Origin of the sequence: Citrobacter sp. CK189 (genome assembly GCF_030333505.1) — a bacterium.
In the GTDB taxonomy this organism is placed as follows: domain Bacteria; phylum Pseudomonadota; class Gammaproteobacteria; order Enterobacterales; family Enterobacteriaceae; genus Citrobacter_B; species Citrobacter_B koseri.
The window spans coordinates 1-57671 of sequence record NZ_JAOWFV010000035.1 but is presented as its reverse complement, the minus strand read 5'-3'; the positions used below and the strand labels follow the sequence as shown (position 1 = coordinate 57671).

44 protein-coding genes (1 of these 44 running past the window's edge) are annotated in these 57671 nt (G+C 53.1%); 16 read left to right on the top strand and 28 right to left on the bottom strand.

Going from position 1 to position 57671, the window contains the following annotated elements; translation table 11 throughout:
* Window positions 1-1072, bottom strand: the 5' portion of a protein-coding gene (locus OGV83_RS04520; RefSeq protein WP_024130472.1) for an ABC transporter ATP-binding protein. 836 nt of this gene lie to the left of the window's left edge; the window shows 1072 of its 1908 coding nt (coding positions 1-1072); it begins with the start codon at window positions 1070-1072; the stop codon falls past the left edge of the window.
* Window positions 1073-1084: 12 nt separating this feature from the next.
* Window positions 1085-3193, bottom strand: coding sequence for a bifunctional 23S rRNA (guanine(2069)-N(7))-methyltransferase RlmK/23S rRNA (guanine(2445)-N(2))-methyltransferase RlmL (rlmKL, locus tag OGV83_RS04515; RefSeq protein ID WP_058668971.1), 2109 nt, complete (start codon window positions 3191-3193; stop codon window positions 1085-1087).
* Window positions 3194-3346: 153 nt separating this feature from the next.
* Here rlmKL and OGV83_RS04510 point away from each other — a divergent pair, with 153 nt between their 5' ends.
* Window positions 3347-4456 carry a YcbX family protein gene (locus OGV83_RS04510; RefSeq protein WP_286463193.1) on the top strand — a complete coding sequence of 370 codons (1110 nt, stop codon included), beginning with the start codon at window positions 3347-3349 and terminating at the stop codon, window positions 4454-4456.
* Here the strand turns inward: OGV83_RS04510 and zapC are convergent.
* Window positions 4453-4995: a cell division protein ZapC gene (gene zapC, locus OGV83_RS04505; RefSeq protein WP_024130474.1), complete on the bottom strand. Its 543-nt coding sequence runs from the start codon at window positions 4993-4995 to the stop codon at window positions 4453-4455. The two genes, OGV83_RS04510 and zapC, sit on opposite strands and share 4 nt — an antisense overlap.
* Window positions 4996-5165: 170 nt before the next feature.
* On the bottom strand, window positions 5166-6176 hold the full coding sequence (gene pyrD / locus OGV83_RS04500) for a quinone-dependent dihydroorotate dehydrogenase (RefSeq protein WP_049009865.1): 1011 nt from the start codon (window positions 6174-6176) through the stop codon (window positions 5166-5168).
* Between the two features lie 243 nt (window positions 6177-6419).
* Here pyrD and ssuE point away from each other — a divergent pair, with 243 nt between their 5' ends.
* The 5 genes from ssuE to ssuB are packed head-to-tail and all read left to right on the top strand — an operon-like array spanning window position 6420 to window position 10671.
* The gene (gene ssuE, locus OGV83_RS04495) at window positions 6420-6995 is read left to right on the top strand and encodes an NADPH-dependent FMN reductase (protein ID WP_049009864.1); all 576 of its coding nucleotides are present in this window, start codon (window positions 6420-6422) and stop codon (window positions 6993-6995) included.
* The gene (locus OGV83_RS04490; RefSeq protein WP_012132981.1) at window positions 6988-7962 is read left to right on the top strand and encodes a sulfonate ABC transporter substrate-binding protein; all 975 of its coding nucleotides are present in this window, start codon (window positions 6988-6990) and stop codon (window positions 7960-7962) included. The genes ssuE and OGV83_RS04490 overlap by 8 nt, the downstream gene beginning before the upstream one ends.
* Window positions 7959-9104 (top strand): FMNH2-dependent alkanesulfonate monooxygenase, encoded by a 1146-nt coding sequence (gene ssuD / locus OGV83_RS04485; protein WP_104868831.1) that lies wholly within the window; start codon window positions 7959-7961, stop codon window positions 9102-9104. Before OGV83_RS04490 ends, ssuD begins: the two co-directional genes overlap by 4 nt.
* 11 nt (window positions 9105-9115) lie before the next feature.
* On the top strand, window positions 9116-9907 hold the full coding sequence (ssuC, locus tag OGV83_RS04480; RefSeq protein WP_012132983.1) for an aliphatic sulfonate ABC transporter permease SsuC: 792 nt from the start codon (window positions 9116-9118) through the stop codon (window positions 9905-9907).
* Window positions 9904-10671, top strand: coding sequence for an aliphatic sulfonates ABC transporter ATP-binding protein (gene ssuB, locus OGV83_RS04475; RefSeq protein ID WP_012132984.1), 768 nt, complete (start codon window positions 9904-9906; stop codon window positions 10669-10671). Before ssuC ends, ssuB begins: the two co-directional genes overlap by 4 nt.
* A gap of 72 nt (window positions 10672-10743) precedes the next feature.
* Here the strand turns inward: ssuB and pepN are convergent, their stop codons facing one another.
* The gene (gene pepN / locus OGV83_RS04470) at window positions 10744-13356 is read right to left on the bottom strand and encodes an aminopeptidase N (protein WP_058668969.1); all 2613 of its coding nucleotides are present in this window, start codon (window positions 13354-13356) and stop codon (window positions 10744-10746) included.
* A gap of 214 nt (window positions 13357-13570) precedes the next feature.
* A complete protein-coding gene (locus tag OGV83_RS04465) occupies window positions 13571-14578 on the bottom strand; it encodes a stealth family protein (protein ID WP_012132987.1) in 1008 nt (335 codons plus the stop codon).
* Between the two features lie 685 nt (window positions 14579-15263).
* Here OGV83_RS04465 and pncB point away from each other — a divergent pair.
* The 4 genes from pncB (at window position 15264) to aspC (ending at window position 21169) form a co-directional block, all read left to right on the top strand.
* On the top strand, window positions 15264-16466 hold the full coding sequence (gene pncB, locus OGV83_RS04460; protein ID WP_071258278.1) for a nicotinate phosphoribosyltransferase: 1203 nt from the start codon (window positions 15264-15266) through the stop codon (window positions 16464-16466).
* Window positions 16467-16680: 214 nt separating this feature from the next.
* Entirely contained in the window at window positions 16681-18081 is a 1401-nt protein-coding gene (gene asnS / locus OGV83_RS04455) for an asparagine--tRNA ligase (protein WP_024130475.1), read from the top strand.
* Between the two features lie 594 nt (window positions 18082-18675).
* Window positions 18676-19794 (top strand): porin OmpF, encoded by a 1119-nt coding sequence (ompF, locus tag OGV83_RS04450; protein ID WP_047457749.1) that lies wholly within the window; start codon window positions 18676-18678, stop codon window positions 19792-19794.
* Window positions 19795-19978: 184 nt separating this feature from the next.
* Window positions 19979-21169: an aspartate transaminase gene (gene aspC, locus OGV83_RS04445; protein WP_047457753.1), complete on the top strand. Its 1191-nt coding sequence runs from the start codon at window positions 19979-19981 to the stop codon at window positions 21167-21169.
* A 72-nt stretch (window positions 21170-21241) separates the two neighbouring features.
* Here the strand turns inward: aspC and OGV83_RS04440 are convergent, their stop codons facing one another.
* The 7 genes from OGV83_RS04440 to cmoM form a co-directional block, all read right to left on the bottom strand.
* Window positions 21242-21889, bottom strand: coding sequence for an MBL fold metallo-hydrolase (locus tag OGV83_RS04440; RefSeq protein ID WP_012132997.1), 648 nt, complete (start codon window positions 21887-21889; stop codon window positions 21242-21244).
* Between the two features lie 28 nt (window positions 21890-21917).
* Entirely contained in the window at window positions 21918-22466 is a 549-nt protein-coding gene (gene mepK, locus OGV83_RS04435; RefSeq protein ID WP_012132998.1) for a peptidoglycan L,D-endopeptidase MepK, read from the bottom strand.
* 180 nt (window positions 22467-22646) lie between these two features.
* The gene (gene ldtD, locus OGV83_RS04430; RefSeq protein WP_049009175.1) at window positions 22647-24509 is read right to left on the bottom strand and encodes a L,D-transpeptidase; all 1863 of its coding nucleotides are present in this window, start codon (window positions 24507-24509) and stop codon (window positions 22647-22649) included.
* A 272-nt stretch (window positions 24510-24781) separates the two neighbouring features.
* Window positions 24782-29251, bottom strand: coding sequence for a chromosome partition protein MukB (gene mukB, locus OGV83_RS04425; protein WP_286463191.1), 4470 nt, complete (start codon window positions 29249-29251; stop codon window positions 24782-24784).
* Window positions 29251-29955, bottom strand: coding sequence for a chromosome partition protein MukE (gene mukE / locus OGV83_RS04420; protein ID WP_024130476.1), 705 nt, complete (start codon window positions 29953-29955; stop codon window positions 29251-29253). Before mukE ends, mukB begins: the two co-directional genes overlap by 1 nt.
* Complete coding sequence (gene mukF, locus OGV83_RS04415; protein ID WP_058668967.1) at window positions 29936-31258, bottom strand: chromosome partition protein MukF; 1323 nt, start codon at window positions 31256-31258, stop codon at window positions 29936-29938. Before mukF ends, mukE begins: the two co-directional genes overlap by 20 nt.
* A 3-nt stretch (window positions 31259-31261) precedes the next feature.
* A complete protein-coding gene (gene cmoM / locus OGV83_RS04410; protein ID WP_286463190.1) occupies window positions 31262-32041 on the bottom strand; it encodes a tRNA uridine 5-oxyacetic acid(34) methyltransferase CmoM in 780 nt (259 codons plus the stop codon).
* Between the two features lie 135 nt (window positions 32042-32176).
* Here cmoM and elyC point away from each other — a divergent pair, with 135 nt between their 5' ends.
* Window positions 32177-32956, top strand: a complete 780-nt coding sequence (gene elyC / locus OGV83_RS04405; RefSeq protein ID WP_286463189.1) for an envelope biogenesis factor ElyC — start codon at window positions 32177-32179, stop codon at window positions 32954-32956.
* Here elyC and OGV83_RS04400 read toward each other — a convergent pair.
* The 12 genes from OGV83_RS04400 to serC all read right to left on the bottom strand — a co-directional run bounded on the left by OGV83_RS04400 (window position 32933) and on the right by serC (window position 47188).
* Complete coding sequence (locus OGV83_RS04400) at window positions 32933-33826, bottom strand: YcbJ family phosphotransferase (RefSeq protein WP_012133006.1); 894 nt, start codon at window positions 33824-33826, stop codon at window positions 32933-32935. The genes elyC and OGV83_RS04400 overlap by 24 nt on opposite strands.
* Before the next feature lie 154 nt (window positions 33827-33980).
* Window positions 33981-34727 (bottom strand): 3-deoxy-manno-octulosonate cytidylyltransferase, encoded by a 747-nt coding sequence (gene kdsB / locus OGV83_RS04395; RefSeq protein ID WP_012133008.1) that lies wholly within the window; start codon window positions 34725-34727, stop codon window positions 33981-33983.
* Window positions 34724-34906: a protein YcaR gene (gene ycaR / locus OGV83_RS04390; protein ID WP_012133009.1), complete on the bottom strand. Its 183-nt coding sequence runs from the start codon at window positions 34904-34906 to the stop codon at window positions 34724-34726. Before ycaR ends, kdsB begins: the two co-directional genes overlap by 4 nt.
* Window positions 34907-34957: 51 nt before the next feature.
* The gene (locus tag OGV83_RS04385) at window positions 34958-36190 is read right to left on the bottom strand and encodes a winged helix-turn-helix domain-containing protein (RefSeq protein ID WP_200028589.1); all 1233 of its coding nucleotides are present in this window, start codon (window positions 36188-36190) and stop codon (window positions 34958-34960) included.
* Between the two features lie 43 nt (window positions 36191-36233).
* A complete protein-coding gene (gene lpxK / locus OGV83_RS04380) occupies window positions 36234-37211 on the bottom strand; it encodes a tetraacyldisaccharide 4'-kinase (protein ID WP_199971427.1) in 978 nt (325 codons plus the stop codon).
* On the bottom strand, window positions 37208-38956 hold the full coding sequence (gene msbA, locus OGV83_RS04375) for a lipid A ABC transporter ATP-binding protein/permease MsbA (protein WP_012133012.1): 1749 nt from the start codon (window positions 38954-38956) through the stop codon (window positions 37208-37210). The genes lpxK and msbA overlap by 4 nt, the downstream gene beginning before the upstream one ends.
* Before the next feature lie 36 nt (window positions 38957-38992).
* Window positions 38993-41257: a ComEC family protein gene (locus OGV83_RS04370; RefSeq protein WP_286463187.1), complete on the bottom strand. Its 2265-nt coding sequence runs from the start codon at window positions 41255-41257 to the stop codon at window positions 38993-38995.
* Between the two features lie 394 nt (window positions 41258-41651).
* The gene (gene ihfB / locus OGV83_RS04365; RefSeq protein ID WP_000167332.1) at window positions 41652-41936 is read right to left on the bottom strand and encodes an integration host factor subunit beta; all 285 of its coding nucleotides are present in this window, start codon (window positions 41934-41936) and stop codon (window positions 41652-41654) included.
* A gap of 157 nt (window positions 41937-42093) precedes the next feature.
* Window positions 42094-43767 (bottom strand): 30S ribosomal protein S1, encoded by a 1674-nt coding sequence (rpsA, locus tag OGV83_RS04360; RefSeq protein WP_012133016.1) that lies wholly within the window; start codon window positions 43765-43767, stop codon window positions 42094-42096.
* Window positions 43768-43880: 113 nt separating this feature from the next.
* The gene (cmk, locus tag OGV83_RS04355) at window positions 43881-44564 is read right to left on the bottom strand and encodes a (d)CMP kinase (protein WP_012133018.1); all 684 of its coding nucleotides are present in this window, start codon (window positions 44562-44564) and stop codon (window positions 43881-43883) included.
* Window positions 44565-44745: 181 nt separating this feature from the next.
* The gene (aroA, locus tag OGV83_RS04350) at window positions 44746-46029 is read right to left on the bottom strand and encodes a 3-phosphoshikimate 1-carboxyvinyltransferase (RefSeq protein WP_199977541.1); all 1284 of its coding nucleotides are present in this window, start codon (window positions 46027-46029) and stop codon (window positions 44746-44748) included.
* Window positions 46030-46099: 70 nt separating this feature from the next.
* Window positions 46100-47188 (bottom strand): 3-phosphoserine/phosphohydroxythreonine transaminase, encoded by a 1089-nt coding sequence (serC, locus tag OGV83_RS04345; RefSeq protein ID WP_286463186.1) that lies wholly within the window; start codon window positions 47186-47188, stop codon window positions 46100-46102.
* Between the two features lie 409 nt (window positions 47189-47597).
* On the opposite strand from serC, the gene ycaO reads away from it, so the two are divergent.
* From ycaO to pflA, 4 genes are all read left to right on the top strand, one after another.
* Window positions 47598-49358, top strand: coding sequence for a 30S ribosomal protein S12 methylthiotransferase accessory factor YcaO (gene ycaO / locus OGV83_RS04340; protein WP_024130477.1), 1761 nt, complete (start codon window positions 47598-47600; stop codon window positions 49356-49358).
* A gap of 405 nt (window positions 49359-49763) precedes the next feature.
* Entirely contained in the window at window positions 49764-50624 is an 861-nt protein-coding gene (gene focA, locus OGV83_RS04335) for a formate transporter FocA (protein ID WP_024130478.1), read from the top strand.
* 51 nt (window positions 50625-50675) lie between these two features.
* Entirely contained in the window at window positions 50676-52958 is a 2283-nt protein-coding gene (gene pflB / locus OGV83_RS04330) for a formate C-acetyltransferase (RefSeq protein WP_012133023.1), read from the top strand.
* 191 nt (window positions 52959-53149) lie between these two features.
* Window positions 53150-53890: a pyruvate formate lyase 1-activating protein gene (gene pflA, locus OGV83_RS04325; RefSeq protein WP_024130479.1), complete on the top strand. Its 741-nt coding sequence runs from the start codon at window positions 53150-53152 to the stop codon at window positions 53888-53890.
* 78 nt (window positions 53891-53968) lie between these two features.
* Here pflA and OGV83_RS04320 read toward each other — a convergent pair whose 3' ends face one another.
* Complete coding sequence (locus OGV83_RS04320) at window positions 53969-55117, bottom strand: MFS transporter (protein WP_219935682.1); 1149 nt, start codon at window positions 55115-55117, stop codon at window positions 53969-53971.
* Window positions 55118-55430: 313 nt separating this feature from the next.
* Here OGV83_RS04320 and ycaC point away from each other — a divergent pair, with 313 nt between their 5' ends.
* Window positions 55431-56057: an isochorismate family cysteine hydrolase YcaC gene (gene ycaC, locus OGV83_RS04315; protein ID WP_012133028.1), complete on the top strand. Its 627-nt coding sequence runs from the start codon at window positions 55431-55433 to the stop codon at window positions 56055-56057.
* A gap of 97 nt (window positions 56058-56154) precedes the next feature.
* Here ycaC and OGV83_RS04310 read toward each other — a convergent pair whose 3' ends face one another.
* The gene (locus OGV83_RS04310; protein WP_049009267.1) at window positions 56155-57018 is read right to left on the bottom strand and encodes a dimethyl sulfoxide reductase anchor subunit family protein; all 864 of its coding nucleotides are present in this window, start codon (window positions 57016-57018) and stop codon (window positions 56155-56157) included.
* A 1-nt stretch (window position 57019) separates the two neighbouring features.
* Window positions 57020-57637 carry a dimethylsulfoxide reductase iron-sulfur subunit DmsB gene (gene dmsB, locus OGV83_RS04305; protein WP_012132456.1) on the bottom strand — a complete coding sequence of 206 codons (618 nt, stop codon included), beginning with the start codon at window positions 57635-57637 and terminating at the stop codon, window positions 57020-57022.
* Window positions 57638-57671: the final 34 nt, after the last annotated feature.

The window sequence follows — 57671 nt, the reverse complement described above, 5'->3', positions numbered from 1 at the left end:
TCCCACAGCCGTTAGGGCCAATTAAAGCAATCTTGTCGGCACGCTGCACCTGCGCGGAGAAATCGTTTACCAGCTGCTTGCCGTCAACCTGATAGCTGACGTTTTCCATTTCGAAAACAATCTTACCGGAGCGGGCCGCTTCTTCGACCTGCATCTTCGCCGTCCCCATCACTTCACGGCGTTCGCTACGCTCGCGGCGCATCGCTTTCAGGGCGCGTACGCGACCTTCATTGCGGGTACGGCGCGCTTTAATACCCTGGCGGATCCAGACTTCTTCCTGCGCCAGTTTGCGATCGAACTCGGCATTCTGTAACTCTTCCACGCGCAGGGCTTCTTCTTTCTCCAGCAGATACTGATCGTAATCTCCCGGATAAGAAACCAGCTTGCCGCGATCGAGATCGACGATGCGGGTAGCCATATTGCGAATAAATGAACGGTCGTGGGAAATGAAAATAATCGTCCCGTTGAAAGATTTCAGGAACGTTTCCAGCCAGTCGATCGTTTCAATATCCAGGTGGTTGGTCGGCTCATCCAGCAACAATACGCGAGGGTTGCTGACCAACGCCCTGCCCAGCGCCGCTTTACGCAGCCAGCCGCCGGAAAGCGAAGAGAGCGCCGCGTTAGGATCGAGCCCAAGCTGCGCCAGCACTTCATTAATACGGTTTTCCAGTTGCCACAGGTTGTGGTGGTCGAGCTGTTCCTGCACCCGCGCCATCTCATTGAGATTTTTATCGCTGGGGTCGGTCATCACCAGGCGGGAAATATCGTGGTAACGTTTCAGGTATTCAGCCTGCTCCTCGATCCCTTCCGCAACAAAATCATAAACGCTGCCTTCGACATTACGCGGCGGATCCTGTTGCAGACGCGCGACGATCAAATCCTGCTCATAAATGATGCGTCCGTCATCCAGTCCCTGTTCGCGGTTGAGGATCTTCATCAGCGTTGACTTCCCGGCGCCATTACGGCCCACCAGGCACACGCGTTCGTTATCCTCGATATGCAGCTCTGCGTTATCGAGAAGCGGCGCGTCGCTAAACGACAGCCATGCGCCATGCATACTGATTAATGACATTTACTTTTCCTTTCAGGCTGCGGTAATCAGCCAGCAGTTGTGGATCTGACGATTACGGGCAAAGTCCTGAGAAAGCGTTTTTTGCGTAATTTCTTGTGCTTTCAGTCCCAGCGCCGCCAGGCCGTCCAGATCCATACGGAATCCGCGTTTGTTGTTGGAGAACATGATCGTGCCGCCTTTGCGCAGCAGACGTTTCAGATCTTTCATTAACACCAGGTGATCGCGCTGCACATCAAACGACTCATCCATCCGTTTTGAGTTGGAGAACGTCGGCGGATCGATAAAAATCAGATCGAACTGTTCATTCGCCTCACGCAGCCAGCCCAGGCAGTCGGCCTGAATCAGGCGGTGCGCACGGCCGCTCAGCCCGTTCAGACGCAGGTTACGTTCAGCCCACTCCAGATAGGTACGCGACATGTCCACCGTAGTGGTGCTGCGTGCGCCGCCCAGCCCAGCATGTACGCTGGCGCTGCCGGTATAGGAGAACAGGTTAAGGAAATCTTTGCCTTTGCTCATCTGACCCAGCATCCGGCGCGCAATACGGTGATCGAGGAACAGACCGGTATCAAGATAGTCGGTCAGGTTAACCCATAAACGCGCGTTATATTCGCTGACTTCAATGAACTCACCTTTCTCGTTCATCTTTTGATACTGGCTTTTGCCTTTCTGGCGCTCACGGGTTTTTAACACCAGTTTATTCGGCGCCATCTCCAGTACCAACAGCGTGGCGGCGATGATGTCGAACAGACGCTGACGCGCTTTCTGCGCATCAACCGTTTTCGGCGGCGCATATTCCTGAATCACCACCCACTCGCCGTAGCGATCGACCGCCACATTGTATTCCGGCAGATCGGCATCATACAGGCGATAGCATTCAATCCCTTCCTGGCGCGCCCATTTCTCCAGCTTCTTAATATTTTTGCGCAGGCGGTTGGCGTAATCTTCCGCCACCGTCGCAGGCTTGCTGTCTGGCGTTTTTTCCGCCAGATGATAGTTTTTCTGCACGCAGTCCAGCGGGCCGTTTTTGGCCTTGAATTGCTTATCCGCGCGCAGTTGCAGGCAGTTCAGCAGATCCGGCGAGGCGCTGAACAGCGACAGGCTCCAGCCGCCGAACTGATTTTTCATGGTGCGCCCCAGCAGGCTGTGCAGCGCAATCAGCGCCGGTTCGCTGTCCAGACGCTCACCATACGGCGGGTTGCTGATTACCGTACCGTACGGCCCTTTCGGCAGCGGGTTGCTCAGTTGGGCGACATCTTTTACCTCGAAGGTAATCAACTCACCGATGCCTGCGCGACGGGCGTTGCTGCGCGCACGTTCAATCACGCGGGCATCGCTGTCAGAACCATAAAAATGCGAGCTATATTCCGCAAGCCCTTTACGGGCGCGGGTTTGCGCTTCTGCTTTAACTTCCTGCCAGATAGCCTCATCATGCTGCGCCCAGCCGCTAAAGCCCCAGTGACCACGATGCAGACCCGGCGCGCGATCGGTCGCCCACATTGCGGCCTCGATCAGCAGCGTACCGGAACCACACATCGGGTCGAGCAGCGGCGTTCCCGGCTGCCAGCCGGAACGCATCACGATGGCCGCCGCCAGCGTCTCTTTAATTGGCGCCAGACCGGTACGATCGCGATAGCCGCGCAGGTGCAGACCATCGCCGCTCAGATCGAGGGCAATGCTGGCAGTGTCTTTGTTCAGCCAGACGTTAACGCGAATATCTGGAGATTCACGATCGACATTAGGACGCGGCAGGTTTTTACGCGTGAACGCATCAACAATCGCATCCTTTACTTTCATCGCACCATACTGGCTGTTGCGAATGGTGTCGTTCAGCCCACTAAAATGCACGGCAAAGGTGGCGTCTGGATTAAAAATCTCTGTCCAGTTGATTGCCTGCACGCCGAGGTACAGGTCTAAATCGCTGTAGACCTTGCACTCTCCCATCGGCAGCATAATGCGCGAGGCCAGGCGGCTCCACATTAAACTCTGGTACACAAGCCGCGTGTCGCCCTGAAAATGGACACCACCCTGAACCACCTGGCAATCCGCAGCGCCCAGGTTTTCAAGTTCAGTTTTTAACAGCTCTTCCAGCCCGCGGGCCGTACTGGCAAACAGAGAATTCATATTGTCACTTTTACTCTAAGAAAATTGCTGCGCATTATACACAAAATCTTTCGCGTTGCCTCGCAGCGACAAGCGTGAAGGATGGGGCTTATATAGCTAATCTGGCGCTCATGTCATAAGATTGAAAGCTTATTTTCGTTCGAGGGCTGTACAGTGGTGACGTTAACCCGGCTTTTTATTCATCCGGTCAAATCGATGCGCGGCATCGGCCTGACGCATGCGCTGGCAGACATCAGTGGCCTGGCTTTCGATCGTATCTTTATGGTTACTGAACCTGATGGCACCTTTATTACCGCCCGCCAGTTTCCGCAAATGGTGCGCTTTACGCCTTCTCCGCTACACGACGGATTACATCTTAGCGCCCCGGATGGCAGCAGCGTGGTGGTGCGCTTTGCTGATTTCGCCGCGCAGGATGCGCCAACCGAAGTCTGGGGAAACCATTTTACTGCCCGTATCGCCCCGGACGCGATAAATCAGTGGTTAAGCGGATTCTTTTCCCGTGACGTGCAATTACGCTGGGTCGGCCCCCAACTTACGCGTAGAGTCAAACGCCGCGACGATGTGCCGTTGTCATTTGCCGATGGTTATCCCTTTCTGCTGGCCAACGAGGCCTCACTGCGCGACTTACAGCAACGTTGCCCGGCTGGCGTGAAAATAGAACAGTTTCGTCCCAATCTGGTCGTTTCCGGCGCGGCGCCCTGGGAAGAAGACACCTGGAAGGTCATTCGTATCGGCGACGTCATCTTTGATGTCGCAAAACCGTGCAGCCGTTGTATTTTCACCACCGTCAGCCCTGAGAAAGGGCAAAAGCACCCAACGGGTGAGCCGCTGGCAACCTTGCAAGCCTTTCGCACGGCGCAGGACAACGGCGATGTTGATTTCGGGCAGAACCTGATTGCGCGTAACAGCGGCGTCATTCGCGTAGGCGATGAGGTTGACATTCTCGCAACCGCCCCCGCCAAACCTTATGGCGCCGCAAATTCTGATGATGCGATGGCACTGGAAAAACAGCCTGATACAACAGTCACTATCGACTGGCAGGGGCAAACCTTTCGTGGGAATAACCAACAGGTGCTGCTTGAACAACTGGAGAATCAGGGTATCCGCATCCCTTATTCATGTCGGGCCGGGATCTGCGGCAGTTGCCGGATAACGCTGCTGGAAGGCGAAGTGAGTCCGCTGAAAAAATCAGCGATTAACGATGACGGAACGATTCTTAGCTGTAGCTGCGTGCCAAAAACCGCGCTCAGGCTGGGAAATTAAACCGCTTGTTCAAGGCTGAAGCTGGCGAGTCGCTGTTGCGGCTTCAGTCTGTCGTTCATGATCTTAATCGCATCGCCAAGCTGCATAGTGCGTCCAGCCACGACGACACCGGGCTGGGCCAGCAGGCACAGCGCCGCGTTTTCACCCGGCTCAACCACCAGTAAATTCACCTGCTCTTCGGTATCGCTAAGCCACACGCAGGCGGCATCACCCACCGTTGGCGTCCAGATCTCGCCGTGTGCGACAAAATGCCAGCTTTTTGGCATCTGTGGTTTCAGATAACGGATCGCCACAAGCGCATTGAGCACCAGTTCCGCTTTTTGTTCTTTCGATAATTCGAGATCGCGACATTTTTCTTCAAAAGAGAAATAGAGCGCGGCATCATCGACACAAAAACCAGACGGCGAAAATGCATCCGGCGTGAGCATTTTGCGAGCAAAGCGCGAGCGAAATAACATGCCATTGGCTAAATCGAGCATCATTCGGTCATGCTCTTCATCATAATACCAGCGCCAGTTATCGTCAGGTTTAATTCGCATTGTACTCTCTCCCGTTTCCATCACCCTGTTGCAAAAATGTCCTTTTTCACCGCTTCGTTTATTACCTTAATAAGCAAAGCCTAAAATGTTTAAATAAGCAACAATGAAGGAATATAAAACAACCAGGGCCGGAAATAAAGCCCTTGTTGTCTGATAATGAGAGAAAAGAATCAAATATGGGTAACGATTTCTTTAATCAGTTGCGGGCCTTTAAAAATAAAGCCGGAATAAATTTGTACCAGCGTAGCGCCAGCAGCCATCTTCTCACGCGCCGCGATGACAGAATCTATCCCGCCGACGCCAATAATCGGTAACTGTCCTTTCAATTCCTGGGACAGTCGGCGAATAATTTCTGTACTTTTTAACTGTAATGGTCGACCGCTTAAACCACCCGTTTCATCGCAATTTTTCATTCCCTGAACCAGAGAACGATCGAGCGTCGTATTTGTCGCAATCACACCATCAATATTATGGCGAACTAAACTGTCGGCCACCTGGATCAATTCGTCCTCAGAAAGATCCGGGGCGATCTTTACCGCGATCGGAACATATTTATGGTGGATCGTCTGGAGATCATTTTGCTTATTTTTAATTGCCGTCAGCAAATCATCCAGCGCCTCGCCATATTGTAGCGTACGTAACCCTGGGGTATTTGGCGAAGAGATATTAATGGCGATATAACCGGCATATGCATAGATTTTTTCCATACAAATCAGATAGTCATCTTTGCCATTCTCTACCGGCGTATCTTTATTTTTGCCGATATTAATTCCGAGGATACCGTCGAAATGCGCTTTTTTGACATTCTCTACCAGGTTATCAACGCCCAAATTATTAAAGCCCATCCGGTTGATCAACCCTTCGGCATCAACCAGGCGGAAAAGGCGCGGCTTATCGTTACCAGGCTGAGGGCGCGGCGTCACGGTTCCGATCTCAATCGATCCGAATCCCATTGCGCCCAGAGCATCGATGCACTCTCCGTCCTTATCCAGACCCGCAGCAAGGCCGAGCGGATTCTTAAATGTCAGCCCCATGCAGCTTACTGGCTTCGCAGGGACTTTCTGTCGGACAAGCGCTTCCAGCGGCGTGCCTGTTACACGGCGTAATTGCTGAAACGTAAATTCATGAGCGCGCTCTGGATCGAGCTGAAAAAGGGCTTTACGAACGAAGGGGTAGTACATGAACTCTCCTGGATTCCCGGTGTGCAGACCGGGGGCGTATTATGTGCGATATCCAGCGAAAAGGGAATTGACTTGCGGCAATAAATAGCAATCGTTTTCCTTGTTGTCCTCTTTTTATTCAATTTCCAACTTTTCTATCCCGCATAAATCATTTCGGTAAACAAAATCTCTCTGTCAGACTGCACAAATTGTTATCAATGTTAATGAAAATAGAATAATTAGTTATAAGTGGAGATTGAGATTATGCGCGTCATCACTCTGGCGGGAAGCCCACGCTTTCCCTCTCGTTCCAGTGCGTTACTGGAATATTCCCGGGAAAAACTGAACAGTCTGGACGTCGAAGTCAGCCACTGGAATTTGCATAACTTTGACCCCGAAGACTTGCTATATGCGCGTTTCGACAGCCCGGCGTTAAAAACATTTATTGAACAATTACAGGATGTAGACGGGCTGATCGTCGCAACGCCGGTTTATAAAGCCGCCTATTCCGGGGCGTTAAAAACGTTGCTCGACCTGCTTCCTGAACGAGCGCTGGAAGGCAAAGCCGTATTACCGCTGGCAACCGGCGGTACTGTCGCCCATTTACTGGCCGTTGACTACGCGCTCAAGCCGGTGCTGAGCGCGCTGAAAGCACAAGAGATCCTGCACGGCGTATTTGCCGACGATTCCCAGGTGATTGATTACCAGCATAAACCGCAGTTCACCCCTAATTTACAACATCGCCTTGACAGCGCGCTTGAAACATTCTGGCAAGCATTGCACCGCCGCGATGTGCCGGTTCCCGTCATTCATTCACCACGAGGCGTTGCCCATGTTTAAATTTTTCAGACATCGTCCTCAATGGCTGGCGCTGGCCGGATTGCTCTCGCTTTCGGCCTGGTCACACGCGGCAGAGTCAGCGCCTGACGCACTGCGCATCGGCTATCAGAAAGGCAGCATCAGTATGGTGCTGGCGAAAAGCCACCAACTGCTGGAGAAGCGTTACCCGCAAACCAAAATCTCCTGGGTTGAGTTCCCGGCAGGCCCGCAAATGCTGGAGGCATTGAATGTCGGCAGTATCGATCTCGGCAGTACCGGCGATATCCCCCCTATTTTTGCGCAGGCTGCCGGGGCGGACCTGGTTTATGTTGGCGTTGAGCCTCCCAAACCAAAAGCCGAGGTCATTCTCGTCCCTGAAAACAGTCCGATAAAAACCGTCGCGGATCTGAAAGGACACAAAGTCGCCTTCCAGAAAGGTTCCAGTTCGCACAATCTGCTGTTGCGCGCACTGCAACAGGCCGGACTTAAATTTACCGATATCCAGGCCACATACCTGACGCCAGCAGACGCCCGCGCCGCGTTCCAGCAAGGGAATGTCGATGCGTGGGCAATCTGGGACCCTTACTATTCCGCTGCGCTGTTGCAGGGTGGCGTTCGCGTCCTGAAAGACGGGACCGACCTGAAACAAACCGGTTCATTCTATCTGGCGGCGCGCCCTTATGCCGAAAAGAACGGCAGCTTCATTCAGGGCGTTCTGGACACCTTCAGTCAGGCCGATGCGTTAACGATAAGCCAGCGTGAACAAAGTATCACCCTGCTGGCAAAAACGATGGGATTGCCTGAACCGGTGATTGCCACCTATCTGGATCATCGCCCGCCAACCACCATTACGCCGGTGAGCGCCTCTGTCGCTACCTTGCAGCAGCAAACCGCCGATCTGTTTTACGACAACCGTCTGGTGCCGAAAAAAATTGATATTCGCCAGCGTATCTGGCAGCCCACTCAACAAGAAGGAGCAAAATTATGAGCCTGAATATGTTCTGGTTTTTACCTACCCACGGTGACGGGCATTATCTGGGAACCGAAGCAGGCTCGCGCCCGGTCGATCACGGTTACCTGCAACAAATCGCGCAAACGGCGGACCGCCTGGGCTTTACGGGCGTATTGATCCCAACCGGGCGTTCCTGCGAAGACGCCTGGCTGGTTGCCGCCTCAATGATTCCGGTCACACAGCGACTGAAATTCCTGGTCGCCCTGCGCCCAAGCGTCACGTCGCCAACGGTTGCCGCCCGTCAGGCTGCAACGCTGGACAGACTCTCCAATGGCCGCGCGCTGTTTAATCTGGTTACCGGTAGCGATCCGCAGGAGCTGGCCGGTGACGGCGTCTTCCTTGACCACACCGAACGCTATGAAGCCTCATCCGAGTTTACGCAGGTATGGCGACGCCTGCTGCAAGGCGAGACGGTGGACTTCAACGGTAAACATATTCACGTTCGTGGCGCAAAACTGTTCTTCCCTGCCATTCAGCAACCGTATCCACCGCTCTATTTTGGCGGTTCATCGGATGTCGCGCAGGATCTCGCCGCTGAGCAGGTCGATCTCTATCTCACCTGGGGCGAACCGCCTGCGCAGGTAAAAGAGAAAATTGAACAGGTACGCGCCAAAGCGGCGGCTCGCGGGCGTAAAATCCGTTTCGGCATCCGCCTGCACGTCATTGTGCGTGAAACCAATGAAGAGGCCTGGCGTGCGGCCGAGCGCCTGATTGCTCACCTGGATGACGATACGATCGCCAAAGCGCAAGCCGCATTCGCCAGAACGGATTCTGTCGGTCAGCACCGGATGGCCGCGCTGCATAACGGTAAGCGTGATCAACTGGAGATCAGCCCTAACTTGTGGGCTGGCGTCGGGCTGGTGCGCGGCGGCGCGGGAACCGCGTTGGTGGGTGATGGCCCGACCGTCGCCGCACGTATAAATGAGTACGCGGCGCTGGGTATCGACAGTTTTGTGCTCTCCGGTTATCCGCATCTGGAAGAAGCCTACAACGTGGGCGAACTGCTGTTCCCGCATCTGGACGTCGCCATCCCGGAAATTCCGCAGCCGCAGCCTCTGCATCAGCAAGGCGAAGCGGTTGCCAATGAATTTATCCCCCGTAAAGCCGCGCAGAGTTAAGGAGTACGCCAATGGCAACGCCCACAAACAAATGGTTATTGCGCGTTGCCCCCTGGTTTTTACCGGTGGGCATCGTGGCGGTCTGGCAAATAGCCTCTTCGATGGGCTGGTTGTCAACCCGCATACTCCCCTCTCCTGAAGGGGTGATCGCGGCATTCTGGACACTCTCCGCCAGCGGCGAACTCTGGCAGCATCTGGCCATTAGTTCGTGGCGCGCTTTCATCGGCTTTTCAATTGGCGGTTCTATCGGTCTGACGCTGGGGCTGATCAGCGGTTTGTCGCGGTGGGGAGAACGTCTGCTGGATACTTCAGTACAAATGCTGCGTAACGTGCCGCACCTGGCGCTGATCCCGCTGGTGATTTTATGGTTCGGGATTGATGAAAGCGCGAAGATTTTTCTCGTGGCGCTGGGAACGCTGTTTCCGATTTATATCAATACCTGGCATGGGATTCGTAATATCGATCGGGGTCTGGTGGAGATGGCTCGCAGCTATGGCTTATCCGGCTTCCCGCTGTTTGTGCATGTGATCCTCCCCGGCGCCCTGCCCTCTATTATGGTTGGCGTCCGTTTTGCGCTCGGGTTGATGTGGCTGACGCTGATTGTGGCGGAAACCATTTCGGCGAATGCCGGGATCGGCTATCTGGCGATGAACGCCAGGGAATTCCTGCAAACGGACATCGTCGTGGTCGCGATTATTTTGTATGCCCTGCTCGGTAAACTCGCCGACGTCAGCGCACAGCTGTTAGAGCGCGTCTGGCTGCGCTGGAATCCTGCTTATTACACGAAAGAGGCAACCGTATGAATACCGCTCGTCTTAATCAGGGAACGCCGCTACTGCTCAACGCGGTAACCAAACAATATGCTGACAACACGGTGCTGAACCAGTTGGATCTGCATATTCCCGCCGGGCAATTTGTGGCGGTGGTTGGACGCAGCGGTGGCGGGAAAAGTACGCTGCTGCGTCTGCTGGCCGGTCTGGAATCCCCTACAGCTGGCGAATTGCTTGCCGGAACAACGCCGCTGGCCGAGATCCAGGACGACACGCGTATGATGTTCCAGGATGCGCGCCTGCTGCCGTGGAAGTCGGTGATCGATAATGTTGGATTGGGTCTGAAAGGCGGCTGGCGGGATGCGGCGCGTCAGGCGCTGGCGGCGGTCGGTCTCGAAAACCGGGCGACGGAGTGGCCTGCGGCGCTGTCCGGCGGGCAGAAACAGCGTGTCGCGCTGGCCCGCGCGCTGATCCACCGGCCTGGATTATTGCTGCTGGATGAACCTCTCGGCGCGCTGGATGCCCTGACCCGGCTGGAGATGCAGGATTTGATCGTCTCGTTATGGCAAGAGCACGGTTTTACAGTGCTGCTGGTCACGCATGACGTCAGCGAGGCCGTGGCAATGGCCGATCGGGTTCTGTTGATCGAGGACGGGAAAATTGGTCTGGACTTGACGGTGGATATCGCGAGGCCGCGCCGTCTGGGGACGGTACGTTTAGCGGAACTGGAAGCGGAAGTGTTGGGTCGGGTGATGCAACGTGGCGAAAATGAGGCTCCGCTACGCAAGCACGGTTAAAAAATGCCGGATGGCGCTGTTGCTTATCCGGCCTACACGTAAATGGTAGGCCGGACGCATCCGGCAATATTATCAGGCTAACGCTTTGGTAATCTTCTCGAACAGATCGCCAGAGAGGTTTTCCAGCCCTTTCAGTTGCTCCAGCGCGGCGCGCATTTTTTCCTGGCGCTTCGCATCGTAACGTTTCAGACGAATCAGCGGTTCAATCAGGCGTGATGCCACCTGTGGGTTACGGCTGTTGAGGTCCGTCAGCATTTCGACCAGGAACTGATAGCCGCTGCCGTCTTCAGCATGAAACGCCGCCGGATTGCTCCCGGCAAATGCGCCAATCAACGAACGAATACGGTTCGGGTTGCTCATACTGAAAGAACGATGCTTCAGGAGGCCACGCACCGTTTCCAGCACGTTATCCGCCGGGCTGGTGGATTGCAGGATAAACCATTTATCCATGACCAGTCCGTCCTGATGCCACTTATCATCATACTCCTGCATCAACGCGTCACGGCACGGCAATTGCGCCGCGACCGCCGCCGACAGCGCCGCCAGCGCATCGGTCATATTATTGGCTTCATGGTACTGCTTGCTCACCAGCGTATCCGCCAGGTGGGTTTCACCAAAGGCCAGGAAGCGCAGGCAGGCATTGCGTAGCGTACGCTTGCCAATGTCGGCGTGTTCAACGCGGTACTCATCAAGATGATTCGCGTTATAGATTGCCAGGAACTCGTCTGCCAGTTCCGCCGCCAGCGTGCGGGTCAACGCTTCGCGGACTTCGGCAATCGCCAGCGGATCGATGATCTCGAACAGTTCCGCAATCTCATTCACCGAAGGCAACGTCAGAATTTCCGCCGCCAGCGCCGGATCGATTTTCTCATCCAGCAGAACCGCCCGGAAGGCATCCGCCACATGTACCGGCAGCGACAGCGGCTGCCCCTGCTGGTGGCGCGCAACGTTCAGCTTAATATACGTCGCCAACAGGCTTTGCGCCGCGTCCCAACGTGAGAAGTCATTGCGCGAATGACGCATCAGGAACGTCAGTTGTTGATCGCTCCATTTGTACTCCAGTTTCACCGGCGCGGAGAATTCGCACAGTAGTGCTGGCACAGGCTGGAAATACACATTGTCAAAGACAAAGGTTTGCTCCGCCTGGGTTACATTCAACACGGAATTGACCGGATGACCGCCCTTCTGCAACGGAATAACGTTGCCTTCGTTGTCGTACAGCTCAATCGCGAACGGAATATGCAGCGCTTGCTTTTCTGCCTGATCCGCCGTCGCAGGCGTACGCTGACTAATGGTCAACGTGTACTGTTCCGTTTCCGGGTTATAGTCGTCCCGTACGCTGACAACCGGCGTGCCGGACTGGCTGTACCAGCGGCGGAAGTGAGACAAATCGACATTCGACGCATCCTCCATCGCCTGCACAAAGTCATCACAGGTAGCGGCGCTGCCGTCATGACGCTCAAAATAAAGCTGCATCCCTTTCTGGAAATTCGTTTCGCCCAGCAGCGTGTGGATCATGCGAATCACTTCCGCGCCCTTCTCGTAGACGGTCAGGGTGTAGAAGTTGTTCATCTCAATGACCTTATCCGGGCGGATAGGATGCGCCATTGGGCTGGCGTCCTCAGCAAATTGCAGACCGCGCATGGTGCGCACGTTGCTGATGCGGTTCACCGCGCGGGAGCCGAGATCGGAACTAAATTCCTGGTCGCGGAAAACGGTCAGGCCTTCTTTCAGACTCAACTGGAACCAGTCGCGACAGGTAACGCGGTTACCCGTCCAGTTGTGGAAATATTCGTGACCAATAACACGCTCAATGTCGAGATAATCTTTGTCGGTCGCCGTATCGGTGCGGGCCAGCACATATTTGGAGTTAAAGACGTTCAAACCTTTATTCTCCATCGCGCCCATATTGAAGAAGTCCACCGCCACGATCATGTAGATGTCGAGGTCATACTCCAGGCCGAAACGCTCTTCATCCCATTTCATGGAGTTTTTCAGCGAAGTCATCGCCCACGGCGCACGGTCCAGATTGCCGCGATCAACGTACAGTTCCAGCGCCACCTCCCGGCCAGAACGCGTGATGAAGGTATCGCGCAGTACATCGAAATCACCCGCCACCAGCGCAAACAGGTAACAGGGTTTCGGGAACGGGTCCTGCCACTGCACCCAGTGACGGCCATTATCCAGTTCACCCTGCGCAATACGGTTGCCGTTGGAAAGCAGGAACGGATATCTGGATTTATCGGCAATGATTTTGGTGGTAAAACGCGCCAGCACATCCGGGCGGTCAAGATACCAGGTTATGTGGCGGAAACCTTCCGCTTCACACTGCGTACACAGCGCGTCGCCTGACTGGTACAGGCCTTCCAGCGCCGTGTTCGCCGCCGGGCTGATCTCATTCACAATGCGCAGAGTAAAGCGCTCGGGCAGGCTGCCGATCACCAGCTCGCCCTCTTCTTCTTTGTAGTCAGTCCACGGCGCATCGTTTACATGGAGGGATACCAGTCGCAGATCTTCACCGCTCAGGCGAAGGGGCGCGTCAGATGCGCCATGACGGACAGCCTGACTCAGTGCTGTAACGACGGTTTTCTCAGCATCCAGGTCAAAGGTCAAATCAATGTCAGTAATCTGGTAATCCGGGGCACGGTAGTCGTGACGGTATTTGGCTTGTGGCTGTTGTGTCATAAAAAACCTTTAGCATCTTTTGTAGAGTCCCGACTCCAGTCTATTCCTGTTGTCGAAATCGCGCTATGCAGAATGTTCATCTTTTCAGACACAAACACTCTTTTTGCTACATTTTTATAACATAAAGGCGTCACGTTTAAAATCACGGAGGCCGTTCAGGCCCCCACCAGCCAAATGAAAACGTCACATCGCCAGTACAATGAGAACCACAGGCTTAAATCTCAAAACTTGATTTATGACCAAGCCTCATTTCAAAGGCATTTCTTAGCGTAGTCGTTACCTTTTCAAAATCGTGTAACTTTTCAGTGTCATTAAAACAGGCCTGCGCGGTGCCATTTGACAGCGTCTTGATGGCCTCGTTTATGTTACTGGACGACAAATTGAAATATACTCCACGCCCTTCCGGGTTCTTAGGATTAAAGTTACCGTGGGCCAGTTGCCAGTACCTGAATAAATACTGCGTTAAACATAATGGCTCTCTGAACCTTTTACTTGATGATTTTTTCAACAACTCCTCTTCGGCCTGCCATATCTCAGTGAATGTACTTTTCAGGAATGGCTGCGGAAGATGCTTACCGTAGAAGCCTTCAAAATAACTTGCACGGCGGTTCATAAAATTTTTCAACAGACCTTTTTTATAACGTAAGCTATAGTATTTACGTCTGTTTTCTTTGATTATTGTTTTTTTATTAATATGCGTATTTAAAACACTGACATTAAGAAATTCTGACGACCTCATTATGATCTCATCTTTATTTTTAGGTGATTGTTTTTTTATGATAAGGAAGTCATTAGGATAGCCATTATCAAAATAAAAATCTTCCCGCAAAGGAGAGGTAATGAACGTATCGTCATTAAATAAAACAAATTTATTACTGAGATCTTTTATCCGATGAAGATTTAGCTCTATCGTATTAGAGTTGAACGTTGGTAAATATTCCGACGGAATAAACTCATCATGAAAGACAATATTTAATTTTTCATGTTCAACATTGATCCATGACGGAATTTGTCCACAGGTAACCAAATGTACTTTTCTTACCCATGGCGCATATTTTTCGACACATCTGAACCAATATTTAAAGATACCCATATCCCTGAACCGCGCAGGGTGGACGGCTCTCTCACCGTGGCTACCTTTTCCTTTGAACTCAGTAAACTTTTCTTGCCAGGCTACATCGGTTGAATCAACCCATAAAACAACAAAATCAATATCACTCATCGTTTTTATCTCAAATAATCATTGCGCTCATAAAATATAACAAGTCCGAAAGGCTATTTTTAACCCCATCAAGGCAAAGGCAAACAAGATGAGCACGGTTAAATTGCCTGACGATGAACCCGCCGGAGCGGTGAGTCGCGCATAAATAATCAGGTAATAAAAGCATCAGCCGGGCACGTTTTCATACCCTTTAAGCCTTTGAGAATAAAGATTCAATATTGATAAGCCCAGGTAATAGAGGGTTTTCCTGGGTTCGAACAGGCTCTGCGATACTTTATCGCGAAAATGATACATGACGGATTCAGATGAAATCAAGGACAGAAGTCATAGAATCGCCCTGTTATCCGGTAATGCAGAATGATTTTTGAAGAAAAAATAAACGATAAGATGATTCTTACGTGTCGATATTTCACGATCTGATCAATTTGATTATTGGGGGCGGGATGAACATTGTCTCCACCAGCCCCTCGGGGCGCGGCATCGGGGGCTAACAGTGATTAAATTCAAAGAGTTAATAGCATACGTTCTACATTTTCATAACACGCGGCACGAAATGCACTCGACCGCAAAGACAGCTTATGTTGTGATCGGGGTTCAATAAATCGCTAAACAAGGTATACTCCAGCGGTTTTCTTAGTTGTTTATTGTACTAAACGCTCCCGTGAGAGGATGCTACTGCGCACCTATGACACAATTCGCTTCTCCTGTTCTGCACTCGTTGCTGGATACAGACGCTTATAAGTTGCATATGCAGCAAGCCGTTTTTCACCACTACTATGATGTGCATGTAGCGGCTGAATTTCGTTGCCGTGGTGACGACCTGCTCGGTATTTACGCCGACGCTATTCGCGAGCAGGTGAATGCAATGCAACACCTGCAACTTCAGGAGGACGAGTTCCAGTGGCTCTCCGGCCTGCCCTTCTTTAAAGCTGATTATCTCAACTGGTTACGTGACTTCCGCTATAACCCGGAACAGGTCTGCGTGACCAACGATAACGGGAAGCTAAACATCCGCTTAACCGGCCCGTGGCGCGAAGTCATCATGTGGGAAGTCCCGCTGTTGGCGGTGATCAGCGAACTGGTGCACCGTTACCGCTCGCCGGAAATGGGTGTGGCGCAGGCGCTTGATGCGCTGGAGAGTAAACTCGTCGATTTCTCTGCATTAACCGCCGATCTCGATATGTCCCGCTTCCATCTGATGGATTTCGGCACCCGTCGCCGTTTCTCTCGCGAAGTGCAGCAGGCCATCGTCAAACGCCTTCAGCAAGAACCGTGGTTTGTCGGCACCAGTAACTACGATCTCGCCCGTCGGCTATCGCTTACGCCTATGGGCACTCAGGCGCATGAATGGTTCCAGGCGCATCAGCAAATCAGCCCGGATCTGGCGACCAGCCAGCGCGCAGCTCTCGCCGCCTGGCTGAATGAATACCCTAACCAGCTCGGTATCGCGCTGACGGACTGCATCACGATGGACGCTTTCTTACGCGACTTCGGCACCGAATTTGCCACGCGTTATCAGGGCTTACGCCACGATTCTGGCGATCCGGTTGAATGGGGTGAAAAAGCCATCGCCCATTACCAGAAGCTGGGCATTGACCCGCTGAGTAAGACGCTGGTCTTCTCAGATAACCTCGATCTGAAGAAAGCAGTCGATCTCTATCGTCACTTCTCTTCACGCGTGCAGTTGAGCTTTGGTATTGGCACCCGTCTGACCTGCGATATCCCGCAGGTGAAGCCGCTCAATATTGTCATCAAGCTGGTGGAATGTAACGGCAAACCGGTCGCCAAATTGTCAGACAGCCCGGGGAAAACAATCTGTCATGACAAAGCTTTTGTGCGTGCATTACGTAAAGCTTTTGACCTTCCTCATATAAAGAAAGCCAGTTAATCATTGTTGGCCGGATAACGCGCTTAGCCGCTATCCGGTCGACAGAAAGCGCGTCTTATCGCGACTTTGCTTCCCTTTTCATGTTTATTTCCGAAATCTTTCGTTCCAGCTGCGAATTCTGCTTGTCTGATTGCAGATGCCAGGTAACATAGGTATCCCCCCAATCAGGGTGGACAAGTGTTTATTTTTTCCGACTATTAACAGAGAGAATATTATGAGCGTTGTGCCTGTAGCCGACGTACTCCAGGGCCGCGTAGCCGTTGACAGCGAAGTCACCGTGCGCGGATGGGTGCGTACCCGCCGAGATTCAAAAGCTGGCATCTCCTTCCTCGCCGTTTATGACGGTTCCTGCTTTGATCCTGTACAGGCTGTCATTAATAATTCTCTGCCCAATTACAATGAAGACGTATTGCGTCTGACAACCGGCTGCTCGGTTATCGTCACGGGTAAAGTCGTTGCGTCTCCGGGACAAGGGCAAAGTTTTGAAATTCAGGCCACCACGGTTGAAGTAACCGGTTGGGTTGAAGATCCTGATACCTATCCGATGGCGGCAAAACGCCACAGTATCGAATATCTGCGTGAAGTCGCGCACCTGCGTCCGCGCACCAATATGATTGGCGCAGTCGCGCGCGTGCGCCATACGCTGGCGCAAGCGCTGCACCGTTTCTTTGACGAGCAGGGTTTCTTCTGGGTTTCGACGCCGCTGATTACCGCCTCCGATACCGAAGGCGCGGGTGAAATGTTCCGTGTATCAACATTGGATCTGGAAAACCTGCCGCGTAACGACCAGGGCAAAGTCGATTTTGATAAAGACTTCTTTGGTAAAGAGTCCTTCCTGACCGTATCCGGCCAGTTGAACGGCGAAACCTATGCGTGCGCCCTGTCCAAAATCTATACCTTTGGCCCTACATTCCGTGCAGAAAACTCCAACACCAGCCGCCACCTGGCTGAGTTCTGGATGCTGGAGCCGGAAGTCGCCTTTGCCAACCTGAATGACGTAGCTGGCCTTGCCGAAGCGATGCTGAAATACGTCTTCAAAGCCGTACTGGATGAACGCGCGGATGATATGAAATTCTTCGCCGAGCGTGTCGATAAAGATGCGATTTCTCGTCTGGAACGTTTTATTGATGCAGACTTCGCCCAGGTTGATTACACCGATGCGGTCACAATTCTGGAAAACTGCGGTAGGAAATTCGAAAACCCGGTTTACTGGGGTGTGGATCTCTCCTCTGAGCACGAACGCTATCTGGCAGAAGAGCACTTTAAAGCGCCAGTGGTAGTGAAAAACTACCCGAAAGACATTAAAGCGTTTTATATGCGCCTTAACGAAGACGGTAAAACCGTGGCGGCAATGGATGTTCTGGCGCCGGGCATTGGTGAAATCATTGGTGGTTCCCAGCGTGAAGAGCGTCTGGACGTACTGGATGCCCGTATGGCGGAAATGGGCCTGAATAAAGAAGATTACTGGTGGTATCGCGATCTGCGCCGCTACGGTACTGTTCCGCATTCAGGTTTCGGTCTCGGCTTCGAACGTCTGATCGCTTATGTCACCGGCGTGCAAAACGTTCGTGATGTGATTCCGTTCCCGCGTACTCCACGTAACGCCAGTTTCTGATTTTAGAAGGCCAGCTTTGCTGGCCTTTTCTCTCTCAGAATGTCAAGTTTTATGGATAAGAAGTAAACAAATCTAAAAACAAGCCCCTCAGCTCCCCCTTCCTGTTACCTGATATTTCATTGCAACATCTCAGTACAAAAAATAATCCCTCCGATCATTGCGGATTAGTTTTTCCTCACCTGATAGCATAATTTTTAATCAATCACATGGCATTCCAGACGTCTGAAAAAAGTTATCAATCACACCCGCGTTCAATCACATTTGCAGTAAGTGCTATGTTTAGAAAAATTAAACATAAGGAAATCATATAAATAGAAATAAAAATGGGAAATGGTGGCTGAAATTGGCCTGAAATTTGAAGTCGTTCACAAAGCGTCAAAAATAAAACATTTAGTTACACATTTTTTCTTTTTGAAACCAATTCTTTATCTTTGTAGCACTTTCACGGTAGCGAAACGGTGGTTTGAATGGAAAGATGCTTGTCAGACACATAAAGACACCAAACTCTCATCAATAGTTCCGTAAATTTTTATTGACAGAATTTATTGGCGGCAGTGGCAGGTGTCATATAAAAACCAATGAGGGTAATAAATAATGATGAAGCGTAATATCCTGGCAGTGGTAATCCCTGCCCTGCTGGCAGCTGGCGCCGCAAACGCAGCCGAAGTGTACAACAAAGATGGCAATAAACTGGACCTCTACGGTAAAGCGGTAGGTCTGCACTACTTCTCTAAAGACAACGGCAAAAACAGCTACGGCGGTGATGGCGACCAGACCTATGCACGTCTGGGTTTTAAAGGTGAAACCCAGATCAACGATCAACTGACCGGTTACGGCCAGTGGGAATACCAGTTCAGCGGTAACAGATCCGAAGGTGGTTCTGACTCTCAGAAAGGCAACAAAACCCGTCTGGCATTCGCAGGTCTGAAACTCGGCGATGCGGGTTCTCTGGACTACGGTCGTAACTACGGTATCGTTTACGATGCACTGGGCTACACCGATATGCTGCCAGAATTTGGTGGTGACACCGCATACAGCGACAACTTCTTCGTTGGCCGTGTTGGCGGTGTGGCAACCTACCGTAATTCCAACTTCTTCGGCCTGGTTGACGGCCTGAACTTCGGTGTTCAGTATCTGGGCAAAAACGAGCGCGCAAGCAACTACGTTGTTAACGCAGACGATTCCAGTAACTTCAGCGACGTACAGCGCTCTAACGGCGACGGCTGGGGTGCATCTCTGAGCTATGAATTCGAAGGCTTTGGTATCGTTGGTGCTTACGGTGCCGCTGACCGCACCAACGCTCAGCAAGATTCTCGCCTTGCTGGTCGTGGTAAAACCGCTGAGCAGTGGGCTACTGGTCTGAAATACGACGCCAACAATATCTACCTGGCAGCCAACTACGGTGAAACCCGTAACGCCACGGCTATCGACGGCGGCTTCGCCAACAAAACTCAGGACATCCTGTTAGTTGCTCAGTATCAGTTCGACTTCGGTCTGCGTCCGTCCATCGCTTACACCAAGTCCAAAGCCAAAAACGTTGAAGGCGTGGGTAGCGAAGATCTGGTCAACTACGTAGAAGTTGGCGCGACTTACTACTTCAACAAAAACATGTCCACCTATGTTGACTACATCATCAACCAGATTGATTCTGACAACAAACTGGGCGTAGGCTCTGACGACACGGTTGCTGTAGGTATCGTTTACCAGTTCTAATCAGCAGACCTCTTTGTTAAATGCCTAAAAAACAGGACTTCGGTCCTGTTTTTTTATGTCTGCCAGCAAAATCTGGCGTCTTAAAAAAACACTCAGGCTTTTTGTCACTAACAGTTGGCATTTTGTAAATCTGCCGTTAACCTGATTACGGATTTCCCTTCTGTAACCACAATGGAACCTCGTCATGTTTGAGAACATTACCGCCGCCCCTGCCGACCCTATTCTGGGCCTGGCCGATCTGTTTCGTGTCGATGACCGTCCCGGAAAAATTAACCTTGGTATCGGTGTCTATAAAGATGAGACAGGCAAAACGCCGGTGTTAACCAGCGTTAAAAAAGCCGAGCAGTATTTACTGGAAAATGAAACCACCAAAAACTATCTCGGTATTGATGGTATTCCAGAATTCGGCCGTTGCACGCAGGAATTACTGTTTGGCAAAGGTAGCGCGCTGATCAATGACAAACGCGCTCGCACCGCGCAAACGCCAGGCGGTACTGGCGCGCTCCGTGTTGCCGCGGACTTCCTGGCAAAAAATACGGCGGTAAAACGCGTGTGGGTAAGTAATCCAAGCTGGCCAAACCATAAGGGCGTCTTTAATTCCGCCGGTCTGGAAGTGTGCGAATACGCTTATTACGATGCAGAAAACCACGCGCTTGATTTCGATGCCTTGCTGGCAAGCCTCAATAACGCGCAAGCTGGTGACGTCGTTCTGTTCCATGGCTGCTGCCATAACCCAACCGGTATCGATCCGACGCTGGAACAGTGGCAAACGCTGGCTCAGCTTTCTGTCGAAAAAGGCTGGCTGCCGCTGTTTGACTTCGCCTATCAGGGTTTTGCTCGCGGTCTGGAAGAGGACGCGGAAGGTCTGCGTGCGTTCGCAGCGCTGCATAAAGAGCTGATCGTCGCCAGTTCCTACTCTAAAAACTTTGGCCTGTATAACGAGCGTGTCGGTGCCTGTACGCTGGTTGCCGCAGATGCGGAAACCGTTGACCGCGCATTCAGCCAGATGAAATCCGCCATTCGCGCCAACTACTCTAACCCTCCGGCACACGGCGCATCCGTTGTAGCGACTATCCTGAGCAACGATGCCCTGCGTGCTATCTGGGAACAGGAACTGACCGATATGCGCCAGCGTATTCAGCGCATGCGTCTGTTGTTCGTCAATACGTTGCAGGAAAAAGGCGCAGATCGCGATTTCAGCTTTATCACCAAACAGAATGGCATGTTCTCATTCAGCGGCCTGACGAAAGAGCAGGTACTGCGTCTGCGTGAAGAGTTTGGCGTATATGCGGTGGCTTCTGGTCGCGTCAACGTGGCTGGAATGACGCCGGATAACATGGCTCCGCTGTGCGAAGCCATTGTCGCCGTACTGTAAGTATCATAGCGCCAGGTAGTGCCTGGCGCTTACCCGGCCTACAGTGGTTTCCCATTGCAGGCCGGACAGAATTTACCAGACCGGCATTTCATCTTGCAGGAACGGGTTATGCAGCCGCTCATGGCCAAGCGTCGACATCGGCCCATGACCCGAAATAAACGTCACATCATCGCCCAACGGCAATAATTTACGCTTGATCGAATCAATCAGCTGAGCGTGATCGCCACGCGGGAAATCGCTGCGCCCAACGCCGCCTTTGAAGATCACGTCACCGGAAATCAGTAGCCGTGAAGACTCATCAAAGAAGACGATATGGCCCGGCGTATGCCCAGGACAATGCAACACCTGTAAAGTCACATTCCCTACGCTAATACGGTCTCCTTCATTCAGCCAACGGTCAGGCGTCAGCGGCTGACACTCTTCCAGACCAAACATGCGACTTTGCGCCGGTAAACCCTGTAGCCAGAACTCATCTTCTTTTTCCGGGCCGATCACTGGCACGCCATAATGCTTCGCCAGTTCCGCCGCCGCGCCAACATGATCGAGATGACCGTGCGTAAGCAGGATCTGCATCAACGTCACGCCGCTGGCGTCCACTTCCTGTTTGATGGTCTGTGCGTCGCCGCCGGGATCGACCAGCGCGGCCAGACGGGTTTGCTCACACCAGATCAATGAACAGTTCTGGGAGAATGCGGTGACCGGAATAATACGATAGTTCATACTGCTCCTGTTTCGTTAAGTCTGCGGATCACCAGTGCCGTGCCGGCCCGGTGTCAATATGCACAAAGTTACTGCGTGGGTAGTATCCTACACCACCTGCGCGCATAGATAACGCAGCTTTGCGAATATTACTTAATGAAACGCCTTCAATATGGAAATCCATCGCCTGCCCTTTCGTGTGGTAGCTTTTTTTCGCCACTCCACGACTGTGCGCACGCAGTTCGTTATTGGTATCCAGTGAGCGGTAACCCGAGATGAGCTGTACGGGCTTACGGGTGCCTAAAAGGCCTTGCAGGCGGAAGAGCTGGTCGAACAATCCTGGGTCGATGGCTTTCACTTTATTCGCGCGAAAATCACGGAAAAAATGGTTTAGTTTTGCTAATTCATCCTGAATATAGGCTCTTCCGTCGAAAAATTCCGCTTTAATTGACTCTCCGGTATGGAGGTTGTTCAGTGTCAAAATACGCGGACGTGGGGTGGAGAGTGTGGCAAATGCTGGCGTAGGCAAGATGGCGGCGCCGAGAGCAACGCCACCAAACGCCAGCAACTTGCGGCGATTAGCGTCAAATTTGTCCATGATAATCAGGTCTACAGGTAAATGTTTTCGTTAATATGCACTTCTGGCGCACGAGGGGCACCTTAACTGGCAAAAAAGCCGACGTCAAGGTGGCCCATCCCCAGCAACGGCGGGGCTTGCAGCGAATCAGCCCTGCCGATGACCAATATTACGACAACAGATTTATCAGAACTTCTTCATTTACCTGATTAATTGTTCTGCTTTTGACACAATTTGTGCGCTGGATCGCGCAGTCAGATCATAATTGTAAATATCTGTACGATACTGAGTGCGTCCGTCTGCTCCCACAAACGCCGTCAGGTAATACAGATTCACCGGAATATTCTGACGGATGTTGACGTACCGGGTATCACCTTGCTTCAGCGCATCCGAAATCCGCGTATCGTTCCAGCCTGCATCCTGAAGCAGCATATTTGCCAGCTCAGAGGCCTTATTCACACGCACGCAGCCGGAGCTGAGCGCTCGCGTATCTTTCTGGAACAGATTGTGATTCGGCGTATCGTGCAGATAAATCGCGTCTGAACTTGGCATATTAAATTTGTAACGCCCCAGCGAGTTGTGCGCGCCCGGCGCCTGCTGGAAGCGGAACGGCAGGTTCGATGGCGTAATGGTCGACCAGTCCACCTGCCACGGGTTAATCGTCTCTTTGCTGTTCCAGCCGCGCATAACGGTATAACCGTGGCGTTCCAGATACCCCGGATCATTCCAGACTTTGGGCAGAATATCTTTTCGGGCCAGCGTTGGCGGCACATTCCAGGGCGGATTCACCACCACGTTATTAAGCGCGCTGCTCATCATTGGCGTTTTCCGATCGGGGCGGCCAACAATCACCCGGGAAGCCAACACCTGGTTGCCGTTCTGGTAATAAACCAGCGAATAGGCCGGAATATTGACCATAATGCCCGTTGATAATTCTCCTGGCAGTAAACGCAAACGCTGAATATTCAGCGCCAGTACCCCTGCACGTTGCGCAGGCGTCACATTCAGCCATTCGCGCGTCGCCGGGCCGACAGCGCCATCCGCCCCCAGCCCTTGCCAGGTCTGAAAACGTTTCACCGCATCAACAAGCTCACGATCATAAGCCGCACGGACTGCCGGAGCGGGTTGGCTGCGCTGAGTGGATTGCCGGGCAACAGGTTTCACGGCGGCAGGCTCCACCGCGACGGCGGAAGGGCTGACAACCACATCGGCCGCCACGTCATCCCCCGGGAGCGCTATCTTAGGCCCGCCTTCCAGCATACCGGTGCGCTGTAAAATCTCACGCAGCGCAGGCACATCATTGCTCCACTGACCAGGACGCAACGTCGCGGTACTGGTCAACTGCGGCCAGGGGCGAGCGTCGCTAACAAGCTTTTTCAGTGAATCATGCAGCGCGGCGTATTGCGGATGCTGTGGCGCAAGGCTGGCGACAAACGTCGTCAGCTGACCGTTGTCCAGCGCAACCTGCCACTGGTTGATCACCGAAAGCGGCGGTGTTGCCAGCGCATAAGGTTTGTCGCTGTATAGCCAGCGCGTCCCTTTTACGGGAATATTGGCGATGAAATGGAGATAGCCCATTATGGCGTCGGATAAAACAGCATCTCGCGCCAGACCGGTGACTGACGGGTCGGTCAGCAGCGCGACCCAGGTGGTAAATTGCGGCTGGAAGCCGGCGATGGCCACTTCCGCCAGCTGCTGCTGAAACGCTTTCACCGCATCGCGATTTTCCCACATTGGTTGCATATCGCGGGCGGCATACAGCAGTTCCAGTTGATTCAGATAAACCGGCGTATAACCAGAAGGAAGTTGCGATTGTAATTCAGCCCGGGCTTTCTCCGCAGAGATCCCCTCCGGCAGCGGCTGAATCCCCGCCATTACCGCTGTCGCAGGCGATTGCGCTTGCGGCTGTGACAACGCGGTAGGCTGTTCGCTGACGGTCGCTGAGCTGTCGCCAGGAATCATTTCAGGCTCATCGGCCTGCACACTGAACAGTGGAGCAAATGTTACGGCCAGGCATAAACTGATTGCCGACAGCCGACGACTACAAATTTTGTTAAGCAACATCCCTTGCCCCCTGTTTCTTTATCATACTTTGAATAGCCAGGTTGCCCGCTCACATTGGGTAAAAACCTGAAAACGCCAATACCTTCTGAAGTATGACGAGCAAGCCTGCTTACTCGTCAGGCTTACCTTCAGTATATAAACATCAAAAAGGTTTTGCCTAACCTAATGTAAAGAAGTTTAAAGAAAAAGCACCTGGTGTAAGGTGCTTTTCAGACTTCTGTTTATCGATTTTATGATGAAAAAAGACGGCGCGAAGGCCGTCTTCATCTTACTTACCCGGCGGCCTGCGACGAGGCATCTTCGGTGCCAGTGCCAGGTAGGGTCTCCGGCAGTTGTGGGGCGAAGCCACGCAGTCCGACCACATGAACGTGTTCGGTATTGTGGAAAACCTTACGCACCAGCTTATAGGTGGTGCCTTTCTCAGGGCTGATGTTTTCCGGCGCTGCGATGATAAGCTGCATTTGCAGACGTTCGCACAGTTCGAACAGCGTCGCGATGGAACGCGCATCCAGACGCGCAGCCTCATCAAGGAACAGCAGGCGGCATGGGGAGATATCTTTTCCGCGCAAGCGGCGGCCTTCGTCTTCCCAGCTTTGTACTACCATCACCAGAATGGACATCCCGGTACCAATCGCTTCACCGGTAGACAGCGCGCCGGACTCCGCACGCAGCCAGCCGTCTGAACCACGGTTGACCTCGACTTCCATCTCCAGATAGTTACGGTAATCCAGCAGCTCCTCGCCAATGGTCTGCGGCGTACGCTGCCCCATATCAATCTGCGGATTCAGGCGCTGATACAGCTTCGCCAGCGCTTCAGAGAAGGTCAGGCGGTTGCTGTTAAACAGATCCTGATGCTGCTCATGCTGTTCGGAAAGAACATCCAGCAAGGTCGCATGCGTTTCCCGCACGTTAACGTTGAGACGCACGCTGTTCACCTGACCGAATGAGACGTTTTGCAGTCCCTGGTTCAGCATACGAATACGATTTTGTTCGCGCTGAATCGTCTTACGAATAATGTTCGCCACGCTGCGCGAGCTGATCGCCAGCTTCTGTTCGCGGGAGGTCAACTCTTCCGTCAGGCGACTCAACTCAATTTCCATCTGTTCGATGGCCTCAACCGGGTCATCGGTACGGATGATATCCTGGCGAATACGCTCCCGCAGATGCTGGTAAACTGCCACGAAGAACTGGATCTTACGTTCCGGTCGTTTTGGATCTTCCGACATACGTAATACATCACGCAGGTGTTCGTTATCCGCCACCGCCAGACGCAACGCACCCAACGCCTTATCCGACATGGAGCGAAGTTCATCTGCCGACAGATAAGCCAACTCGCGACGATGCAAACGGCGCTCTACCCCGTTATCTTTCACCATCCGCATCACCGCGCACCACCCGGCTTTCGCGGTGACCACCTGCTCGCGCATTTCATGATAATCGCGTTCCAGCTTGCGCAGTCTGCGGGTCAGGTTATCCATTTCTGCTTCACAGAAGGTCAGCGCTTTTTCCAACTGGTTACGACGTGAGCGGTTATTGCTCAGTTGCGTATGCAGTTCGTCACGGCGGATACGCGCACGCTCTTCCGAACCGCTGTCGGCACGCACGCCGATATCCTGTAATTCACGTTGCAGGTCGCCCAGCAGCTCTTTCTTGGTGTCATACGAGCTTTTCAGTGAGGCCAGAACCTGATTGTACTGGCTGAGTTGCGCGGCATGACCGCGTAACGCTTCACGGGCACGGGTACGCTCGGCTTCCGCCTGTTCCAGACGCTGACGCAGTTTTTCGTTCAGATCGCTATTGCCGCTCAGCATTTCGGCCGAGTCGGAATAGCTGAAGTGCGCCCGACGCTGTACGACCTCCGTCAGCGCAAAAGCCTGCTGACGCGCATCCCGCTGCATTTGCTGGGAGTATGCGTAATCTTCTTTCAGTTGCTCAAACTGTTCGGGATCGTTTTGCAGAACCGAGACGATCGGCTCCAGTTTGGCTAACTGATTACCGTGTTGCTGTATAAAACGCGCCGCTTCCTGCGCATCATCCAGACGTTCCTGAATTTCATCCACGCGGTCAGCCAGCGTGTCGTCCGCCAGCAGGTTCAGGCGCGGCAGTAAACGGTTCAGAGCGGAGACGCCCTCTTTCGCCTGTTCAAACTGAATACGCTGCTGCTGGTTGTCGTTTTCATGCGTAGCCAGCGCGCGTTCCAGTTCAACGCGACGGCCATTCAATTGGCGAATTTCCGCTTCCGGGTCGGCCTCAAACGCGACCGCCAGATGGCTGCCGATAAAACGACTGAACGCCTGATGCAGACGCTGAGTTTTCTGCACGTCGAAGGACAACGTCGCAAAGCGTTCAGACAGCCCTTCGCGCTCAGCATGCAGACTTTCAATACGGTTTTCACGCGCGGCGCGACCAAAGATCGGCACCGTCGGGAAACGGGAATAACGCCACTGACGCTCGGCGGTTTTCACCACCACCGCGTTTTCCAGCTCATCAACGCTGAAGACGCTGTCATCGAACGACTGAGGGTCCCCTTCGATGAAATAGAGATCTTCCGGGCAATCCGTCAGCCCTTCAAGCTGTTCGGCGATCAGCGACAGATCCGGCACCACGATAGCATGACGGGACGGGCCGTACAGCGCGGAGAAGTACGGCGCGTCTTCGAAGCTGACGTCATCATAGATTTCCGACAGCAACACGCCGCCAAAACGCTCCGCCAGCGCGTTCAGACGCGAGTCTTCCGAGCCGCCCGGCTGGCTTAAGCGTTCAATCTCTTCATCAACCGCGTTCTTACGCGCGCCAACTTCGTCGCGCTCTACAATCGCTTCACGCTCGCGCTCCAGCAACTGTTGCAGATACTCGGTTACCTCCTGGCTGGAGGTAAACTCTTCGCCGCTCTGTTCGCACAGCTGATTCAGACTGTTTTGCGCCGCCAGCCAGATCGGGGCGCGCTGCATTAAGTGCTGAATGCGGGACTGGAGTTGCTCCTGCTCCTGACGCAGCGTCATACGCTGTTCATGGGCGTTAGAAACGCTATCCGACAGGGCGGCGATGCGGGCTTCCAGCTCCTGGTGCAACGCTTCCAGCTCATCAATGTCGAAATGTTTGCCCTGACGTTTACAGAATTCCGCCAGCAGGCGTTCAGCTTCCTGTTGTTCGCGCAAGCGCTGTTCCAGTTCACTCAGACGCATACGCAGCGGCTGAACCTGCTCCGCCAGGTGACGCTGTTCCACGCCTTCGCGCAGCAGGTCACGCGCCACGCTCCAGGCTTCATTACGCGCCAGCGGGCCATTAATGGCGGCCACCAGCTGATATGCCTGTTCAAACTGACTGTGCGCGGTTTGCGCCACGCTCATTTTCTGTTCCAGCGAAAGCAGTTTTTCCGTTGCTTCCTGCTCTTTCGCCTGGAACGTTTCCAGCCATTCTGCGGCGCTGTCCGCCGCCAGGTCAGGCAGATGACAAAGCGCTTTGGCGCGGTCAAGCGCCTGGATCGCCTGGTTGTACTGAATCGCGCGCGTCTGCTGCACATCCAGCGCCTGCTGATAGTCCGCCAGTTGGCTTTTCAGTTCATCCACTTCCAGCTCGGCGGCTTCCGCACGGGCTTCGTTCTCTTCCTGCATGTCGGCGGCTTCAGCCACCACTTCATTTTGCTCTTCGAGACGAATTTGCAGCTCATCGAGATCCGCTTCGTAGCGCTCGATCTTCTCCTGCTGGCGCAGCGCGGTCTGCACCAGGTTCAGGTGGTCGCTGGCGGCCTGGTAATCCGCTTCCAGATCCCCTTCCGCACCGTTGTGCTCGCCCAGTTCACGCGCCATGTCGACGTGTTTGTACTGTTCCGCCGCCAGTTGCTTACGCGATGTGTACAGCTCGCGACGAAACTCCAGCGCTTTATCCAGATGAACCCGACGTTCGTTGGCGTGGCGCATGTAGTCCGCCGCCACGTAGTTAGTGGCTTCGCTAATCAAATGCTTGAACAGGTCACGATCCGACTGGGTTACGCGGATCGCTTCCAGCGTCATACGGTTTTCACGCAGCGCGGCTTCCATATCCTGGAACGCTTTACGCACGCCGCTATTTTCCGGCAGCAGGTAGTCACGCAGGGAACGGGTAATCGCGCTGGAGATCCCGCCGTACAGCGAGGCTTCAATCAGACGATAGAACTTGCTGCGATCGGACGCAGAACGCAGACGGCGGGCAATGATGCCCAGATCGAACATCAGCGAGTGATAATCGGTGATCGAGTTAAACTGCTTAAACTGCACGCCTTCCATCGCATCGAGCTTCTCTTTCAGCTCCGCGAGGGTCAACACGCGCGCCTGGCGCTCGTTCAGCGTTTCCGTCACCAGCTGCGTCGGCTGCACCGACATCGGCAAGCCCTGAATGGCAAACGGTTTGATATCAACTTTGCGATCGCGTCCGGCGACCTGCTGCAAACGCACGCCCACCACAACACGCTGATGGCGGGAATTGAGGACGTCGAGCATGGAATAACAGACGCCCGCTTTCAGCTTACCGTGCAGGCCTTTATCGCGCGATCCGCTGGTGGCCCCGGCTTCCGTGGTGTTACGGAAATGCAATAAGGTTAAGTCCGGGATCAGCGCCGTGACGAACGCCGCCATCGTGGTGGATTTACCGGCGCCGTTCCCGCCGGACAGCGTGGTGACCAGCTCATCGAGGTCAAAGGTGCGGGCAAAAAAGCCGTTCCAGTTAATCAGCGTTAGTGAGCGAAATTTACCGCGTTCAATCATTATTCTTCCTCTCCACTGTCCGGCTGATTCTCTTCGGTCTCATCGTTGAGTTGCAGGTGATTTTCAACCGGCATGGCTTCCCCATCGCGGATTAAGCGACGCTGCGCTTCACGCGGATCGTCACCGGTACGCACATCCGCGCCAAAGCGGAACACCGATTCCGTGATACGGAATTTGCTGCTGTCATGGCCCATAAACCACACCATCCCTAAGCGACGCAGACGGTTTAACGACGAGCGCACCTTCTCCTGTAGTTTCTGACGATCCACGTCAGACCCCGTTGAGCGGTTGTTGACCAGTTTCAGCAATTTGGCTTCGTCTGTCAGGGCGAGCAGCTCATCGTACAGTTCCTGCTGGGTAAAAATCCCCTCATTTGCCAACCGCTCCGGGCTGAGATAGAGGTAACAGAGGATTTTACCCACCATCATGTCCAGTTCAGACAAGACGGAGCGCGGGATAATCGTCGTGGAACGCGGGCGCAGGTAGAAAAACCCCTCCGGCGCGCGAATCAGTTCGACGTTATAGCGACTGTAAAACTCTTCCAGATACTCCTGGAAATCCATCAGGAAGGCATGATTATCCAGCTCATCCAGACCGATATGTCTGCCGGAGCGTAATGCGCTATCCAGCGCCGGAAATAACGGGTTTGCCAGCGCCTGCGCCAGCTTGACCGGCATCACTTGTTCAATATTTGTCAATGACATGCGCCTGTACCTTGGCTCCGTAATCATTAATCGGCTGCCATTTGGCTGGCAGTCCGGTGAAGTCTGCTTGCGCTACGCCAAGACGTACCGCCTGATCGATAACAATACGCGCCACGTCGAAGTGACGCGCTCGTGGGTATTGCGCCAGATATTCGCGCACTACCAGGCCGAGATCCAGTGGGGCTTGTCTGGATTTATAGATAGCCAGCTGTTCTTCGATGATCGCCGCCAGTTGTTCGCGGATCTCGTTAAATTCTTCATATTCCAGGTCCGGCGGCAGTTCGCCGGTCACCTCTTCATCGCGCAGCGCCATCTCTTCATCGCGCATATCCAGCAGACGATCGGCGTTGGCATAGGTCAGCGCCCACGGCTCATCAAAATAGCTCTGGATGGACTGGCGCAGTCGCTGGGCAAAGACGCGGTTTTTATCCATATCAATCGCGGTACGGATAAATTTGTGTACGTGTCGGTCATAGCCAATCCACAGGTCGATGGATTGCTGACCCCAGCTAATAATGCGGTCGAGTTTGCTTTGCAGATCGAACACCAGACGATCCACAAAATGCAGGTCGTCATGCGCCATCGTGGCGTCCTGGATGCGTAACAGATTGGCCTGCAATTTATCGCCAGCTGCTTCGAGCGTATCCTGTAACTCACGCAGCGTGCCGGATGTTTCAGAAAGCAGCAGTTCGCAACTCGAAATCGCCGCGCGCCAGTCTTTGTTCAGCAACTGCGCAATGTCGTCTTTTACCTGCTGCTGCTGCTCATCCATGATGCGCTGGGTCAGGTCGATGCTGTCGAAAATTTCCGCGACCGAATATTTCAGCGGCGCATAAACGTTGCGATGCCAGTGAAATTCGTCGCCGCCCTCATCTGCCGCATCCGCCGCCCGCTTCAGTTCACCCGCGACAATGGATAGCTGCATGGAAAGGCGCAACGTGGAAAACTCACGCTGGCGGATGTAGTAATCGGTAATGCCAATCCCGAGCGGCGTCAGGCGATAAATGGCGTTGCCTTCCGCTTGCTCGCTGGTAAAGCGGTTCAGCAGACGTTGACGTACCATATCGTTGATCGCGTTGTTGGCGCGCACGCCGATGGTTTCGCTGGTTTGCTCAAACGCATCACTGACATGGCGGAACGCATCCACCAGTTCGCCTTCACTCATCTCCCCGTCCAGGCGCTCGCCGTTCAGCGTGGCTACCGCCAGCAGGAACGAAAGTCGGTCTACCGGCAGAGAGATGGAAAAGTCATTTTTTCTGGCCCAGGCAACCAGTTCGGGGACTGTCTGGGAAAATTCACTCATAAGTTATCCTTGCATCTGCGGTTTGCGCGCGGTGACATGAATGTAGCGGCCAAGGCTAATATACGGCTCCTGGCGGCAATAACGCGTTTCTAATTCAACTAACATCTCATAGCAGTCACGCTGTTGATGCTTCTCACGCAGATAATCATGAAATACGCGTACGCCGGTCTTACCGGTAATCTGCCAGCCAATATCTTCCAGCCACTGATAAACCTGCTCGGGTTTACGTGGATAGTCTGGCGAAAGCGTACGCTTTTTGCGTTTTGGCATCCCCACCTGCACATAGTCAAAGTTCCCTGCCACCATGTTATGCATCAACAGGCCGTTAGCATTGTAGAACATTAACGACAGTGCTCCGCCGGGGCGCAAAACTGACCAAAGCGTCTCTAACACGCCGACCGGTTCCGCCACCCACTCCAGCACAGCATGAAACAATATCAGATCAGCGGAGGTTTCCAAATGCGAAGCGACATCCTGAACGGCGCATTGTATAAAATGCATGTTTCCGCTCACACCTTTTGCTTCTGCCGCCTGCTGCGCACGCGCGATCATCTCGCCGGACAGATCGCACAATGTAACCTGATGCCCACGCTCCGCCATTTTGATGGCCGTTTGCCCCTCTCCGCCGCCAGCATCCAGGATGTGCAGTTTTCGCTCGCCGAATTCCGCCAGCAACCGCTCAAGATCCTGCCACAGAATCGCCTGTCGCAGCTGTCCTTTAGTGGTTCCGTAGATGTTACGGGAAAACTTTTCAGCAATGTCATCAAAATTGCGGTCCCGCATCGGACTCTCCACAGGCTGGCTCAGGTGTGCTTTTAAAAAGAAGCTATTTTGTCATAGTCGCGGCGATATTTAACCTGTCTGGTGTAATATCCCTGCTGATCCCCTGCTGTATGGTCAAAAAAGGAACCAAAAAGGATGCTTTTTACTCTGAAGAAAGTGACTGGCGGTCTGTTGCTGCCGCTTCCCTTTATGCTGCTCATCATGGGCGTGGGGCTGGCGCTGGTATGGTTTAGCCGCTTTCAGAAAACCGGGAAGGCGTTTATCAGCCTGGGATGGCTGGCAATATTTCTGTTAAGCCTGCAACCTGTTGCTGACCGTTTGCTCAAACCGATTGAAGACAGTTACCCCACCTGGCAGGGAACGCAAAAAGTAGACTATATCGTGGTACTGGGCGGCGGCTACACCTGGAACCCCCAGTGGGCGCCCAGTTCGAATCTGATCAATAACAGCCTCCCACGTCTGAACGAAGGCGTACGCCTCTGGCTGGCCAATCCGGGATCGAAACTGATCTTTACGGGCGCGGCGGCAAAAACCAATCGCGTGAGTACGGCAGAAGCGGGTGCAAGAGTGGCGGAATCGCTGGGTGTGCCACGCAGCGACATCATCACGCTGGATCAGCCAAAAGATACCGAAGAAGAGGCGGAAGCGGTGAAACAGGCCATAGGCGATGCCCCTTTCCTGCTGGTCACTTCCGCCTCCCACTTACCGCGCGCCATGATCTTCTTCCAGAATGTTGGGTTACATCCGCTGCCTGCGCCAGCCAATCAACTGGCGATAGATTCACCGTTAAATCCGTGGGAGCGAGCAATTCCCTCCCCGGTATGGTTGATGCATAGCGATCGCGCCGGTTATGAAACGCTGGGGCGCATCTGGCAGTGGCTGAAAGGCGCGTCAGGCGAGCCAGGGCAGCAGTGATTTTGTCGCGAGGTCAAAGTTGGAGCGGCTAAAACGCCCGGTATTGACCAGCTGCGCGACTTCGTCCCATAACACATAAAGCCAACGCCGCCAGATGAACGATTCCGCCACTGGCGCGTGTTGCAGATAATGCCAGAGCAACCCTTCCGCCAGCGCATTGTCCATCAGCCGAAACAGTTCATACTCTCGTGGCGCCCACAGCATAACGCCAGGCCCCACCATCGCCAGAAGCTGATCGCTGCGGGCATCTTTCAGCATACTGCGCAGGCTAAAATTGCCGTGGATGAGCACACAATTATCATTAAATCCTTCAAACAGCGCAGGCAGGCACTCCCGGGTACGAAACAGAATGCGTTTATCCTGCATGGTTAACCCGGTGTTGTTGAACTGGTTTAACGTCGTCCATAGCACTTCAACACGCTGGCGATACCAGGACGGCCAGATATTTTCCTGCGTATGATCCACCGCGCCTACGCAACCCCGGCTGTCCTGTCGATGCCAGGCTAACAAACCTTCTACAATCTGATCCTTCAACTGCTCCCAGCGCTCAGGCGTGCGGGCGGGCGCTTCCACAGAGACGCCACGCAGACGCTCCAGCAGCAGGACATCAGGCCCGGGGTGTTCCTCATGCGTCATCACGCCATAGACAACCGGCATGCGTACCGTGCCGCTACGCGCCAGCATGGTCGTTTTCCATGCCAGTTGCTGCGCCACGCCGGGGGTCGTAAAACTTCTCGCCATCAGCGGCATCGGGTTTCCCTGACTGTCGTACAGCGACCACAAGGCCGTATCCGCCTTTTCACTCACGCACTCTATACGGCTGAGTTTTTCGCCCAGCAGATGACTCAGTTCGGCTCGCAGCTGTTCCATTTCAGATTGCCCTCATAAACGCCACTGCTTTTATAATGAGCGCCGTATGGACAGATGTCACCCGGATGAGATCAATTGATGAAAAGAAAAATGAAGGGAAAATCGTAACGATACGACACTCCTCCCATTTGTGAGAGGAGTGCGATAGCGGATATCAGCGCATTTCGGCGCGAACGCGCTCAAGATCTTCGGCTGTATCAACGCCCGTTCCCGGGACTTCTTTGGCGACGGCAACATGGATTTTTTCGCCATACCACAGCACACGAAGCTGCTCCAGCATCTCAATATGCTCAAGCGGGCTGGGCTGCCAGTTCACGTAGCGGCGAATAAACCCGGCGCGATAGCCGTAAATTCCCAGATGGCGCAGGAACGTGTCGCCCACGGTCTCAAGGCTTTTCGCAAAACGATCGCGATCCCAGGGGATCGTCGCACGCGAGAAATAAAGCGCATAGCCTTCAGCGTCCAGCACAACTTTCACTGCATTAGGATTAAAGGCTTCTTCAGCACCGTGAATCGGCGCCGCCAGCGTCGCCATACCAACCTGGCGCTGCGCCAGGTTTTCCGCCACCTGACGAATAATCACCGCCGGGATCATCGGTTCATCACCCTGCACGTTCACAATAACGGTATCGTCGCTAAAACCGCATTTTTCAACGACTTCCGCCAGACGCTCCGTCCCGGACTGATGGTCAGCGCGCGTCATGCAGACTTCCCCACCCGCCGCTTCTACCGCGCGAGCGACATCTTCATGGTCCGTCGCGACAATAATGCGTTCAGCGCCAGATTCGCGCGCGCGTTCCAGAACATGCACGATCATCGGTTTGCCGTTGATATCCAGTAAAGGCTTACCGGGCAGACGCGTGGACGAAAAACGAGCGGGAATAATGACCACAAAACTCATGATTTACTCTCATCAGCAGTAATGGAACGCGCTTCCGTTTCCAGCAATACCGGAATGCCATCGCGCAATGGGAAAGCCAGGTTATCCAGTTTGCAAATCAGTTCTTGTTTTTCCTGGTTATACCAGAGTTTGCCGTTGCATACCGGGCAGGCAATGATTTCAAGTAGACGATGATCCATAGTTCCTCCAGATGGACCGGATTGTGAATCCATCAATATTAACATAATCGTTTATGAGACCGCGTCTATTTCCCAGCCATGACGATTTTCTGCAAACAAGGCGGATGGGCAGTTCCCTAGCGTGACGCGGCTGGCCTGTTGCCAGCGAGCGAACGCATTAATCGCCTGCAACAGCCCTTTTTGCAGCGTCGGGCCCGGTTTAACCCCCTCCTGCAACCAGAGCGATATGACTTCCAGCACGCCCGTTTTGCGATGCATTTTGGCATCCATGCGCCCAACCAACTGCCCCCGATGCAGCAGCGGCAAAACAAAATAGCCGTACTGGCGTTTAGGCGCCGGGGTATAGCACTCCAGGCGGTAGCTAAAATCGAACAACTGCTCTGCCCGTTTCCGGTCCCAGACGACGGGATCAAAAGGGGATAAAACCGCGCTATGCGTAGCGGTGAGCTTATTGTTCAGCGCCTGCTCCAGTAGCGGCAACAGATCGGCGTGTAGCCACATTGCCCCCAGCCTGTCGGCCTGAACGGGAACCAGTTGCCCTTGTTCAACGCGGATATCACGCCACGTTTTCACTTCAGGTCGCCGCAGGCGATAGTAATCCGCCAGCCACTGCTCGCGAAAAATCCCCAGACTGCGCGCGCTATTATCCAGCATGGCGATTTCTGCTTCTGCCTGCGACAGTAAATCGCGTTTATCGTCCCAGTGCGGCATCACGCGTTGCGTCAGGTCATACACGCGCTGAAAGTTGCGCCGTTCTACAACCATGACTTTCCCGGCAGTGAACAATCCTTCAAGATGGCGCTTATGCGGCTTCCATTCCCACCATCCACTGGCGCCTTTGCGTGGATGCGCAAAATCCGCTGAGCGCACAGGGCCGTTATGATGAATATGCTGGATCAACTGCGCGATCTCATCGGCATGTTCCTGCATCCACGATGCTTTGTACTTCCAGCCCATCTTCTCAGGCGCCAGCATACGGTGACGAATTAGCGTAAAGTCGCTACGCGGTAAGAAACAGGCCTCATGCGCCCAGTATTCCATGAGTTCGCCACGCGACAACGAGTCGTCCAGCCACTGTTGCGGGTAGTGGCCCAGACGGCTAAACAGCACCAGATAGGGGCTGCGCGCCACAACGTTGATCGTATCGATTTGCAATAAAGACATGCGCGAAATCGTCGCGAGAATATCCGCAGGCAATGCCTGACGGCGGGGCTTTTTCAGCAAACCTTGCGCAGCAAGATGGAGATGACGAACATCCGTAAGAGAGAGATGCGGCAACGACATGTATAACTCCGGGAATCGTTCGCTGCCGCCACATCAATTTGTGCTAGCGAGCCAGCGAGATGAGTTGTTCAAGCAGTGCGTCAGGTTGTTCACCCGACAAACGCGCGTCTACAGGTAAATACCACCAGTTGTCCTCGGCAAATCCCCGGCATTTAACGGCATCTTTTTCCGTCATGACCAGCGTTTGCCCGTCGGTTACTAACGCCTTCACATCGTTAGAGGCGAGAGACTGATGATCGGCCAACGGAACGCATTTCTGTAGCGACGCCCCACACGCTTCGAGCGTAGCAAAGAAACGTGGAGGATGGCCAATCCCCGCCATCGCGACAATGTTGCTTAACTCCGCGACATGACGGCGCTCACCGGTGCATAAATTGACCGCCAGCCCTGGCGCCAGCTGCATCGGAATTTCTCCTGGTCTGGCAACGCCGCCGTTGACGATCACCGCATCTACCGATTTAAGCCGGCTGGCGCGCTCACGCATCGGCCCTGCGGGCAACCACCAGCCATTGCCAAACCGACGCACGCCGTCGATGACAACGATTTCAATATCGCGCGCCAGACGATAATGCTGTAGCCCGTCATCTGTCACGATAATTTGTACATCGTGACGCGCGAGAATCGCTTTTACTGCGTCTGAGCGAACCGGCGAGACAGCGACAGGCGCGCCGGTTCGTTGATAGATCAGTACCGGCTCATCGCCCGCTTCCGCAGAGGACGTTTGTGGAGTAAGCAACAGCGGATAAGACGCCGCTTTACCGCCATACCCCCGCGAAACAACCCCCACGCGAATGCCGCGCTGTTGCAGTTGCTCGACCAGCCAGATAACGACCGGCGTTTTTCCGTTGCCCCCCGCCGTAAGGTTCCCGACGACAACGACCGGCACCGGCGCACGCCAGGCGCGTTTAATTCCCAGCCGGTAGCACAGGCGAATCCCCCCACTCACCAGGCCATACAGCCAGGAGAGTGGGAGCAAAAGACGCCACAGGGGCGATTCACCAGACCAGATGCGGGCGATCATTGGCCAAATTGCATTTTATGCAGTTGCGAATACACACCGCGCTGCTCCAGCAATTCGCGATGGGTTCCACGCTCAACAATAATCCCGTCTTCCACCACGACAATTTCATCAGCTTGTTCAATCGTTGAGAGGCGGTGCGCGATAACCAGCGAAGTACGGTTTTTCTGCAACTCATCCAGTGCGGACTGAATCGCGCGTTCGGATTCGGTGTCCAGCGCAGAGGTGGCTTCATCCAGAATCAGGATTGGGCTGTCACGCAGCAACGCACGGGCAATCGCGATACGCTGACGCTGGCCACCAGAAAGCAGTACGCCGTTCTCGCCGATAACCGTATCCAGACCGTCATCCATCTTGCTGATAAAGTCCATGGCATACGCCATACGCGCCGCTTCTTCAATTTGCTCGCGGCTGTACTCTTCAGTACGCGCATAGGCGATGTTGTTCGCAACCGTATCGTTAAACAGGTGCACATTCTGCGAAACCAGCGCGACCTGATTACGCAATGAAGACAGGGTATATTCACGCAGATCGTGTCCATCCATCAGGATATTCCCTTCATTGATGTCGTAGAAGCGCGTGATCAGACTGGCAATGGTTGATTTACCTGAACCGGAACGCCCGACCAGTGCAACCGTCTTACCCGCCGGAATATGCAGATTGATATTGCGCAGCGCAGGTGTTTCACGCCCCGGATAGGTAAAGGTCACATTGCGGAATTCCAGATCGCCTGTCGAACGTTCAATTACGCGTTTGCCTTCATCTTTCTCTTGCTCGCTATCCAGAATAGCAAACAGCGTCTGGCATGCCGCCATACCACGCTGGAACTGCGCATTGACGTTGGTCAGCGATTTCAGAGGACGCATCAGGGCAATCATTGATGAGAATACGACGGTAATCGTACCCGCAGTCAGGCTGTCCATTACGCTCGGGAAGCTAGCCGCATAGAGAACAAAGGCCAGCGCCAGAGACGCGATCAGCTGAATGATCGGATCAGAGATGGATGATGCAGACACCATTTTCATCCCTTGCAGACGCATTTTATTGCTGACTTTGTCAAAACGCTTCGTTTCAACTTCCTGACCGCCAAAGATAAGCACTTCTTTGTGGCCTTTCAGCATCTGCTCTGCACTGGTGGTCACCTGCCCCATCGTGTTCTGCATGTTTTTACTGATGCTACGAAAACGCTTCGATACCACGCGAATCGCAATAGACACAACGGGCGCCAAAATGACCAGAATGATCGACAGTTGCCAGCTGTTATAGAACATCATGATAAACAAAGCGATGATCGATGCACCTTCACGCACGACCGTAATCAACGCCCCGGAAGACGATGACGCAACCTGTTCTGAGTCATAGGTAATACGAGAAAGCAGTGTCCCCGTTGATTGTTTATCAAAGAATGCAACAGGCATCCCCATCATATGACCAAACAGACGACGGCGCATGGTCATCACCACTTTGCCCGATACCCATGAAATACAGTAGCTGGAAATATAGCTGGTGATACCACGTAATATCATCAGGCCAATAACCACCAGCGGCATCCAAAGCAGCACCGATCGATCTGTTTTACCAAAACCATCGTCCAGCAATGGTTTGAGGAGCGATAACATAAAAGCATCGCTGGCCGCATTGAGGATCAACGCGACACCCGCCACGATCAGCCCAGTTTTGAAAGGCGCAATGGTAGGCCACAGTCGGCGGAACGTCTGCCACGTAGAGAGATCTTTATCGTTATGCATTCAAAAAACCAGCATTTGTTGAAATAGCCGCATATTCTACCCGTTATCCTCTGACACGCCAAACCACTGATGATACCAACGAGGTAAAATTTGCTCCCGTAAACCTCGTATGCGCCAGCCTTGCGGGGAAAAATCCACCGAAATTTGCCCCTGATGCGGGGTATCCAGCCACTGATAACCTTGTTGTTGATAGCGCTGTTTTACCTTCCAGGAAGGCAGACGCCAGGCGTTGTAGCGCGATGCCGACGCCAGCGCGGCCAGGCCCTCAACCCGTTGAATTAACGCTAATGACGACGATGTATTACTGCCATGATGCGGAACCTGAATAATTGTCGCCTGCAAATGCCGCCAATAACGACTTAGCATTTTTTGTTCAGCCGGAGATTCAATATCGCCCGTCAGCAAAATACTCTGCTTTCCGTCATCCACTTTAACCACGCAGGAATGGTTGTTGCCCTTTTCCCTGTTTCCTTTAATCGGCCAGTGTGCGCTGAAGGATAGCCCCTGCCACGTCCACTGCTCCGCACGAAAGCACGGCAGATGGCCCTTCCAGCCTAATGGGCTTCGTATCCAGAGCGAAGGCCACGTCTTCTGTAATGATGACAGGCCACCCCGATGATCCAGATGTTCATGGCTCAGGATAATCCCCTCAGGTTCCAGATTGTGCCAACGTAGCCAGGGAATGATGAGCTGCTGTGCGCTATCGCCATCCGGCCAGGCGCGTCCCGTATCATAAAGTATCGCTTTCCCATTATGCGCGATAACCATCGCCAGCCCCTGTCCGACATCCAGCATATGAACCTGCCACGCCTCCGTGCGCGGCGTACGCCATAACGGCCAGCTCAACAGCAACACGCCAGACAAACAGATCACCGGGTAAGTTCGCCAGGCATTCAATCGCCATGCCATAAGCGTTAACCAGGGAGCCAAAGACAGGTATTGCCAGCGATAATCAATATTAATCCACCCTTCCGGCAGACTTTTCAGCGCCCGGAACAACACGTCCAGAGAGGCGTCAGCCAGCGCCCAGAGGCCTTCTTCAGCCATCAGCGGACCGGTCAAATGGCCGATCATTCCCGCCAGTATCAGTGGTACAGAGATAAATGTAACCAAAGGAACAGCAAACAGATTCGCCAGAAAAGAGGTCACACTTACGCCATGAAAAAGCGCTATTTGCACAGGTAAGAGCAGAAGCGTAATGCCCAACTGTAAGTGAACGAGATCCAACACGACTTTCCCTGCCCGAGGCAACGCCCAGGCCGGTACAGGAAACCACTGATACCAGAAAATAAGCGCTGCGACGGCAAAGGCCGAAAGCCACAGACTTTGCGACAGAACAGCAATCGGATCGGCAATCACTATTGCCGCCAGACAGCAGAACCAGACCTCCCAACCGCTCCATTGCCGACCGCTCAGCTTCAGTAATCCCCACGCCGCCAGCGCCACAACCGTACGCAACGCGGGGGGTTGTAACCCCGTGAGCCAGGCGTAAAACGTCGCGCACACAATCCCTCCCACTAACGGCGTTTGCCAGTGAATCCACCGGGTGGGAAGTAAAAATTGCGCGCCACGAATCAATCCTCCCGCCAGCAGTGCGGCAAAGGCGATATGCAACCCTGAAATGGCCATCAGGTGCGCCGTACCAGTATCGCGCATAATATTTTTGACATCTTGCGATACTGATAAACGCTCGCCCATGCCTAATGCCAGGATAACCTGCTGCCAGGGGTAGTGCGCCAGCGTGGTATTGAGGGAAGCAAGATAACGCGCGCGTAAACTACATGACGATTCGATGACCGTCGCATGCAGAAACCGGCCGCTCAGAGGCTGATGTTGCGCAAGCGCATAACGCTGGCTATCAAATCCCCCCTCATTAAGCTGACCATGCACGGCACGGACTTTTAGTTTCATCGCCCAACGTTGACCTGCACACACCTCGCCGGGCAAATATTGCCCATAAAGAACAACGCCCACCGAGGGAAACAGGCGTTTCCCCTGTACATGGGTAATTTGCCCGTAATGTGTGGTGGCATGATCGGTCGCCGTAATTTGCACCACGGCTTCTTGTGTTGCGCCAGGCAAGGTATTACCCGGCCAGACGGCTTGCTTTGCAGCAAGTATTCCCCAGAGAAAAAACAGCAGGGTCAAGCTGGCGTACTGCGTATATTTATATGGAACAAAGGACAGCGCGCAGGCAAAACAAAATATGCCAATGAGACACAACGAACCGGGAAGTACAGGTAAGAGTATTAGCGGAAGAATTCCGCATAATGCACACACGCTGACCGTTGTTATTTTCATAGACACCTCCCTGTTACAGGAAGTGTGCAGATTTAGCTCACGTTTGTCTGGCGACAATTTGTGGTTATTCGGCGCAAATTCCGTGGTTTTCGCGTTGGGAATGCAAGATGCACATAAAAATGCGAGAGGCTTTCCAGTTACGCCTACGAGAACGTATCTGTAGATCTGATGAATGTAGCGCCATCAGGCGCTGCTTTGTGCCGGATGGCGACGCAAAGTGTCTTATCCGGCCTACGGAGTCACAGATACATATCTGTAGGCCTGATAAGCGTAGCGCCATCAGGCGCTGCTTTATGCCAGATGGTGGCGTTAAAGTCTCTTTTCCGGTCGGAATGCAGAAATGAAAAAAGCACCATTTAGGTGCTTTTTTCTGGATCAAGTTTTTCGTTAAAACTTAACCGTAAATATTGGCGCGATCGCGCAGTTCTTTACCCGGCTTAAAGTGCGGAACATACTTTCCTTCCAGTTCTACTTTATCGCCAGTCTTCGGGTTACGTCCGGTACGAGGTGCGCGGTAGTGCAAAGAAAAGCTGCCGAAACCGCGGATTTCAATACGCTCGCCCTGCGCAAGAGTCGAGGCCATATGTTCCAGCATCTCTTTTACTGCATCTTCAACCGCTTTCGCGGGAATGTGAGATTGCTGGGTTGCAAGTCTTTCAATCAATTCTGACTTGGTCATGATTCCTCCGGTTCCTGTAAGCAAATTGGCTGCTGCTGTTATTGCATTGATTAAGGGCGGCCGTAGCCGCCCTTAGTGCTTGATTACAGGACGAATCTTGTAATCTGTCAAGTAAACTCATCAAACTTCGGGATAAAACACCCGAAGTTTCAGAGAATTACTCGCCTTTAGCTGCTTTGAAAGCTTCAGCCATTGCGTTGTTGGAGAAGTTTGCATCTTCCTGTTTGTTAACAGTTGCGATTGCATCTTTCTCGTCAGCTTCGTCTTTCGCACGAACAGACAGGCTGATTGCGCGGTTTTTACGATCAACGCCGGTGAATTTAGCTTCAACTTCGTCGCCAACGCTCAGAACCAGAGTCGCATCTTCAACGCGGTCACGGGATGCTTCAGAAGCACGCAGGTAACCTTCAACGCCGTCAGCCAGTTCTACGGTTGCGCCTTTAGCGTCAACAGCAGTGACTTTACCGGTTACGATAGCGCCTTTCTTGTTCAGAGCAACCCAGTTGTTGAACGGATCTTCTGCGAGCTGTTTAACGCCCAGGGAGATACGCTCACGCTCTGCGTCAACTTGCAGAACAACTGCTGCGATTTCGTCGCCTTTTTTGTATTCACGAACTGCTTCTTCGCCTGCAACGTTCCAGGAGATGTCAGACAGGTGAACCAGGCCGTCGATGCCGCCGTCCAGGCCGATGAAGATACCGAAGTCAGTGATAGACTTGATTTTACCTTCAACACGGTCGCCCTTGTTGTGGGTTTCCGCAAACTGCTGCCACGGGTTGGATTTGCACTGTTTCAGACCCAGGGAGATACGACGACGTTCTTCGTCGATATCCAGAACCATAACTTCCACTACATCGCCAACGTTAACAACTTTGGACGGGTGGATGTTTTTGTTGGTCCAATCCATTTCGGAAACGTGAACCAGGCCTTCAACGCCTTCTTCAATTTCAACGAAGCAGCCGTAGTCGGTCAGGTTGGTCACGCGACCAGTCAGTTTGGTACCTTCTGGATAACGCTTAGCGATAGCTACCCACGGATCTTCGCCCAGCTGTTTCAGGCCCAGAGATACACGAGTACGCTCGCGGTCGAACTTCAGCACTTTAACAGTGATTTCGTCGCCAACGTTTACGATTTCGCTCGGATGCTTAACGCGTTTCCATGCCATGTCGGTGATGTGCAGCAGGCCGTCAACGCCACCCAGATCAACGAATGCACCGTAGTCAGTGAGGTTCTTAACGATACCTTTAACTTCCATGCCTTCTTGCAGGTTTTCCAGCAGTTGATCGCGTTCTGCGCTGTTTTCGGATTCGATAACGGCACGACGGGAAACCACAACGTTGTTGCGCTTCTGATCCAGCTTGATGACTTTGAATTCAAGCTCTTTGCCTTCCAGGTGCAGCGTGTCGCGCACCGGACGAACGTCTACCAGGGAACCTGGCAGGAACGCACGAATACCGTTCAGCTCAACAGTGAAGCCGCCCTTAACTTTGCCGTTGATAACACCGGTAACAGTTTCAGCATCTTCGTAAGCTTTTTCCAGCGTGATCCAGGCTTCGTGACGTTTCGCTTTTTCACGGGACAGCAGGGTTTCGCCGAAGCCGTCTTCTACTGCATCCAGAGCAACGTCAACTTCGTCGCCAACCTGGATTTCCAGTTCGCCCTGGGCGTTTTTGAACTGCTCAGCCGGAATGGCGGATTCAGATTTCAGACCAGCGTCAACCAGTACGATATCTTTATCAATAGCAACAACAACGCCGCGAACGATGGAACCCGGGCGGGTTTCGATTTCTTTTAAGGACTCTTCAAAGAGTTGAGCAAAAGATTCAGTCATGTTTAATCTTCAGGTTTCATATTTAACGTCCACCTGGCTCCATGCCGGATGGGGTTGTTTCACATACCCACTGTCAATCCATTGCAGCGGGGGTACTACAAATTCGGTCGCACTTAAGCGAGTGCCAGTTTTTGGCGCGCGTATTGTAACGCTTTTTCAATCACTTGCTCAATGCTTAATCGGGTAGAATCCAGAACTAAAGCATCGGCAGCAGGAACCAGCGGCGCGACAGCGCGATTACGATCGCGGTCGTCACGTTCCTTTATCTCGGCCAAAAGGCGTTCAAAGTTAACACTAAAGCCCTTCTCCTGCAACTGTAGCATACGGCGGTGAGCGCGTTCTTCAGAAGACGCATCCAGGAAAATTTTTACTGGCGCATCAGGGAATACCACCGTTCCCATGTCGCGGCCATCGGCAATCAACCCTGGCGCATCGCGAAACGCACGCTGGCGGCGCAAAAGCGCTTCGCGCACGCGCGGGAACGCAGCGACCTGAGATGCCGCGTTCGCGACTTCTTGCGTGCGGATTTCCCCGCTCACATCTTCCCCTTCCAGAATGACTTCCAGATTGCCATTGGTTGAGACAAAACGAACATCCAGATGAGACGCAAGCGGTACAAGAGCGTCTTCAGAGGTGACATCAACATGATGATGTAAGGCCGCCAGCGCCAGTACACGATAAATCGCGCCCGAGTCCAGCAGATGCCATTGCAATGCTTCCGCCATTGCCTTGCACAAGGTGCCTTTACCTGCACCGCTTGGGCCATCAATGGTAATTACCGGGGCAATTGCCGTCATCTTTTTCTCCTTAAACAGGCATACCGTTAACGTGAACGCCGCGCATTATACGCGCCAACGCTCACAATCGTTATCTTTGTATGCAAAAACCCATTTTGTCTGTCATCAGATGAGGAAGATTTGCGCAATTATAGCGGGCTGGCGAAGAGCCAGCCCAAAAGATGACAATGTTTTACTTTTATCAGGCAGGCGTACTAATACGCGCCAGTTGCTCGAAGTAATCCGGGAAGGTTTTGGCGGTACATTTCGGATCGAGAATCGTCACCGGCGTATCCGACAACGCAACCAGCGAGAAACACATCGCCATACGGTGATCGTTATAGGTGCCGATTTCGGCAAACTGCAACTGAGCCGGTGGCGTGATACGAATGAAATCATGCCCCTCTTCCACTTCAGCGCCGACTTTACGCAATTCCGTCGCCATCGCAAACAGGCGATCAGTCTCTTTTACACGCCAGTTATAGATATTACGCAGCGTGGTGGTGCCTTTAGCAAACAACGCCGCCGTGGCGATAGTCATCGCCGCATCCGGGATATGGTTCATGTCCATATCCACAGCGTTCAGTTCACCGCGCGTACAGGCAATGAAGTCATCGCCCCAGGTGATGGTGGCGCCCATCTTCTCCAGTACGTCGGCAAAGCGGATATCGCCCTGCATACTGTTGCGGCCAATCCCCGTCACTTTTACCGTTCCGCCTTTAATGGCGCCAGCGGCAAGGAAATAAGAAGCGGATGACGCGTCGCCTTCCACCAGATATTGACCCGGTGAACGATACTGCTGCTCCCCTTTCACCACAAAACGCTGGTAATTCTGGTTCTCAACCTCAACGCCGAATGTTTTCATCAGGTTCAGCGTGATGTCGATATACGGTTTGGACACCAGATCGCCTTTAATTGCGATCGTCGTGTCCTGCGGCGCAAGCGGCGCGGTCATCAGCAGCGCGGTGAGGAACTGACTGGAGACGCTGCCATCAACCTCAACGTGACCGCCGCTAAAACCGCCGCGCAGACGCAGAGGCGGATAGTTTTCCTGCTCCAGATAATCAATCTTCGCACCGCCCTGACGCAGCGCATCGACCAGATGACCGATCGGGCGCTCTTTCATGCGAGGCTCACCGGTCAGCACGATATCATTTGCCCCCAGGCACAGCGCGGCGGCAAGCGGACGCATCGCCGTTCCCGCATTGCCCAGGAACAGTTCCAGCGCGCCTTCGGCATGTAATACGCCGCCCAGCCCGGTAATTTCACAACGGGTACGGTCGGCGGAAAGGGTATAACTGACCCCCAACGCACTCAGCGCGTTCAGCATATGGCGAACATCATCGCTGTCCAGCAGGTTTGTCAGAACAGTGGTGCCGCTTGCTAATGCCGCCAGTAACAAAGCGCGATTCGAAACACTCTTGGAGCCAGGCAGATTGATGGTGCCATCGACCCGCGCGATGGGTTGTAACGTCAGGGATTCCATGAAACTCAACTCTCAAAAACAGAAATAAAAACCCCACAGGCTGGCTGTGGGGATGAAAAAAGAAAACGAATTAGCCGTGGCGACTCTCGAAATCGACCATGAAATCCGTCAACGCCTTCACGCCTTCAAGCGGCATTGCGTTATAGATAGAGGCGCGCATTCCGCCCACCACACGATGACCTTTCAGCGCATGCAGACCCGCAGCGAAAGACTCCTCCAGGAAGACTTTATCAAGCGCGCTGTCCGCTAGCTGGAAAGGCACATTCATACGTGAACGATTCGATTTCGCCACATCGTTACGGTAGAAATCACTGTTATCAATCACGCCATACAGCAGTTCCGCTTTTTGCTGATTGATTTTGTTCATCGCCGCAACGCCGCCCTGCGCTTTCAGCCATTTGAACACCAGGCCAGAGAGATACCAGGCAAAGGTCGGCGGGGTATTGAACATCGAGTCGTTGTCGTTCAGCACGGTGTAATCAAGGATAGACGGGCAAGCGATGTTCGCTTTACCTAACAGATCTTCACGCACGATCACAATTGTCAGCCCCGCCGGGCCGATGTTTTTCTGCGCCCCGGCGTAGATCACGCCATAACGCGACACATCCAGCGGCGCGGAAAGAATTGTGGATGAGAAATCCGCAGCCACAACGACATCCGAACCAAAATTCGGCGTTTCATCAATTGCGATACCGTCGATAGTCTCGTTCGGACAATAATGAACGTAAGCGGCGTTATCAGAAAGCTGCCACTCGCTCATCGGTTTGACCGCACGCAGACCATCAACCGTGACTTTGGCGTCAATCACGTTTGGCGAACAGTATTTTTTCGCTTCTTTAATGGCGCTGGCCGCCCAGTAACCGGCATCAACGTAATCCGCCGACGTTTTATCGCCCAGAATATTTAACGGAATTGCCGCAAACTGCCCACGGCCGCCGCCGTGGCAGAACAATACTTTGTAGTTGGAGGGGATGCTAAGGAGATCGCGAAAATCCTGTTCCGCTTCCTCTGCGACCTGGATAAATTCTTTGCCGCGGTGGCTAATTTCCATTACTGACGTACCAAGACCGTGCCAGTCACGCAGATCCTGTTGAGCCAGTTTAAGCACTTCCGCCGGTAGCATTGCCGGACCTGAACTAAAATTGAAGACCTGAGCCATTTCCCCTCACCACGTTGCGTTATTATCGCCTCAACACCCGGACGTCTGCGCAAGGCAGGACGACGGATATTGGGTATAAGTTATTCCTGTGGATATCGGTTTTATCATTCAGTGACACGCGCCGCAATGGGTAAAACTCATCAGGCCAAAAATGCGCGCTACGTCACACAACAGAATCTATCGGATTGACGACATAAAACCGATAGATTCGCTGTCAGGTAGCCCGTTTTACCCGGCTGGCCTTCGACCATTCTGGATTTGCGCCGCGCGGGCGTCATTGACGATCCCCGGCATTCACAGGAACGACGCTACTACGCACTTTTATTTACGCTGCCGGGGCGGCGGCGATAGCGCCGTCAACATAAAACCCGTATCATTGCGCGCTTTCCGTACGACAAAAGTGATTTTCATGACGCAAACATTTATCCCCGGCAAAGACGCCGCCCTGGAAGATTCCATCGCTCGCTTCCAGCAAAAACTGCTCGACCTCGGTTTTCATATTGAAGAGGCCTCCTGGCTGAATCCGGTGCCTAACGTCTGGTCTGTGCATATTCGCGACAAAGAGTGCGCGTTGTGCTTTACCAACGGCAAAGGCGCAACCAAAAAAGCCGCGCTGGCTTCCGCGCTGGGTGAATATTTTGAGCGTCTGTCCACCAACTATTTCTTCGCCGATTTCTGGCTGGGTGAAACCATCGCCAATGGCCCGTTCGTGCATTATCCGAATGAAAAATGGTTCCCGCTAACCGATGACGACGCCCTGCCGGAAGGGTTACTGGATGACCGTCTGCGCGCGTTCTACGACCCGGAAAACGAGCTGGCTGGAAGCATGCTTATCGACCTGCAATCCGGTAACGAAGATCGCGGTATCTGCGGCCTGCCGTTTACCCGCCAGTCTGATAATCACACCGTGTATATTCCGATGAACATTATCGGCAACCTGTACGTTTCCAACGGAATGTCGGCCGGTAACACCCGCAACGAAGCGCGTGTGCAGGGTTTGTCTGAAGTGTTCGAACGTCATGTTAAAAACCGCATCATCGCCGAAAGCATTAGCCTGCCGGAAATTCCAGCCGATGTGCTGGCACGCTACCCGGCAGTGGTAGAGGCCATCGCTAAACTGGAGGCGGAAGGTTTCCCAATCTTCGCTTATGACGGCTCGCTGGGCGGTCAGTATCCGGTTATCTGCGTCGTCCTGTTCAACCCGGCCAACGGCACCTGCTTCGCCTCCTTCGGCGCGCATCCTGATTTCGGCGTTGCGCTGGAGCGCACCGTCACCGAGCTGTTGCAGGGCCGTGGACTGAAAGATCTTGATGTCTTTACCCCGCCAACGTTCGACGACGAAGAAGTGGCTGAACACACCAACCTTGAGACGCACTTCATTGACTCCAGCGGTTTGATCTCCTGGGATCTGTTCAAGCAGGATGCCGACTACCCGTTTGCTGACTGGAGTTTCTCCGGCACCACGGAAGAAGAGTTCGCCACGCTGATGGCAATCTTCAATGCGGAAGATAAAGAGGTCTATATTGCCGACTATGAGCACCTCGGCGTTTATGCCTGCCGCATTATTGTGCCGGGCATGTCTGATATTTATCCGGCAGAAGATCTGTGGCTCGCCAACAACAGCATGGGCAGCCATCTGCGCGAAACCCTCCTCGCCCTGCCGGGCAGCGCATGGGAGAAAGAGGCTTACCTCAATCTGATTGAACAATTAGATGAAGAAGGCTTTGATGACTTTACCCGCGTGCGCGAGTTACTTGGCCTGGCGACAGGCCCGGATAATGGCTGGTATACCCTGCGCATCGGTGAGCTTAAAGCCATGCTGGCGCTGGCTGGCGGCGATCTGGAGCAGGCGCTGATCTGGACAGAGTGGACGATGGAATTCAACGCCTCCATCTTTAGCGCTGAACGTGCGAACTACTACCGCTGTCTGCAAACGCTGCTGCTTCTGGCGCAGGAAGAAGACCGCGAACCGCTGCAATACCTGAATGCTTTCGTTCGGATGTATGGCGCCGAAGCTGTTGAAGCGGCCAGCGCGGCACTGAGCGGCGAAGCGGCATTTTATGGGCTGCAAGCGGTTGATAGCGATCTGCATGCTTTCGCCTCACATCAGTCTCTGCTGAAAGCCTATGAGAAATTGCAGCGCGCCAAGGCCGCTCACTGGTCAAAATAGAAGCGAATAACCTACTGTAGGTAGGTTTAAACAATCGACTGAGCTATATTACGGGGCGCTTTATGCGCCCTGTTTTTTTATTTTTTTGGCAAACGAAAATAAATGTAATAACAAGGTTAAATATTGGTAGTTGATATTACAAATATTAATGTTCTGGTGTTACTTTATTTGCCAATTACTCCATTTTAATTAACTGCCACCGGGGAGGCTCAGCGAAAAAATTCAACTCACTTTATAATTTTTAAAATTTATTTTTATTTGGATAATCAAATATTTACACCGCAATCGCGTAAAAACCACGCATCTTGCGGGCCTATAAGCCAGGCGAGATATGATCTATATCAAATTCTCATCTATAATGCTTTGTTAGTATCTCGTCGCCGACTTAATAAAGAGAGAGTTAGTGTGAAAGCTGACAACCCTTTTGATCTATTACTCCCTGCTGCAATGGCCAAAGTGGCCGAAGAGGCAGGTGTCTATAAAGCAACGAAACATCCGCTGAAGACTTTCTATCTGGCGATTACCGCGGGTGTGTTCATTTCCATTGCCTTTGTTTTCTATATCACCGCCACAACCGGTACAGGCACAATGCCTTTTGGTATGGCGAAACTGGTTGGAGGCATCTGCTTCTCGCTGGGGCTGATTCTCTGTGTTATCTGCGGCGCAGATCTTTTCACATCAACAGTGCTGATTGTTGTCGCGAAAGCGAGCGGCCGAATCACATGGGGCCAACTGGCAAAAAACTGGCTCAACGTTTATTTTGGTAACCTGATCGGTTGTCTGCTCTTTGTGTTGTTGATGTGGCTTTCCGGCGAGTATATGACCGCCAACGGCGGATGGGGGCTTAACGTCCTGCAAACCGCCGACCACAAGATGCATCATACTTTTATTGAAGCTGTCTGCCTGGGTATCCTGGCTAACCTGATGGTTTGCCTGGCCGTGTGGATGAGCTACTCGGGTCGTAGCCTGATGGACAAAGCGTTTATCATGGTATTGCCCGTCGCCATGTTTGTTGCCAGCGGTTTTGAGCACAGCATCGCAAACATGTTTATGATTCCGATGGGGATTGTAATCCGTGACTTCGCCACACCGGAATTCTGGGCCGCAGTGGGCTCCAGTCCGGAAAGTTTTTCTCACCTGACCGTGATGAATTTCATCACCGATAACCTGATTCCGGTCACAATCGGTAACATTATCGGCGGCGGTTTATTGGTCGGGTTGACATACTGGGTCATTTACCTGCGTGGCGACGATCATCATTGCTGATGAGCGTTATACGCAGTAAATAAAAAATCCACTTAAGAAGGTAGGTGTTACATGTCCGAGCTTAATGAAAAGTTAGCCACAGCCTGGGAAGGTTTTACCAAAGGTGACTGGCAGAATGAAGTAAACGTCCGTGACTTCATTCAGAAAAACTACACTCCGTACGAGGGTGATGAGTCCTTCCTGGCTGGCGCGACGAATGCGACCACTGCACTGTGGGACAGCGTAATGGAAGGCGTTAAACAGGAAAACCGCACTCACGCGCCTGTTGACTTTGACACCTCCGTTGCTTCTACCATCACTTCTCACGACGCTGGCTACATCAATAAAGCGCTTGAGAAAATCGTTGGTCTGCAAACTGAAGCTCCGCTGAAACGTGCGATCATCCCGTTCGGTGGTATCAAAATGGTTGAAGGTTCCTGCAAAGCGTACAATCGCGAGCTGGACCCAATGCTGAAAAAAATCTTCACCGAATACCGCAAAACCCACAACCAGGGCGTATTCGATGTTTATACCAAAGACATTCTGAACTGCCGTAAATCCGGTGTTCTGACTGGTCTGCCGGATGCGTATGGCCGTGGCCGTATCATCGGTGACTACCGTCGCGTTGCGCTGTACGGTATCGACTTCCTGATGAAAGACAAATACGCCCAGTTCGTCTCTTTGCAGTCTGACCTGGAAAACGGCGTAAACCTGGAAGCGACTATCCGTCTGCGTGAAGAAATTGCTGAACAGCACCGCGCGCTGGGTCAGATCAAAGAGATGGCGGCTAAATACGGCTGCGATATCTCTGGTCCGGCTACCAACGCTCAGGAAGCTATCCAGTGGACCTACTTCGGCTACCTGGCCGCTGTTAAGTCTCAGAACGGCGCAGCAATGTCCTTCGGTCGCGTATCCACCTTCCTGGATGCGTACATCGAACGTGATATCAAAGCAGGCAAAATCACCGAACAAGACGCACAGGAAATGATTGACCACCTGGTCATGAAACTGCGTATGGTTCGCTTCCTGCGTACGCCGGAATACGATGAACTGTTCTCTGGCGACCCGATTTGGGCAACTGAATCTATCGGCGGTATGGGCGTTGACGGCCGTACTCTGGTTACCAAAAACAGCTTCCGCTTCCTGAACACCCTGTACACCATGGGTCCGTCTCCTGAGCCGAACATCACCGTTCTGTGGTCTGAAAAACTGCCGCTGAACTTCAAGAAATTCGCCGCTAAAGTGTCCATCGACACATCTTCTCTGCAATACGAGAACGATGACCTGATGCGTCCAGACTTCAACAACGATGACTACGCTATCGCTTGCTGCGTAAGCCCGATGGTTGTTGGTAAACAAATGCAGTTCTTCGGTGCGCGTGCAAACCTGGCGAAAACCATGCTGTACGCAATCAACGGCGGCGTTGATGAAAAACTGAAAATGCAGGTTGGTCCTAAATCTGAACCGATCAAAGGCGACGTTCTGAACTTCGACGAAGTGATGGACCGCATGGATCACTTCATGGACTGGCTGGCTAAACAGTATGTCACCGCGCTGAACGTTATCCACTACATGCACGACAAGTACAGCTACGAAGCCTCTCTGATGGCGCTGCACGACCGTGATGTTATCCGCACCATGGCGTGTGGTATCGCAGGTCTGTCCGTTGCTGCTGACTCCCTGTCTGCAATCAAATATGCGAAAGTTAAACCGATTCGTGACGAAGACGGCCTGGCTGTAGACTTCGAAATCGAAGGCGAATACCCGCAGTTTGGTAACAACGACTCTCGCGTTGATGACATGGCGGTTGATCTGGTAGAACGTTTCATGAAGAAAATTCAGAAACTGACCACTTACCGTGGCGCTATCCCGACTCAGTCTGTTCTGACCATCACTTCTAACGTTGTGTATGGTAAGAAAACCGGTAACACCCCAGACGGTCGTCGTGCTGGCGCGCCGTTTGGACCAGGTGCTAACCCAATGCACGGTCGTGACCAGAAAGGTGCTGTTGCTTCTCTGACCTCCGTTGCAAAACTGCCGTTTGCTTACGCTAAAGATGGTATCTCTTACACCTTCTCTATCGTTCCGAACGCACTGGGTAAAGACGACGAAGTACGTAAAACCAACCTGGCGGGTCTGATGGATGGTTACTTCCACCACGAAGCGTCCATCGAAGGTGGTCAGCACCTGAACGTGAACGTGATGAACCGTGAAATGCTGCTGGACGCGATGGAACACCCGGAAAAATATCCGCAGTTGACCATCCGTGTATCAGGTTACGCAGTACGTTTTAACTCCCTGACGAAAGAACAACAGCAGGACGTTATTACTCGTACCTTCACTCAGACCATGTAATTGGGTTTTGACTGAAATCGTACTGTAAAAAGCGTACAATAAAGGCTCCACGTAAGTGGGGCCTTTTTAACAACTAAGTCTCTTTCGCCAGCTATCTATACTCAATGGATGACTGCCAAAACAGACTCGACACAGTTAATAACTGTGCACTAACACGGCCCCGGATGGGCCACATCTGGAGAAACACCGCAATGTCAGTTATTGGTCGCATTCACTCCTTTGAATCCTGTGGCACTGTTGACGGCCCAGGTATCCGCTTTATTACGTTCTTCCAGGGCTGTCTGATGCGATGCCTGTATTGCCATAACCGCGACACCTGGGATACGCATGGCGGCAAAGAAGTTACCGTTGAAGATCTGATGAAAGAGGTCGTCACCTACCGCCACTTTATGAACGCATCCGGCGGCGGCGTAACGGCTTCCGGCGGCGAAGCGATCTTACAGGCTGAGTTTGTTCGCGACTGGTTCCGCGCCTGTAAGAAAGAAAGCATCCATACCTGTCTTGATACCAACGGCTTTGTTCGCCGCTACGATCCGGTCATTGATGAACTGCTGGAAGTCACCGACCTGGTGATGCTTGACCTGAAGCAGATGAATGACGAGATTCATCAGAATCTGGTTGGCGTATCCAACCATCGCACGCTGGAGTTCGCCAAATACATCTCCGCAAAAGGCATTAAGACCTGGATTCGCTACGTTGTGGTGCCGGGCTGGTCTGACGATGACGACTCCGCACACCGTTTGGGCGAATTCACCCGCGATATGGGCAACGTTGAAAAAATCGAACTGCTGCCCTATCACGAGTTAGGCAAACACAAATGGGTCGCAATGGGCGAAGAATACAAGCTTGATGGAGTTAAACCGCCGAAGAAAGAAACCATGGAGCGCGTAAAAGGTATTCTTGAGCAGTACGGTCATAAAGTGATGTACTGAGTTATTTTGTCGGTATCGCCGGATGGCGACGCGAAAGCGTCTTATCCGGCCTACAGACTTCATACCTGATCACATAAATTAAACGTGCGCCACAGGGGTCGGCGTATGTCCTGCGTTGCGCAGCAGCATAAGCAAATAAACAAACGAGACGCTGGCAATCATAATAAACAACAGATTATCAGAGTAATTCTGCATCAGCATCGCGGTAAATGACGGCCCAAGCAGGCTGCCTATGGTATAGCTGAGCAGCAACGCCTGGTTCATTGCCACAAGCTGATGACGTTCTACCTTTTCACAAGCCCAGGCCATCGCGACGGGATAGAGCGTAAAGCCTGCCGCCCCCAGAATGAATAAGGCGGGCGCCATCGCAGCCTGAGTCAGCATGGCAATACTGCCGAGGATCACCACGAAGACCTGTACACGCAGCACCAGAAGACGACCAAACTTATCGGCCAGACGACCAATCGGCCATTGGCCTAAAATACCGGCGCTCACCAGCACGGCCATCCAGAAACCGATGCTCGCATTGCTAATCCCCTGATGATTAAGGTACAGCGGCATCAGGCCATACAGCGATCCCAGTACAATCCCGGAAATAATGCATCCGTTTACACCTAACCGCGCCTGACGCAGTCTCAGCATTGACGTAATCGGCGTCGTATCGTGTTCTTCCGACTGCTGGTTCAGGATACGGGTAAAGAGCAGCGGCAAAATGCCCGCCAGAATCATGCCGGTTACCCACGGCAGAACGCTCATTAATTCTGTCGGAACTTTACTGACCAGCAGTTGCCCCAAAAACGTTCCCACGTAATAGACCATCATGTACGCAGCCAGTAACCGCCCACGATTACGGGATGTTCCGCTGCACATCAAAGCGCTTTCCACCACGACCCAAATCATGGCGCAGCCCACGCCGGCAACAAAGCGCCAGGCCAGCCAGCTCCAGAAACCAATCATCATGCCCAGCCCTACGCAACCCGCCGCAAAAATGAGCGAGGCAATATAGTAGCTGCGGTTAAATCCCAGGCGCTTGATTAAATACCCGGTAAGCAACGTCCCAACCAGATTCCCGGTAAAGTAGGACGAACTGACCATACCGACCTGCCAGGTTGCCAGGCTTTCCTGGGCAAGCCACAAGGGGACGAGCGTGTTTAATACTGCGATCGCCAGGGTCAACAAAAGCAGGCCGCACAGCAAAAGCATGACGGGCCGGGTATAGATGGACATGGATAAAAACCGTGAGGAAGTTCAAATTTCATGCGCATCATGCCACCAACAAAAACATTGTCAATCTACCCGAATCGCGGCATTACGCGCTTTCCCGCCCTTCGATTTGAAATACTGATTCATGGCATGAAAGAGCAGCATCCGATAAACATCATGTTATTGTTTTAATTGACCTAAAACAAAACTGCCGCGTTTCGTTCAGTCGAAAAATTTCATGGTTCCTGCAACATCATTTTTCCGGTCTATGCTTTTGGGGAAGACAACACACCGGAATGGCTTTTGATGTAACGCTAACTCTCATCAGGAGAAGATAATGACTAAGCCTTACGTTCGTCTCGATAAAAATGATGCTGCGGTTCTTTTAGTTGATCACCAGGCGGGGCTGCTGTCTCTTGTACGAGACATCGATCCTGACAAATTCAAAAATAACGTTCTCGCACTTGGCGATTTAGCCAAATACTTCAACCTCCCCACCATCCTTACCACCAGTTTCGAAACGGGGCCAAACGGGCCGTTGGTGCCGGAATTGAAAGCACAGTTCCCCGATGCCCCCTACATTGCACGCCCCGGAAACATCAACGCGTGGGACAATGAAGATTTCGTGAAAGCCGTTAAGGCGACAGGTAAGAAGCAGCTCATCATTGCGGGGGTTGTCACGGAAGTGTGCGTGGCCTTCCCCGCCCTCTCTGCGATTGAAGAAGGGTTCGATGTGTTTGTCGTGACCGATGCATCAGGCACCTTTAATGAAATTACCCGTCACTCCGCCTGGGATCGCATGTCGCAGGCTGGCGCGCAATTAATGACATGGTTTGGCGTGGCGTGTGAGTTACACCGCGACTGGCGTAATGATATCGAAGGTCTGGCGACGCTGTTCTCTAATCACATTCCTGATTATCGCAATCTGATGACCAGCTACGACACGTTAACTAAGCAGAAGTAAAAGACCAGGGACATATTGTCTGATGGCGCTTCGCTTATCAGGCCTACACGATCCGTAGGCCTGATAAGGCGCGAGCCGCCATCCGGCATATTATGGATTAACTCGCCACCGCCATTCCCACGGTCATATGGAGCCCGTAGAATACGCCGCGACCAATCAGTTCCCCCACCAGCAGCAGGATAAACGCCACCGACAGCAGTGGAACCGCAGGTTGATAACCTTTCAACTGCGGCACAATCCAGCAACACAGCGCCACGACCAGCACCACAATACGCCAGGCCATCAGCGAACCATAATCCGGTACGAGCGCAGAAGCCTGCTGGATGGAACTATGAATCGTCGCCAGCTCCGCTCCCTGCATCACTGACATAATGGCGCTGACCACCAGTGCGAGGACTGAAATTACGGGCAGCAGACGCATCGCCCAGCCATCGACGCCCGCAATACGCAGCAGCAGATAACCCAGCAGCGGCCCCCCCATAAACAGCGTCAGGAAGAAGCCCAGCGGCGTCCAGATGCTGTACCAGGTCGGTACGGTATCAATGCTGTTATACACGCGCACCATCATCCAGACAAAGATAACGCCCAGCACGACCGTCACAACCAGCCAGAGATTACGCAGCGCCGGAGAGAGCTTTTTCAGCACCGCCAGTAACCAGCCGATCCCGCCGACGGCAAAAAAGAGCGAGCCACTGGCAATTTCATTACTCAATGCCGACGAGCCCACGCGGTTCAGCGAATTGAAGGCGCGCATTGGCGACCCCAGATGCAGCATAGACGCGATGAAGCCAATTCCCATTAGCACCCACAGAGCAAACATGCCGGTCAGTACTCGCTGTTGAGATTCGGTACGCAACTCGCCTTTCATCAGCGCCAGAGCCAGAACGATAAAACCGCCGACCACGCACTGACCAAAAACCGTGAAGATCATCAGCGGCCATTCATGCCATCCACTTCCCATCTTACACCTCCTTCGGATTTGCCAGATAACCCGTGGTATCCCCGGTCGGGCGGCTGTTGGCGTTGGGTTTAATCACAATGTTCGGTCTGGTGAAGTGCGCACCCGGCAGCGGCGCAACGGCCGCCAGCGTGCCATGTTTCTTCCGCAGCTCTTCTATCGGGCCAAAGTCCAGCGCGCGCAGCGGGCAGGACTCGACGCAGATCGGTTTTTTGCCGTCGGCAACGCGGTCATGACAGCCGTCGCATTTGGTCATGTGGCCTTTGGCGGCGTTGTACTGCGGCGCACCGTACGGGCAGGCCATATGGCAGTAGCGACAGCCGATGCAGACATCCTCATCCACCACCACAAAACCGTCCTCGCGTTTGTGCATCGCGCCACTCGGGCACACTTTCGTGCAGGCCGGGTCTTCGCAGTGGTTGCAGGAGATGGAAAGATAGTAGGCAAAGACATTCTGGTGCCAGACGCCATTGTCCTCCTGCCAGTCGCCGCCCGCATATTCATAGATGCGACGGAAGCTGACGTCCGGGGTTAAATCTTTGTAGTCTTTGCAGGCCAGTTCGCAGGTTTTGCAACCGGTGCAACGACTGGAGTCAATAAAAAATCCATATTGGGTTGTCATCGGTTACTCCTTATACCTTCTCAACCTGAACGAG

Bases quoted from the DNA above. Each gene is read 5' to 3' on its own strand.
- rlmKL (WP_058668971.1), bottom strand. From the start codon at position 3,193: ATGAATTCTCTGTTTGCCAGTACGGCCCGCGGGCTGGAAGAGCTGTTA.
- zapC (WP_024130474.1), bottom strand. From the start codon at position 4,995: ATGCGAATTAAACCTGACGATAACTGGCGCTGGTATTATGATGAAGAG.
- pyrD (WP_049009865.1), bottom strand. From the start codon at position 6,176: ATGTACTACCCCTTCGTTCGTAAAGCCCTTTTTCAGCTCGATCCAGAG.
- ssuE (WP_049009864.1), top strand. From the start codon at position 6,420: ATGCGCGTCATCACTCTGGCGGGAAGCCCACGCTTTCCCTCTCGTTCC.
- OGV83_RS04490 (WP_012132981.1), top strand. From the start codon at position 6,988: ATGTTTAAATTTTTCAGACATCGTCCTCAATGGCTGGCGCTGGCCGGA.
- ssuD (WP_104868831.1), top strand. From the start codon at position 7,959: ATGAGCCTGAATATGTTCTGGTTTTTACCTACCCACGGTGACGGGCAT.
- ssuC (WP_012132983.1), top strand. From the start codon at position 9,116: ATGGCAACGCCCACAAACAAATGGTTATTGCGCGTTGCCCCCTGGTTT.
- ssuB (WP_012132984.1), top strand. From the start codon at position 9,904: ATGAATACCGCTCGTCTTAATCAGGGAACGCCGCTACTGCTCAACGCG.
- pepN (WP_058668969.1), bottom strand. From the start codon at position 13,356: ATGACACAACAGCCACAAGCCAAATACCGTCACGACTACCGTGCCCCG.
- OGV83_RS04465 (WP_012132987.1), bottom strand. From the start codon at position 14,578: ATGAGTGATATTGATTTTGTTGTTTTATGGGTTGATTCAACCGATGTA.
- pncB (WP_071258278.1), top strand. From the start codon at position 15,264: ATGACACAATTCGCTTCTCCTGTTCTGCACTCGTTGCTGGATACAGAC.
- asnS (WP_024130475.1), top strand. From the start codon at position 16,681: ATGAGCGTTGTGCCTGTAGCCGACGTACTCCAGGGCCGCGTAGCCGTT.
- ompF (WP_047457749.1), top strand. From the start codon at position 18,676: ATGATGAAGCGTAATATCCTGGCAGTGGTAATCCCTGCCCTGCTGGCA.
- aspC (WP_047457753.1), top strand. From the start codon at position 19,979: ATGTTTGAGAACATTACCGCCGCCCCTGCCGACCCTATTCTGGGCCTG.
- OGV83_RS04440 (WP_012132997.1), bottom strand. From the start codon at position 21,889: ATGAACTATCGTATTATTCCGGTCACCGCATTCTCCCAGAACTGTTCA.
- mepK (WP_012132998.1), bottom strand. From the start codon at position 22,466: ATGGACAAATTTGACGCTAATCGCCGCAAGTTGCTGGCGTTTGGTGGC.
- ldtD (WP_049009175.1), bottom strand. From the start codon at position 24,509: ATGTTGCTTAACAAAATTTGTAGTCGTCGGCTGTCGGCAATCAGTTTA.
- mukB (WP_286463191.1), bottom strand. From the start codon at position 29,251: ATGATTGAACGCGGTAAATTTCGCTCACTAACGCTGATTAACTGGAAC.
- mukE (WP_024130476.1), bottom strand. From the start codon at position 29,955: ATGTCATTGACAAATATTGAACAAGTGATGCCGGTCAAGCTGGCGCAG.
- mukF (WP_058668967.1), bottom strand. From the start codon at position 31,258: ATGAGTGAATTTTCCCAGACAGTCCCCGAACTGGTTGCCTGGGCCAGA.
- cmoM (WP_286463190.1), bottom strand. From the start codon at position 32,041: ATGCGGGACCGCAATTTTGATGACATTGCTGAAAAGTTTTCCCGTAAC.
- elyC (WP_286463189.1), top strand. From the start codon at position 32,177: ATGCTTTTTACTCTGAAGAAAGTGACTGGCGGTCTGTTGCTGCCGCTT.
- OGV83_RS04400 (WP_012133006.1), bottom strand. From the start codon at position 33,826: ATGGAACAGCTGCGAGCCGAACTGAGTCATCTGCTGGGCGAAAAACTC.
- kdsB (WP_012133008.1), bottom strand. From the start codon at position 34,727: ATGAGTTTTGTGGTCATTATTCCCGCTCGTTTTTCGTCCACGCGTCTG.
- ycaR (WP_012133009.1), bottom strand. From the start codon at position 34,906: ATGGATCATCGTCTACTTGAAATCATTGCCTGCCCGGTATGCAACGGC.
- OGV83_RS04385 (WP_200028589.1), bottom strand. From the start codon at position 36,190: ATGTCGTTGCCGCATCTCTCTCTTACGGATGTTCGTCATCTCCATCTT.
- lpxK (WP_199971427.1), bottom strand. From the start codon at position 37,211: ATGATCGCCCGCATCTGGTCTGGTGAATCGCCCCTGTGGCGTCTTTTG.
- msbA (WP_012133012.1), bottom strand. From the start codon at position 38,956: ATGCATAACGATAAAGATCTCTCTACGTGGCAGACGTTCCGCCGACTG.
- OGV83_RS04370 (WP_286463187.1), bottom strand. From the start codon at position 41,257: ATGAAAATAACAACGGTCAGCGTGTGTGCATTATGCGGAATTCTTCCG.
- ihfB (WP_000167332.1), bottom strand. From the start codon at position 41,936: ATGACCAAGTCAGAATTGATTGAAAGACTTGCAACCCAGCAATCTCAC.
- rpsA (WP_012133016.1), bottom strand. From the start codon at position 43,767: ATGACTGAATCTTTTGCTCAACTCTTTGAAGAGTCCTTAAAAGAAATC.
- cmk (WP_012133018.1), bottom strand. From the start codon at position 44,564: ATGACGGCAATTGCCCCGGTAATTACCATTGATGGCCCAAGCGGTGCA.
- aroA (WP_199977541.1), bottom strand. From the start codon at position 46,029: ATGGAATCCCTGACGTTACAACCCATCGCGCGGGTCGATGGCACCATC.
- serC (WP_286463186.1), bottom strand. From the start codon at position 47,188: ATGGCTCAGGTCTTCAATTTTAGTTCAGGTCCGGCAATGCTACCGGCG.
- ycaO (WP_024130477.1), top strand. From the start codon at position 47,598: ATGACGCAAACATTTATCCCCGGCAAAGACGCCGCCCTGGAAGATTCC.
- pflB (WP_012133023.1), top strand. From the start codon at position 50,676: ATGTCCGAGCTTAATGAAAAGTTAGCCACAGCCTGGGAAGGTTTTACC.
- pflA (WP_024130479.1), top strand. From the start codon at position 53,150: ATGTCAGTTATTGGTCGCATTCACTCCTTTGAATCCTGTGGCACTGTT.
- OGV83_RS04320 (WP_219935682.1), bottom strand. From the start codon at position 55,117: ATGTCCATCTATACCCGGCCCGTCATGCTTTTGCTGTGCGGCCTGCTT.
- ycaC (WP_012133028.1), top strand. From the start codon at position 55,431: ATGACTAAGCCTTACGTTCGTCTCGATAAAAATGATGCTGCGGTTCTT.
- OGV83_RS04310 (WP_049009267.1), bottom strand. From the start codon at position 57,018: ATGGGAAGTGGATGGCATGAATGGCCGCTGATGATCTTCACGGTTTTT.
- dmsB (WP_012132456.1), bottom strand. From the start codon at position 57,637: ATGACAACCCAATATGGATTTTTTATTGACTCCAGTCGTTGCACCGGT.